The sequence below is a fragment of the Streptomyces sp. AM6-12 genome (assembly GCF_044327085.1).
Taxonomy (GTDB): Bacteria; Actinomycetota; Actinomycetes; order Streptomycetales; family Streptomycetaceae; genus Streptomyces.
Map to the genome: position 1 here is coordinate 1352575 of NZ_JBIQWN010000001.1, position 56576 is coordinate 1409150.

Sequence of the window (56576 nt, forward strand, 5' to 3'; positions counted from 1 at the left end):
CCTAACTTTCCGTGCTCACGGGCATCCACGGCCTGTTGCGGCGGCCTCGCTCATGGTTCCCGCCGTAAGGACCCTCCTGCGCTCGACGTCCGCGCTCTGGACCGTCTGGCAGTTGTGTCCGCTGTGGCACGATCTAGTGACGGCGGTGCCCCAGGTCGCCCTCGCCCGCGGCGGACGCACCTGCATGAAGTACTGCGACCGCATTCGCCGCCGACTCTGCAGGCGCACAGGCAGACCATCGAGACGTATGACGCGCTCCTGGGCTTGCAGGCGTACCTCCGGCCCGACGAGTACCAGAAGGCGCACCAGCACGCCCAGCAGGCAGGTGTGCGTGGCGACCGGCTTGCAGCAGCCGCACTCGCCGGCGCACTGGGCCAGGCCCGGCGCGCCAAAATCAGTGGTGCGTCACCGTCCGCCCCTTGCCCACTGCTTAGTGGTCGACGCTCGAAGTCCTTCGGGGGTTGACCCGAGAACAGGGTTTGTTGCGAGACTGGTCCAGGTTGTTTGGTTGTAGAGCGAGGCTGCCACCAGGGTCGGGCCGCCGTATAGCGCCGCCGCTGCTGCTCGCCGGGCCCAGTCGCTGATCGCCCAGTCAGGGGTGTCGTTGACGAGTATGTCAACGACACCCTGATGGTCCAGACGGCGAGGCGGGCATGTGTCAGCCCAGTGTGTACTCCAAAACGTAGGAGTGGCTGCCGTCTTCGGACTGGGTGATCTCGAAGGCACCCGTGATCCCCGCGAGGTCACCGGAACCTGTTCCCTGGACCACGCGGATCGCGATCTGCTCACCATGGCTACCGGGCGCGCTGTGCTGGAGGACGAAGGAGCCCTTGCGGCCGTTGAGTTCGCCCGTGAATCGCTCCACGGCGACATAGGCGGCGGGACTGCCCTCGATGTCGGCCACCGACAGCATGTGCACGGTGCTGGTGCCAGCCAAGCCGCCCTGGAAGGTCTTGGTGATCCGCACACGGCCAAGCGCGGCGCCCGGGCCTTCGTCGAGCACCTCCGGTTCGAATGATGTGAGGTCGAACGTTCCGCTGGCCTTCGTGCTCATTCCGCACCCCTCGAATCTTGATCGTCTGTATCGCGCAGCAGCCTTGCACACAGCACTGACAATCCCTGCACGATGACCGTCGAAAGCCCGGCTCAGTACTTGCGGCAGCGGGCCGGCAGGGCGTCGACGTCATGACGTCGCGGGATGCAGGGACGGGTGTGGCCTGGTGTCGGCCCGTACTCCGTTGTCCTCGAAGGATCGGCTGCTTTCCTCCCATGCCCCTCGCCTCCGCCGTGCCCGTCGTGCTGACCGCCTCCGAGCGCCACCGGCTGAAGAAGATGGCCTACGGTCACAAGACTTCGCATCAGGCCCGGCAGCGGGCAACCATCGTGCTACTGGCGGCCCGAGGGCGCCCCAACGCCCGGATAGCCGCGCAGACCCGGCTGCACGTGGACACGGTGCGCACCTGGCGGGGCCGCTTCGCCGCTGGAGGCATGCCCGCCCTGGCTGACCGCAAGCGGTCTGGCCGGCCGGTCTCGTTCACCGCGCTGCAGGTTGCCGAGGCCAAGGCGCTGGCCTGTCAGTTACCCGCCGAGACCGGCGTGCCGCTGTCGCACTGGTCGTGTCCGGAGCTGGCTCGGGAGGTGGTCGCCCGGTCCATCGCCGGGTCGATCTCCGCTTCCACGGTGCGGCGCTGGCTCAAGCAGGACGCGCTCAAGCCCTGGCAGTACCGGTCCTGGATCTTCGTGCGCGACCCCGCCTTCCGACCCAAGGCCGCGCGCGTGCTGGACCTGTACGCCCGCACCTTCGACGGCGTCCCGCTGGGCGAGGACGAGTACGTGATCTCCGCGGACGAGAAGACTTCCATCCAGGCGCGCTGCCGCTGCCACCCGACCCTGGCACCTGGACAGGCCCGGGCGATGCGCGTCAACCACGAATACGACCGCGGCGGCGCGTTGGCCTACCTGGCCGCCTACGACGTCCATCACGCCCGTGTCTTTGGCCGCTGCGAACCCAAGACCGGCATCAGGCCCTTCATGAACCTGGCCACCCAAGTCATGACCACCGAGCCCTACGCCAGTGCCAGACGCGTCTTCTGGATCGTCGACAACGGCTCATCCCACCGAGGGAAGAAGGCCATAGATCGCTTGACCAGGGCGTTTCCGAACGCTGTCATGGTCCACACCCCCCGTGCACGCCTCCTGGACGAACCAGATCGAGATCTTCTTCTCTATCGTCCAGCGCAAGGTCGTCTCGCCCAACGACTTCACGGACCTCAGCGAGGTCCGGGACCGGCTCCGAGCTTTCGAAGACCGCTACAACGCCACAGCACAGCCGTTCCAGTGGAGGTTCACCACCTCCGACCTGGACGATCTGCTGGCCAGGCTCGACCGACACACACTCGATCGGCAGGAAGAATCCTCCGCCCGTCTCACCGCATGATCAACCCCCGAAGGACTTCGAGCGTTGACCACTAAGAACCTGGTGCGCGCGAGCGCGGGTTATCGCCTCCGGCGGAGTTGTTTGATCTTGATGTGGCCAGCTCGCGGATGACCGACGACTGTGAGCCTCGGGCAGGCCGGGTCCGCCGGTGCGGTGGCCTTGTTGCTGATGTGAGCGGTATTGGTGCTCGACGCATCGATCTGGACCGCCCAGCCCTGCGGGACGATCAACTGGATGCCGCCCGTGCCGCACCTCGCCTCAACGGTGACATCACGGTGCGCACAGGCAGCCTCGGTGAAGTCGATCACGATGCTCAGCATCTTGCACTCGGCGACGATTCTCCGGGGAACTGTCCACCGGCCGCCCTGCTTGATATTGCCCAGACGGGTCTTGAGAACAAGCGTTTCCGCATCAGTGCCGGCAGGCAAACCGGAAGGCCGCTCCTGCGGCAGGTCGGCCACCAGGACGTCGAGTTCGGCGTACGTCTTCGCGCTGTAGGCCCGATCGAGTCGCTCCTCCAAATCGGCAAGGTCGATACGGCCATCCCCCGCGGCAACTCGCAGCCTCTCGGCCACCGACTCCCGGTCGGCATCTCCTGCCCGAGGCTCCACCGCGCCCTGCGACGCCGCCAGCTCCTGCCCCTGCTCCCCACCCGTCATAGTGAGACTGTAACCGCACGGGCGAATCACCAACGCACATCATCGGCTACGGCGTCAACCCCCGAAGGACTTCCGGAGCCGACCACTTAGCGTGGTTCACGACAGCCCGGCGATGCTGCTGGGAATCGCTCGGATGTGGCCCTCCATGGCCGACGCGCTTCCGTACCGCGGGCTCCTCAGCGAACGTCGTCGGAGCGCCCGTCCCGGCGTGGCGCGACATGAAAGTCGAACGCGAGCGTTCCGGGGTCGAGGGCGGTCGCCCCACCATCGACGGTGAGCACAGCGCCGTTGACGTACGAGGCTGCCGGAGACAGCAGCCAGCTGATCGCCTCCGCGATCTCATGCGGCTCGCCCGGCCGGCCCATTGGCACCGGCATGGTCGCCTCATCGTAGGCGGCCTCGACACCACCTGGCAGACCTGTTTCTTCAGCAAAGCGGGCCATGCGTCTGTCGGCCATCTCACTGCGCACCCAGCTCGGGCACACGGTGTTGGCGCGAAGCCCTCGACGCCCGTAGTCGACGGCGACGGACCGGCATAGCTGGAGCAGAGCTGCCTTGGACGTGGCATACGGGGCGTTGCTCGTTCCGTTCCGCAGTGCCGACACAGAAGCGACTGCGACTACCGACCCCCTGGTTTCCAGCAAGTGTGGGATGGCCGCACGCAGAAGCAGCAGCGGACCGGTGAGATTGGTGCGCATCACCTCGTCCCATTCCTCCAGCGACAGGTCTCCAACACTCCCGCCGCGCCCAATGCCCGCGTTAAGCACCAGCCCGTCGAGACGTCCGTAAGCGGCCAGGGTTGCCCGGACGAGACCGCCGGCCGCATCCGGGTCACCGATGTCAGACGGATAGGCCAGTGCCCCGGCCTCTCGTTCGACGCGTTGCAAGGGCTCGGCCCGCCGACCGGAGACGACCACGTGGTGGCCTTGGCCGCACATCAGCCGAGCGGTGGCCTCTCCTATGCCCGTACCTCCGCCAGTCACGATGACAACGCGCTTGTCCGTCACTGCACTTCCGCTCCATCCTTGCGATCAGACCCGCCAGATGCGGGCGTCCGTCGTCGAGAAACCTATCGCCCACTCACCGGGCGCCACGGTGGCTGCTGGACAGATCCGGCCACGGCCGACTACTGAGGCCGCTCAGCCTCGATCCACCGCGTGATCGGCGTGTCGCCCGCCGCCGGGGACAGGACGGGTCGGGGCCCACGCCCATGGGCCCCGTCAGACGGTATAGAACAACCGCCAGACCCTTCCCCGCCGCAGCCCTGTTCACCTCTGCCGTGCTGGAATCGTGCTGGGGCCTCGGGACGGCGCTCGCTCTACAGCAGCGCAAGCTGTTCCGCAAGGCACCGCGTACACCGGCCCACACCGCACCCGCGCGCCCTGCATAGAGCCGAAAGAGTGGCCAAGGGCAGTGGGAATTCCCTGGGACTTTTCTGGGACTTCCGGCTGCATCAACGAGCACGAGCGTGAAACAGCCGAAAGGGCATCCGCGCAGGTCAGCGCCCCGCGACCACTCATCACCGCAGGTCACAGCGCTCGCTGGTCTCTTCCCCGATATCTGACCAGCAGGACTCACCAGGTATGCGCTCAGCGTCGAGCCCCCTGTGGCCCCAACGGTGCTCGCCGAATTGCCACGGTCTGACCTGCCCACATGGAGCCTGACACCCCATCAGAACGAGCGTCAAATGAGCGTCACGAGCGTCATTTCAGCGTCAAGATATCGCCCGTAACGCCCACACCGCACATAATGCGCACGGACAAAACCGCAGGTCAGGCGCCCTTAGCTGCCGGTTCAAGGATGGCGACGCACTCCACGTGGTGCGTCATCGGAAACATGTGGCAGGAACACGAACCTGCCGTAATCGCAGTTCGATCGGGGTCTGAGGCCGCTTCGAGCGGATATGTAGATGCACGGAGCGTCAAACGAGCGTCATCGGTCCTCGGTTTCCTGCGGCACATTGGTGGCGTCGGACACGGGGTACGGCACGAACGTGCTGCTGTTCTGGTCGATCCGGAGCGAATGACCGAGGGGCGGTGCGGCGCGCTGCGGGCATTCCAGGCGTTCGCAGACCCGGCAGCCCATGCCGATCGGGGTGGCGGCGGAGGCATTGCTGACGTCGAGGCCGTCGGAGTAGACGAGGCGGTGGGCGTGGCGGATCTCGCAGCCGAGGCCGATGGCGAAGGTCTTGCCGGGTTCGCCCCAGCCGCCGCGGTGCCGGGTGATGGCTCGCGCGGTCCACAAGTAGCGTTGTCCGTCAGGCATTTCCGCGATCTGCACATGGATGCGGCCGGGGGCGGCGAACGCCTCATAGACGTTCCACAGCGGGCAGGTGCCGCCGGCCCGGGAGAAGTGGAAGCCGGTCGCCGACTGGCGCTTGGACATGTTGCCCGCTCGGTCGACGCGGACGAAGGAGAAGGGCACACCCCGCAGCCGGGGGCGCTGGAGGGTGCTCAGGCGGTGGCAGACGGTCTCGTAGCCGAGGCCGTAGCGGTCGGTGAGCCGTTCGATGTCGTACCGGACTTCTTCGGCGGCCGCGTGGAAGGCGCGGTACGGCAGGATCACGGCCGCCGCGAAGTAGTTCGCGATGCCGATGCGGGCCAGACGGTGGGCGGGCGAGCCGGGCTCGAAGTCCTCGGCGGCCTGGTGGTCGAGTTCGTCGCCGTATTCGAGCAGGGCGAGCTGGGTGGCCATACGGAAGGCGCGCTGGCCGGGGCGCATGCGAGTGGACAGGCGCAGGGTGCGGGTTGTCTCGTCGTAGCGGTGCAGGTGGTCGCCCGTGCCGGCTGAGAAGCGGACGCCGTGGGTCCCGGTCAGGCGATCCGTCAGGGCCTGTACGACCTCGCCGGGCCGGATCCCGATCTCCTCGGCCAGGCGCTCGGCCGCGAGGTCGGTGGCGTGAAGGTAGTTCTGGCGGCGGTAGAAGAAGTCCCGGATCTCTTCGTGGGGTGAGCGGGGCGTGGCTCCTGCCGTGTCGCGACCGTCGGCGGCTCCGGTGAGGCCCTCGGCCAGGAGTTGGTTGCGCCGGCCCAAGTCGAGGAGTACCTGGGCGACCGCGGGCAGGCGCGAGGCGAGTTCGGCCAGTTCGGTGGCGGAGATCTGGGCGGCGGCGATCTCCCGCGTCAGCGCTTCGCGCAGGTCGGCCACGAGGCGGGTCGTGTCGCGCTCGGAGAAGAAGCCCGGGTCGACGCCAAAGGTCTCGGTCAGCCTGAGCAGCACGGGCACGGTGAGCGGACGGGAGTCGTGCTCCATCTGATTGAGGTAGCTCGGGGAGATGCCCAGGACCCGGGCGAGTTCCGCCTGGCTCATGCGGCGCTCTTCGCGCAGCCGCCGCAGGCGCGCTCCCGCGTAGGTCTTGCTCATCGTGTGCTCCTCCGGGTCCGGATGATCGCGAGTGTAGGCCCACAGGGACCTGCTCCGGCCTTCGCAAGATTGGCAAAACGTGAGGAGAAGATTCGCAGAAGTTGGCAGACGTCCAATATTGATGGCACTCAGTGCCAGTGCCAGAGTTTCAGTGCGGCCCGCCGGAACCGGCAGGCATCGTCAGATTCCGGGCACGATTCACTGCCCTGACGTCGGAGATCCCGGCTCTGACGGCGCTGCGCGCCGGCGGCATTGCTCAGCTTCGCCCATTGAGGTTATGGCGGGCCGCACCACAGCGAGACGACACACAGTGCCACCCCTGGCTCAAGCAGGGCTTGGCAGACGCCACAGATCGAGGAGACGGTGACAGTCATGGCAGAAGCGAGGACGCAGGCGGCCGAGGAACTCGCACAGCGCTGGGCCACCGACCCGCGGTGGCAGGGCATCGAGCGCACCTACAGCGCGGAGGACGTGATCCGGCTTGCCGGCAGCGTCCGCGAGGAGCACACCCTGGCCCGGCGCGGCGCCGAACGGCTGTGGCGGCAGCTGCACGAGCAGGACTACATCCACGCGCTCGGTGCCCTCACCGGCGGCCAGGCCGTGCAGCAGGTCAAGGCGGGCCTGCAGGCCATCTACCTGTCCGGCTGGCAGGTCGCCGCCGACGCCAACCAGGCCGACCACACCTACCCCGACCAGAGCCTCTACCCCGCCAACTCCGTTCCACAGGTGGTGCGTCGGATCAACAACGCGCTGCTGCGCGCCGACCAGATCGCGACCGCCGAGAACGCCGGGGACACCACGGACTGGCTGGCGCCGATCGTCGCGGACGCCGAGGCCGGGTTCGGCGGCCCGCTGAACGCCTTCGAGCTGACCAAGGCGATGATCGCGGCGGGCGCGGCGGGTATCCATTACGAGGACCAGCTGGCCTCGGAGAAGAAGTGCGGCCACCTCGGCGGCAAGGTCCTGGTGCCGACCTCGCAGCACATCCGCACCCTGAACGCGGCCCGCCTCGCCGCCGACATCGCCGACGTGCCGAGCGTCATCATCGCCCGCACCGACGCCCTCGCCGCCAACCTGCTGACCACCGACGTCGACGAGCGCGACGCCGAGTTCGTCACCGGCGAGCGCACCGCCGAGGGCTTCTACCGGGTCCGCAACGGCATGGCCCCGGTCATCGCCCGTGGGCTCGCCTACGCCCCGTACGCCGACCTCATCTGGGTCGAGACCGGCACCCCCGACCTTGCGCAGGCCCGCGAGTTCGCCGAGGCCCTGCACGCCCAGTACCCGGACAAGATGCTCGCCTACAACTGCTCGCCGTCCTTCAACTGGAAGGCGGCGCTCGACGACGACCAGATCGCCAAGTTCCAGCGCGAACTGGGCGCGATGGGCTACCGCTTCCAGTTCATCACCCTGGCCGGCTTCCACTCGCTCAACCACGGCATGTTCGACCTGGCCCGCGGCTACGCCGAGCACGGCATGACCGCCTATGTCGACCTGCAGGAGCGCGAGTTCGCGGCGCAGGCGCACGGCTTCACCGCCGTCAAGCACCAGAGGGAGGTCGGCACCGGCTACTTCGACCTGGTCTCCACCGCCGTCAACCCGGCCTCCTCCACCACCGCCCTGGCCGGCTCCACGGAAGAAGAGCAGTTCCACTAGGCCGCCGGGCCGGACGTCCGCCGTCCGGCCGGCCCTCGGACGAGCGGAGGGGGACGACCCGTCTCCGCCCCCTCCGCTCCCATCCCTCAGGAGAGCCCCATGTCCACCACCGCCCTCACCCACCACGTCCGTGTCCTCGCCGCCCCCGGTCCCCGGCACGACGAGATCCTCACCCCCGCCGCACTCGACTTCGTCGGCCACCTCGTGGCCGCGTTCGGCGGGCGCCGGCAGGACCTCATGAAGGAACGCCGTCGGCAGGCACTGCGACTGGCGTCGGGCTCGCCTCTCGAGTTCCCCATGGTCACCGCCGCCGTCCGTGACGACCCGTCCTGGCGGGTGGCGGCACCCGCGCCTGGTCTGACCGACCGCCGCGTGGAGATCACCGGTCCACCGGACCGCCGCATGGCCGTCAACGCGCTGAATTCCGGGGCCAAGGTGTGGATGGCGGACTTCGAGGACGCCACCGCACCCCTGTGGGAAAACATCGTCGGCGGACAGCTCAACCTGCTCGACGCCATCGAGCGCCGGATCGACTTCACCACGCCCGAGGGCAAGGAGTACCGGCTCGGCGAACAGCTCGCCACCATCATGGTCCGGCCCCGTGGCTGGCACCTCGACGAGGAGCACCTGGAGTACGACGGCCGGCCCGTGCCTGCCGCCCTCGTCGACTTCGGTTTGTACTTCTTCCATTGCGCCCAGCGGCAGATCGACGCCGGGTACGGCCCGTACTTCTATCTCCCGAAGCTGGAGAACCGGTACGAGGCCAGGCTCTGGAACGACGTCTTCGTCCTCGCCCAGAATCTGCTCGGCATCCCCCAGGGCACGATCCGCGCCACGGTCCTCATCGAGACCATCACCGCCGCGTTCGAGATGGAGGAGATCCTCTACGAACTGCGCGACCACAGCGCGGGGTTGAACGCCGGCCGCTGGGACTACCTGTTCAGTCTCATCAAGACCTTCGGCCACCGCACCGACTTCCTCCTGCCCGACCGCGCTAAGGTGACGATGACCGCGCCCTTCATGCGGGCGTACACCGAACTCCTCGTCCGTACCTGCCACCGGCGCGGCGCCCACGCCATCGGCGGCATGGCCGCCCAGGTCCCCGGCAAGGACCCCGCCGCGAACGAAGCAGCCTTCGCCAAGGTCCGGCTGGACAAGGAACGGGAGGCCGAGGACGGCTTCGACGGCTCCTGGGTCGCCCACCCCGCACTCGTGCCCGTCTGCCGTGAGGTCTTCGACGGCGTCCTCGGCGAACGGCCGCACCAGCTCGACCGGACCCGCGACGATGTCGAGGTCCCCCCGACCGACCTGCTGTCCGTGCGCCGGATCAGCGGCCCGCCCACCCCTGACGGGGTTCGGACGAACATCTCCGTGGCGCTGCGGTACTACGCCGCGTGGCTGCGCGGTCAGGGCGCGGTCGCGCTCGACGGGCTAATGGAGGACGCGGCGACCGCCGAGATCGCCCGCGTGCAAATCTGGCAGTGGCTGCGGCACCGGGTGATCGACCGGGAGACGGTGACGGAGCTGCTCGACGACGAGGCCGCCGCGCTCGGCGCCGAGTACCCGTGGGCGCCCGTCGAGGACATCCGCGCCCTCTTCGAACGGACCGCCATGACCGGTGAGCTGCCGCTGTTCTTCACGCCGGACGCCTATACCCGTCACCTCGTGCACCGGCCGGAGGTGCAGGCGTGAGCGCGAACATCGCACGCGTCGGCGTGGTCGGCGGCGGGCAAATGGGCGCCGGCATAGCCGAGGTCTGCGCACGGGCCGGGCTGGACACCATGGTGTGCGAGGTGGACGCGGTCGCCGCCCGCACGGCACGGGACCGAGTGGCCGCGTCACTCGACCGGGCGGTACGGCGAGGCAAGCTGGAGCAGGCGGCGGCAGACGACGCGCTCGCCCGGATGGTCTTCACGGGCAGCCTGGACGACCTCGCCGACCGGCAGCTCGTCATCGAGGCCGCCATCGAGAACCCGGACGCCAAGACCGAGGTCTTCGCCGCCCTCGACAAGATCGTCACGGACCCGGGGGTCGTCCTCGCCACCAACACCTCATCCCTCCCGATCATGCGGCTCGGCATGACGACCCAGCGTGCGGACCGGGTCGTGGGGCTGCACTTCTTCAATCCCGTCCCCGTCCTGCCGCTCGTCGAGGTCGTCACCTCCCTGCACACATCAGCCGAGACGACCACGGTGGTCGAGAACTTCGCCACCCGCACCCTCGGCAAGACGGTCATCCGCTCTCAGGACCGGGCCGGCTTCGTCGTCAACGCCCTCCTCATCCCCTATCTACTGTCCGGGGTCCGGATGGCGGAGTCGGGCTTCGCCACAGCTACCGACATCGACGCCGGGATGGAGCTGGGCTGCGCGCACCCAATGGGTCCGCTGAAACTCGCTGACCTGATCGGCCTGGACACCGTCGCGTCCATCGCGGAGTCGCTGTACGACGAGTTCCGTGAACCCCTCTACGCACCACCGCCGCTGCTCCAGCGGATGGTGGAGGCGGGCCTTCTGGGCCGGAAGACCGGCCGGGGGTTCCACACCTACGGCCAGGACTGAGGGCCTGCCACGACGCGGGCTGAGGGGCCCGCACCGGCGCCGGGCCGAGGGTCCCAGTGACGGCGCAAGGGGAAGGGCGGGAAGCGCATGTGCGGCGCTTCCCGCCCTTCGGCGTTCCGCCGCTGAAGGGCCGTGTCACACCTTCCGGATGCTGGACGGCTCTCTTCCTTTTGCGGCACCACCCCGTACGCTGACCACAGCAGCTGGTTCGCCCCGTCCGCCAGGCGGGGTGTCGTAAGAGGGAACCCGGTGGGAATCCGGGACTGCCCCGCAGCGGTGAGCGGGAACGACCGCCGTCATACGCACTGGGTCCGAGGTACCGGGCCTGGGAAGCGACGGCCAGTAGGTGTCCTCCATGAGGGAGGACGTGCCCGCGAGTCCGAAGACCTGCCAACTGCCCGCGTACGGACCATTCCGTGCGCGGAGATTCCGGTGACCTCGAGGGCGGGTCGGCGTACATACCAGACGAACGACCGTGCTCTTGCCGCGCGGGGTCGTTGCCGTCCGGTTCGTCATTCCCTTCGCGCTCTCGTCCCGTCCCCGGGATCTCAGGGATTCATCTCGCGAAGGAGATCTCCGTGACCAGCAAGTCCGCAGCCGCGGCAGCACGGGCCACCGTGTACGGCTACCCCCGCCAGGGCCAGAACCGGGAACTGAAGAAGGCCGTCGAGGGCTACTGGAAGGGCCGCGTCACCGCCGACGCCCTCCGCGCCACCGCCACCGGCCTTCGTCGCACGAACTGGCAGCGACTCGCCGAGGCCGGCATCCACGAGGTGCCGACGGGCGACTTCTCGTACTACGACCATGTCCTCGACACCACCGTCATGGTGGGCGCGATCCCCGACCGGCACCGCGCAGCGGTCGACGCCGACGCGCTGGACGGCTACTTCGCCATGGCGCGCGGCACGCAGGAGGTCGCTCCGCTGGAGATGACCAAGTGGTTCGACACCAACTACCACTACCTCGTCCCCGAGCTGGGCCCGGACACCGTCTTCAGCGCGAACTCGGCCAAGCAGGTCGCGGAGCTGAAGGAGGCCCTCGCCCTGGGGCTGACCGGACGCCCCGTCCTGGTCGGTCCGGTCACCTACCTCCTGCTCGCCAAGCCCGCTCCGGGCGTGCCCGCCGACTTCGAGCCGCTCACCCTCCTGGACCGGCTGCTTCCCGTGTACGCCGAGGTCCTCGCCGATCTGCGCGCGGCGGGCGCCGAGTGGGTGCAGCTCGACGAGCCCGCCCTCGTGCAGGACCGCACGCCGGCCGAGCTGAACGCCGCCGAGCGCGTCTACCGCGAGCTGGGGGCTCTGGAAGACCGGCCGAAGCTGCTGGTCGCCTCCTACTTCGACCGGCTCGGCGACGCGTTGCCGATTCTGGCCAAGGCGCCGGTCGAGGGCCTCGCGCTGGACTTCACCGAATCGGCGGCAGCCAACCTGGAGGCGCTGGCCGCCGTCGGCGGACTGCCCGGCAAGCGCCTGGTCGCCGGAGTCGTCAACGGCCGCAACATCTGGATCAACGACCTGCAGCAGTCCCTGTCCACGCTCGGCACCCTCCTCGGACTCGCCGACCGTGTCGACGTCGCCGCTTCCTGCTCGCTGTTGCACGTGCCGCTGGACGCAGCAGCCGAGCGGGACATCGAGCCGCAGATCCTGCGCTGGCTCGCCTTCGCCCGGCAGAAGACCGCCGAGATCGTCACCCTGGCCAAGGGCCTGGCCCAGGGCACCGACACGATCGCCGCCGAACTCGCCGCGAACCGCGCCGACTTGGCCTCCCGCGCGAACTCCCCCATCACCCACGACCCGGCCGTCCGGGCCCGCACCGAGGCCGTGACGGACGCCGACGCCCGCCGCTCCCAGCCGTACGCCGAACGGGCCGCCGCCCAGCGCGCCCACCTCGGCCTGCCCCTGCTGCCGACCACGACCATCGGCTCCTTCCCGCAGACCGGCGAACTGCGCACCGCCCGCGCCGACCTGCGCGCCGGACGCATCGACACGGCCGGCTACGAGGAGCGCATCAAGGCCGAGATCCAGGAGGTGATCTCCTTCCAGGAGAAAGCCGACCTGGACGTCCTGGTCCACGGCGAGGCCGAACGCAACGACATGGTCCAGTACTTCGCCGAGCAGCTCACCGGCTACCTCGCCACCCAGCACGGCTGGGTCCAGTCGTACGGCACACGCTACGTCCGGCCGCCGGTCCTGGCCGGCGACATCTCCCGGCCCGAGCCGATGACCGTGCGCTGGACGACGTACGCGCAGTCCCTCACCGACCGCCCGGTCAAGGGCATGCTCACCGGACCCGTCACGATGCTCGCCTGGTCCTTCGTCCGCGACGACCAGCCCCTCGGGGACACCGCCCGCCAGGTCGCCCTCGCCTTGCGCGACGAGGTGGGCGACCTGGAGGCGGCCGGTACCTCGGTGATCCAGGTTGACGAGCCCGCGCTGCGCGAGACCCTGCCGCTGCGCGCCGCGGACCGGGCCGCCTATCTGGCCTGGGCGACGGAGGCGTTCCGGCTCACCACCGCCGGGGTCCGTCCGGACACCCAGATCCACACGCACATGTGCTACGCCGAGTTCGGCGACATCGTCCAGGCCATCGACGACCTCGACGCCGACGTCATCAGCCTGGAGGCCGCCCGCTCCCACATGCAGGTCGCCCGCGAACTCGCCGCCCACGGCTACCCTCGCGAGGCAGGACCGGGTGTCTACGACATCCACTCCCCCCGGGTGCCGAGCGCCGAGGAGGCCGCTGAACTGCTCCGCACCGGCCTGAAGGCCATCCCTGCCGAGCGACTCTGGGTCAACCCCGACTGCGGCCTGAAGACCCGCGGCTGGCCGGAGACGCGCGCGTCCCTGGAGAACCTGGTCGCCGCGGCCCGCACCGTCCGCGGTGAACTGCCCACCGCCTGATTCCGGTCCCCGTGGGCCGGGACGCCACCAGCGTCCTGGCCCCGTCGTGCCAGCAGACGGCTACGCGGCGCCCGGCACCGCCCGCTGACCCGGACCGTCGTAGGAGGCCAGCGGGCGGATCAGCGCGTTGTGGGCGAGCTGCTCAGTGATATGCGCGGTCCAGCCGGTGATCCTGCTCATCACGAAGATCGGAGTGAAGGCCGGGGTGTCGAAGCCCATGAGGTGGTAGGCGAGGCCGGCCGGGTAGTCCAGGTTCGGATGGATTCCCTTGCGGCTGATTATCGCGTGCCGCAAGGCCGCGTGCAGGGTGGCCATGCGGGTCACCTCGGGATCCGCGGCACGTGCCACCAGCCGGTCGAGGGCGTCCTGCATGATCGGGACGCGGGAGTCGCCGTGCTTGTAGACGCGGTGGCCGAAGCCCATGATCTTCCGCTTGGACGCCAGCGCCTCGTCCAGCCACGCCTCGGCGCGCTGCGGGTCGCCGATCTCGTTCAGCATGTGCATCACGGCCTCGTTGGCGCCGCCGTGCAGCGGGCCTTTGAGCGCGCCGATCGCGGCGGTGACCGCGCTGTAGAGGTCGGAGAGCGTGGAGGTGACGACGCGGGCGGTGAACGTCGAGGCGTTGAAGCTGTGTTCGGCGTACAGCGTGAGGGAGATCTCGAAGCAGCGGACCACTTCGGGGTCGGGCACGCTGCCGAAGCACATGTGGAAGAAGTTCTCCGCGTACCCGAGGCCGGGGTCCGGCGGGATCGGGGCGAGGCCCCGGCGGCGGCGCTGGTCGGCCGCCACCACGGTGGGCAGCTTGGCCAATAGAGTCAGGGACTTGCCGCGGTTGGCGGCGAGACTGCCGTCGTCCTCGGTGGGGTCCTCGGCGCCGAAGAAGCTGACGGCGGTGCGCAGCACGTCCATCGGGTGGCAGGTGTCGGGCAGCCGGGTGAGCAGTTCCAGCGTGGTGCGGTCCAGAGGGCGCAGCGCGCGCTCGCGGGCGTGGAAGTCGCGGAGCTGTGCGTCGTCGGGGAGTTCGCCGTACCAAAGCAGGTGGGCGACCTCCTCGAAGGAGCGGCGGGCGACCAGGTCCTGGACCGGGTAGCCGCGGTAGGTCAGGGAGTTGGTCTCCTGGACGACGGTGGAGATCTCGGTGGTGTCGACGACGACACCGGCGAGACCGCGGTGGATCTCAGGTGCGGAGGTGGTCATGGAGTGCCTGCCTTCGTGGGTCAGGTGCCGGACGCGGTCAGGTTCCGGGCGGAAGCGTGAAGTCGAAGACGGCCGAGTCGAAGGCCGAGTACTCCTCGTAGCCAAGGAGTTCGTAGAGGCGGGAGCGGGTCTGCATGCGGGGCAGCAGGGACTCCTGGGTGCCCTCGGCGGCGATCGTGCGCAGTCCTTCCTCGACCGCGCCCATGGCGATGCGCAGCAGCGTCACCGGGTAGAGGGCGATGTTGTAGCCGAGGTTCTCCAGGGTGCGGGTATTCAGTAGGGGGGTTTTGCCGAACTCGGTGAGGTTCGCGAGCAGGGGCACGTCGACGGCCTGACGGAACGCCTCGTACTCGGCCTCGCCGGCAAGGGCTTCAGGGAAGATCGCGTCCGCGCCGGCGTCGACGTACGCCTTCGCCCGGTCGATTGCCGCGTCCAGGCCCTCGACCCCGCGGGCGTCGGTGCGGGCCATCAGAAGGAAGTCCGGGTCCCGGCGGGCATCGACGGCGCCCCGGAGGCGGCGGACCATCTCCTCGCGGGAAGTGATGGTCTTGCCGTCGAGATGGCCGCAGCGCTTGGGGTTGACCTGGTCCTCCAGATGGAGTCCGGCCAGGCCCGTGTCCTCCATCAGCTGGACGGTGCGGGCCGCGTTCATGGGCTCGCCGAACCCGGTGTCGGCGTCGACGAGGACGGGCAGGTCGGTCACCCTGGTCGTCTGCTGTGCTCGCGCGGCGATCTCGGCGGAGGTGGTCAGGCCGATATCGGGCAGCCCCAGATCGGCGGCGAGGACGGCGCCGGAGAGATAGACGGCGTCGAAGCCGGTGTCCTGGATCAGCCGGGCCGACAGCGGGCTGATCGCACCGGGCATGCGCAAGAGCCGCCCGGAGGCGAGCTGTTCGCGGAATGCGCGGCGGCGCTCGGCGGACGTGGTCCGGGTGTGCAGCACCATCAGAAGAGACCCTTCGGCAGGCTCGCGTCGTGCGCGGCGACGGCCTCCGTGTCGACGCCCGGGAACAGCCGGCCCAAGTCGTCCGTGGCCAGGTCGGCCAGATGTTCGGCGGCATCCAAAAAGGCATCTTGCGCGGCCGGTGTGACGATGCCCTCGGCCAGGGTGCGGAACTTGCCGGCGTAGGCGGGGCGGTCGAAGGGTCGGGCACCTGCCGGGTGGGCGTCGGCCACCGCGAGCTCGTCCTCGATCACCGAGCCGTCGTGGAGAGTGATCACCGCACGTCCGCCGAAGGCCCGGCGGTCCGGGTCGGGGTCGTGGTACCGCCGGGTCCAGACCGGGTCTTCGACCGTGGTGATCTTCCGCCACAGCTCCACGGTCTCCGGGCGTCGGGCGCGCTCGGGCGCATAGGAGCGCTCGTGGTGCCAGGCGCCGTCCTCCAGTGCGACCGCGAAGATGTACGGCACCGAGTGGTCGAGCGTCTCCCGGCTGGCCGTGGGTTCGTACTTCTGCGGGTCATTCGCACCGGAGCCGATGACGTGGTGGGTGTGGTGGCTGGTGTGCAGAACCACCGAGCGCACGTTCTCCAGCGGGCCGGTCTTGTCGCGCAGGCGGCGGGCGAGGTCGATGATCGCCTGGGCCTGGTACTCGGCGGAATGTTCCTTCGTGTAGGTGTCGAGGATCGCGCGGCGCGGCTCGCCCGGCTCCGGCAGCAGAACCGTGTAGTCGGACTCGGGGCCGTTCAACATCCAGGCCAGGAAGCCGTCCTCGCCCTCGTAGATCGGCGAGGGCGAGGTCTCGCCACGCATGGCACGATCGACGGCCTCAATCGCCGCTTTGCCCGCGAAGGCGGGTGCGTACGCCTTCCAGCTGGAGATCTCGCCCTTGCGGGACTGCCGGGTCGCGGTGGTGGTGTGCACGGCCTGCTGGATGGCCTGGTACACCGTCTCCGTCGGCAGCCGGAGCAGGGCTCCCAGGCCGCAGGCGGTGGCCGCGCTCAGATGCGCCACATGGTCGATGCGGTGCTCGTGCAGGCAGATGCCCTTGACCAGGGCCACATGGACTTCGTAGGCGGCGATGACGCCGCGCAGCAGATCAGCTCCGGTGCGGCCGGTGTGCTGGGCGACGGCGAGCACCGGCGGGATGTTGTCGCCGGGGTGGGAGTAGTCGGCGGCCAGGTAGGTGTCGTGGAAGTCCAGCTCGCGCACGGCGGTGCCGTTGGCCCAGGCCGCCCATTCCGGGGAGACCCGGGCGGGGGTACCGAAGACGGAGGCGCCGGCCGTGGCCGTGCGGTGCGCGGTGGCCTGGGCGCGGGCGACGGCGACCGGTCGGCGCAGCAGCGAGGCTACGGCGACCGAGGCGTTGTCGATCACCCGGTTGACTGCCATCGCGGTGCTGTCGGCGTCCAGTTCTTCGGTGCCGGTGGCGACGGCGGCCAGTTTCCAGGCGAGCTGGTCCTCGCGCGGAAGCCGGTCGGCGCTGGGGTGGACACGGACGTGGTGCTCGATCACGGGACTCCTCGCAAGTGCAGACGGTCCTGCTCGGTGCTGACGTGATCGACAGTGCCCGTTTCGCGGCTGCCCGGCCACCTCTCCAATCTGCGGAATCTCTACAGCTCAGACCTGCGAATCTGCGAATTCTGCGAATAACGCGGATGCTATCTTCGCAAGAAGTCAGTGTCCCGATGTCGTCCCTCACCGCTTGCGACAAGGATGTGCGCCATGGCACGAGGAGCATCCGACCGCAAGGTCTACGCTCATGCGAAGCTGCGTCGGCTGCGCCGTGAGCACGGTATGAACCAGGTCGACATGGCCCGTGCTCTCGGCATCTCAACGAGCTATGCCAACCAGATCGAGCAGAGCCAGCGTCCGCTGACCGCATCCGTGCTGCTGCGGATCGCGGAGGTCTTCGGGGTCGACGCGGAGTTCTTCTCGGAGACCGACGAAGACCGGCTCGCCGCCGATCTGCGGGCCGCGCTCGCCGACGAGGCGTGCGGGGTGCCGCTGCCCGCCGCCGAGGAGGTCACCGAGGCGGCACGCGACCACCCGGAGGTGGCCCACGCCTTGGTGGCCCTGCACCGCCGCTATCGCGACACGGTCGAACAGGCCGCCGCGCTGGGATCCCCGGGACCGGCCGGCGGCCTGCTGCCTCCTGCCGAGCCGCACGACGAGGTGCGGGACTTCTTCTACGCCCACCACAACCACTTCGAGCCGCTCGACACCGAAGCCGAACGGATTGCCGAAGCGCTGGATCTTCGGCCGGGCAAAGCAGCCGACCCTCTCACCGCGCTGCTCGCCGAGCGGCATCACGTCCGCATCATCGAGTCCGCTTCGGGTCAGCCCGGCGACGCGCGACGCTTCGTTCCCGACACCGGACTGCTGTTCCTCTCCCCCTGGCTCAGCGACGGCCAGCGCGCCTTCCAACTAGCCACTCAACTCGCACTCTTGGAGCACGGACCGCTGCTCACAGAACTCGCCGAGCGCGCCACCGAGCTGACCTCACCGGAGTCCCGGACCCTCGCCCGCATCGGCCTGGCCAACTACTTCGCCGGCGCCCTGCTGATGCCCTACGCGGCCTTCCACGCGACGGCCGAGGACCTGCGGTACGACATCGAGCTGCTCTCGGCCCGCTTCGGCGTCGGCTTCGAGACGGTCTGCCACCGCCTGAGCACGCTGCAGCGCACGGGAAGCCGGGGCGTGCCGTTCTCCTTCCTGCGGGTGGACCGGGCCGGCAACATCTCCAAGCGGCAGTCGGCCACCGATTTCCACTTCTCCCGCATGGGCGGCACCTGCCCGCTGTGGACGGTGTACGAGGCATTCTCCGCACCGGGCCGCATACTGACGCAGGTCGCCGAAATGCCGGACGGGAAACGGTACTTCTGGGTCGCGCGGACCATCACCCGCGGCGGGTTCGGCCACCACGCCCCGCGCGCCGAGTTCGCCATCGCCCTCGGCTGCGAGCTGCGGCACGCACACCGGCTCGTCTACACCGAGGGCATCGCCCTGGACGACCCGCGCGCCGCCACCCGAATCGGCCTGGGCTGCCGGATCTGCGAACGCCGCGACTGCGCCCAGCGCGCCAGGCCCCCGGCCGGCGGACGCCTCGCCATCGACCCGGACCGGCGCACGTACGTGCCGTACGCCGTGGAGAGCAGCACCCCATGAAACCGACAGCAGGAGCAGCCACGTGACCAGCCGTGTCACCTTCGTCTCGCCCGCCACGAGCCCGTCGCTGCGGCAGGCCCGCTTCTACGACGGCGACTCGATCGACGACATCGGCGCGGCCCGCGCCCGTGAGGCCGCCGGATCGCTGGCAGCCCCCGCGCGTGTGCTCGTGTCCGCGAGTGTGCGCTGCCGGGAGACGGCGGCGGCGCTCGGCCTCGACGGCGTGGAGACACCGGCGCTGGGCGGCCTGGACGTGGGCCGCTGGCGGGGGCGCACCCTCGACGAGGTGGGAGCGGCCGAGCCGGAGGCTGTGGGGCACTGGCTCACCGCCCCTGGTTGGGCGGCACACGGCGGTGAGTCGGTGCGGGACATGTGCGAGCGGGTCAGGCGCTGGCTGGAGTCCGCGCAGCACATGGACGGCCGTACGGTCGCCGTGGTCGAGCCCGAGGTGATCCGGGCCGCGGTGACGCTTGCACTGGGCTTGCCGGAGGCTTCTTTCTGGAGGCTCGACGTGGCGCCATTGACGGCCACGGAACTGAGCGGGCGATCCGGCCGCTGGAACCTACGGCTCGGCAGGCCCCTTGTCGCCTCGGCGCAGGGAGACAACGCGGCGCTGTAGAGCAGGAGGCGGGCACCTAGAAAAGCCTGAGGGCCACGCCTCGTTGGAGCGGCGTGGCCCTCTGGTGCCTCATGCTGCCGAGCACGTCATGCTGCACCGACAGGTTCCGGCTGCTTCGGCGCCGGCTTCGCCGAAGCCCTGATCGCCGGGTCGAGCAGCCGCTCCGCCATGGGGGCAAAGACGAGACCCAGGCTCGCCCACAGCAGCGCCTGAGCGGCTACGGAGTAGAAGCGGAAGGAGAACAGCACGTCCGCCGGGAAGCCCGGGTAGACGATGGCGCCCTTGGAGTTGGTCAGGGGCAGGGGTGTCTCCGTGGCGTGGTGGCCGTACTCGTGCACGTTGGCGGAGAGTTCACCGAGTTGCGGCAGCAGGAGCATCACGATGCCGATGGCGACGACGTACCCGGCGCCGGCGAGGAGCGTGGCGTTCCAGTTGCCGAAGCGCGGCTGGAGCCGCTTGCCGAGCCAGACGGCGCCGACGAGGAAGACCACCGAGCAGACGACCATGGCCAGGTAGAGGTTGCCGCGGTCCTTGATCGTGTCCGGGTGTCCGATCGCCGGCGGGTTGGCCGGGTACTTCAGGAACGGCACCAGGTACATGCCGAGGAAGCCGCCCAGAGCCACCAGCATCGCCAGGTTGCGGGGACGCAGATTGCCGACCCGGCCGAGGCAGACGGCGTAGGCGACGGCGAACAGGGCGCCCATGGCGATGCCGAAGAACACCATGCCCACGCCGATACCGACGTTGGCCTGGATCGTCCGGCTGAAGATGTCCGGATCCGGAGCCCCCACCGGGATTCCGGCGGCCTTGTCGAGAGCCTCCTGCGCGGCGTCGCGGCCGCTCTCGTAGTCGATGGCCTTGTTGATCTGGGGCTCGGCGAAGATCCGGGCGAAGACGAAGGCGAGCAGACCGGCGACTGCGCCGGCGATGACGCCGCGCAGTATGAGTCTCTTTTCCATGTTCAGATGTCCGTGTCCGTGCTAGCTCTCGTCAGTGGCAGGGGAAGCCGAGGAAGTGGCGGGCGTCGTGCACGAACTCGTGGACGTGCATGTCCTTGCCGAAGACGGAGTAGGCGCCCTGGTCGACACCGATGAAGTAGTAGATGGCCAGCGCGATCAGAGCGGTTCCGACGAGCCAGAACACCGCCTTCGTGGCCGGCAGGACGACCGGGGTGGGAAGTGCGGCGGGCGCGGACATGCTGCTCATGGGTGTGAGCCTCCTTCAGGGGATCGTGCGTCCCTCAGTTCAGTGGAGCGTCGCGACGGCCCAGGGTCTGACTCCAGACCCACTCTTGAGTGGGTCTGTTCACAGTGGCGCGACCGTGCTGGAATCTCACCAGCTTCCTTAGGCCGTCATTACAAAGGGAGCGTACGGACCCCTGAGATGGTCCGTCAATCAGACAAGTGGCCGAGACGATGTGGCCCTGCGCACCGCCGCCCTGCGTAGCCCCGATCCCCCTTCGGGCTAGCCGTTCCGCACCATCCGGCCCGTACCCCGTCGCCGACCTTGGCCATCCCCGTACCCACCTTACGGGCCAGATACGTACTAGTATGCGGCGAGTTGCGAAGTGGCTGCTGAATACGGATCTCCCGTCCGTGACAACTGTGCACTCGGTTTCAGCCGGGCCCTGAATCCTTCAGGCCAACACAAGCCCCACGGAACCATCGGCCGCCGTAATCACGTTCTCCGGAACACCGACGCGAATCGGGTCACAGCTATGGCACAGGAATCTGGCCGGCGAAACACGAACCCCTAGGCGAGGAGCGGAGGAAACCAGTGGCCAGACGTCTCACACCGCGCCACATCACCCTCGGGGGCCGCGAAGCGGTCGCCCTCACGCTGGAGGAGTACGAACAACTCGTCGCCAGCCGACGGCAGATCGGCGGACAGAGCGCACGCGTACGTGTGCTCTCCCTCGAGGCGAAACGAACCGAACGGCTCCTGCAGGATCTGGAAACGCTGATAATGGCACCGCGAGACCGGTGCTGCGAGCAGCGGAGCGCTGAAGCGACGACCTCCCCGGAGTCCGGCTCCGACGGTGGGGCATCGGAGCCGGGCACGGACTGCCTGCGCTGCGCGGTCGCCGCGCTGTTGCGTCGCCACAGGAACCCGGCTTCCTGAACGACAGGGCAGCTACCTGGTCGGCACTCGGCTTCACGGCAGACTTCTGCCCTGCGGACAGGACCTACTCCTTCGCACGTGAATCAGCGGTGGAGAAACCCCGGGGTCGCTTGTCGATGAAGGCGCCCATGCCTTCCTTCTGGTCAGCGGTCGCGAACACCGCGTGGAATAGCCGCCGTTCGAAGCGGACGCCTTCCGTGAGCGTGGTCTCGAAGGCCCGTCCCACCGCTTCCTTCGCCATCATTGCCACCGGCAGCGACATTCCGGCCACGGTTTCGGCAACTGCCAGTGCCTCGCCGAGCAAGTCGTCGGCGGGAACCACACGGGAGACCAGTCCGGCGCGCTCGGCCTCTTCCGCATCCATGGTGCGTCCGGTCAGGCACAGCTCCATGGCCTTGGCCTTACCGACCGCGCGAGTGAGCCGCTGGGAGCCGCCGATGCCGGGGATGACGCCGAGTTTGATCTCGGGCTGCCCGAAGGCGGCCGTGTCGGCGGCGAGCAGGATGTCGCAGAGCATGGCGAGCTCGCAGCCGCCCCCCAGGGCGTATCCGGAAACCGCCGCCACGGTCGGCGTGCGGAGCTGTCCGAGCCGGTCCCAGGCGGCGAACCAGTCGGCGAGGTACATGTCCATGTAGCCCTGCGGCCGCATCTCCTTGATGTCGGCGCCGGCCGCGAACGCCTTCGCCGATCCGGTGATCACGATGCAGCCGCACTCCGGGTCCCGGTCGAGGGCCTCGGTGGCGGCCACCACCTCGTTCATCACCTGGAGGTTCAGGGCGTTCAGGGCCTTGGGTCGGTTGAGGGTAAGCAGGGCGGTACGGCCCTTCCGCTCGACAAGGATCGTCTCGTACTCGACAGCCGGTTCCGCAGTCACGCCTGTTCTCCGCTCTGGTCCCTGATGGTGCGCACGATGCCGGAGAAGTCCTCCGTGGCACCGGCTCGCTCTGCATAGGCGGCGTACAACTCGGCGGCCCGCAGACCGAGTTCCGCACGTACTCCGCCCGCCTTGACCGCGTTGGCCGCGAGCCCGAGGTCCTTGGCCATGAGGGAGGCGGCGAAGCCCGGCCGGTAGTCCCTGTTGGCGGGACTGGTCGGCACGGGTCCGGGGACGGGACAGTTGACGCTGAGCGCCCAGCACTGCCCGGACGCCGTGGAGGCGACGTCGTACAGGGCCTGGTGGGACAGGCCGAGGCTCTCGCCGAGGACGAACGCCTCGCTTACGGCGATCATGGAGACGCCGAGGGTCATGTTGTTGCAGATCTTGGCAGCCTGCCCGGCACCGGCGCCGCCGCAGTGGACGGCCTTCTTACCCATGGCTTCCAGCAGCGGCCGCGCCTCGGCGAACTCCGCCTCTCCCCCGCCGACCATGAAGGTGAGCGTGGCCGCTTCGGCTCCGACCACCCCGCCGGAAACCGGTGCGTCCAGGGCCCGCATTCCGGCGGCCGCCGCACGCTCATGGGCGGTGCGGGCGTCGGCGACGTCGATGGTGGAGCAGTCGACGAAGAGAGTGCCCGGCCGGGCCGCCGTCAGGACAGTGTCGTAGAGGTCCAGGACGTGGCTGCCCATGGGAAGCATGGTGATGACCACTTCGGCGTCGGCGACCGCGTCGACCGCCGACAACGCGGGTTCCACCCCCGTCCGCGTGGCGCCGTCCAGGGCGTCCGGCACCAGGTCATGGCCGCGGACACGGTGGCCCGCCTTGACCAGGTTGGCGGCCATGGGGGCGCCCATGTGCCCGAGTCCGATGAATGCGACGGTACGGCTCACCAGTCCACCTCCGTGGCGGCGTCGGGTCCGGCGAGTCCGAGTTCCTGCTCGCCGAGCGGGGCGAAGAAGCGTTCGACGTCGGCTTCGGTCACCTCGACCAAGGTGGCCGGCGACCAGTGCGGGTCACGGTCCTTGTCGATGACCTGGGCGCGGATGCCCTCCACCAGGTCGGGGGTGCGCAAGGCGGCGCACGAGACGCGGTACTCCTGGTCGAGGATCCGCTCCAGCGGGCCGAGGCGCCGAGCGCGGCGCACCGCGGCGAGGGTGACCTTCAGGGCGGTGGGGGACTTGGCCAGCAGGGTCTCGGCGGCCTCCTTGGCAGCGGGGTCGCCGTGCGCGAGAAGCCGGTCGACGATTTCCTCGACGGTGTCGGCTGCGTAGCACGCGTCGATCCACTCCCGCCGACCGGCCAACTCGCCTCGGGGCGGCGGCTGTACATGGCCGGCGAGCGCCTCTCGCACGGGATGGTCGGCGAGATCGCTGACGAAGTGCGGGACTGCGTCGGCCGGTACGAAGTGGTCGGCGAGTCCGCAGAGCAGGGCGTCACCGGCACCGATCTGTGCGCCGGTCAGTGCCAGGTGGGTGCCCAGATCTCCGGGGGCGAGGGCGAGCAGGTAAGTGCCTCCGACGTCCGGGACGAAGCCGATCCCGGTCTCCGGCATGGCGATCCTCGACCGCTCGGTGACGATACGGACGCTGCCGTGCGCGGAGACGCCGACCCCGCCGCCCATCACGATGCCGTCCATGATCGCGACGTACGGCTTGGGGTAGCGGGCGATGCGGGCGTTGAGGCGGTACTCGTCGCGCCAGAACGCGGCCGAGGCGATGCCGTCGCCGTCTCGGGCATCGTCGTGGATGCCGCGGATGTCGCCGCCTGCGCACAGGCCGCGCTCCCCGGCGCCCGTGATGACCACGGTCTCCACGGCCGGGTCGCGCTCCCAGGATGTCAGGGCCGCGTCGATGCGGCGGACCATCTCCTGGTTGAGGGCGTTGAGGGCCCTGGGCCGGTTGAGGGTGATGTGGGCGGCCCGGCCGGTGGTGTGGAACAGGACGGGTTCGTCGGTGGCGGTCATCCGAGCGCCTCCGTCAGGCCGCGGGCCACGATGACGCGCATGATCTCGTTGGTTCCTTCCAGGATCTGGTGGACGCGCAGGTCACGGACGATCTTCTCGATGCCGTACTCGCTGAGGTAGCCGTAGCCGCCGTGCAGTTGGAGCGCTCGGTCTGCGACCGAGTACCCGGTGTCGGTGGCGAACCGCTTGGCCATGGCGCACAGGTACGGCGCCTGCGGGTCACCCCGGTCGAGCGCCTGCGCGGCCTGCTGGACCAGGGCACGGGCTGCGGCCAGTTCGGTCGCCATGTCGGCGAGCCGGAAGCGCAGTGCCTGGGCGTCGAGCAGCCGGGCGCCGAACGCTTCCCGGTCGGCGAGGTGGGCGAGGCTGCGGTCGAGGGCGCTGCGGGCGCCTCCGAGGGAGCAGGCGGCGATGCCGAGGCGGCCGCCGTTCAGGCCGGTCATCGCGATGCGGAAGCCCTCGCCCTCGCGGCCGAGGAGCCGGTCGGCGGGCAGCCGTACGCCGTCGAGGACCACTTGTCGGGTGGGCTGGGCGTTCCAGCCCATCTTGCGTTCGTTCGGACCGAAGGTGAGACCGGGGTCGCCCTTGTCGACGATGAACGCGGAGACACCGTCCGCGCCGGTGCCGCCGGTGCGCGCCATCACGACGTACACCTGGGAAGCGCCCGCGCCGGAAATGAACTGTTTGACGCCGGTCAGCACATACTCGTCGCCGTCCCGTACGGCCCGGGTCGTGAGGGCCGCCGCGTCCGAGCCGGCTCCCGGCTCGGTCAGGCAGTAGCTGGCCAGGTCCTCCATGGCGCACAGCCGGGGCAGCCACCGCTCCCGCTGGGTGTCGGCACCGTAGCGGTCGATCATCCAGGCGACCATGTTGTGGATGGAGAGGTACCCGGCGATGGACGGGCAGCCGGAGGCGAGGGACTCGAAGACGAGTACGCCGTCGGCCCGGCTGAGGCCCGAACCGCCGTACTCCTCACGGACGTAGACGCCGCCGAAGCCGAGCCCGGCCGCCTTGCGCAGCACGTCGACGGGGAAGTGCTTGTCCCGGTCCCAGTCGAGGGCGCGGGGTGCGAGATGGTCCTGGGCGAAGTCGAGGGTGGTCTCCACGAGGGCCTGCTGGTCCTCGGTGAGCAGGGTGGTGGTCATACGGCATTCAGCCCATCGTGGGGATCGTGAAGCTCGCGCCCTCGCGCAGGCCGGCGGGCCAGCGGGAGGTGACGGTCTTGGTGCGGGTGTAGAAGCGGATCGCGTCCGGGCCGTGCTGGTTCAGGTCGCCGAAGCCGGACTGCTTCCAGCCGCCGAAGGTGTGGTAGGCAACCGGCACCGGGATGGGCACGTTGACGCCGACCATGCCGGTGTTCACCCGCCGGGTGAAGTCACGGGCGGTGTCCCCGTCGCGGGTGAAGATCGCGACGCCGTTGCCGTAGGGGTGCTCGCTGGGCAGACGCAGGGCCTCGTCGTAGTCGGCGGCGCGCACGACCGTGAGGACCGGGCCGAAGATCTCCTCCTGATAGATCCGCATCGCCGGGGTGACCCGGTCGAACAGCGAAGCTCCGGCGAAGAAGCCGTTCTCGTGGCCGGGGAGAACGAAGTCCCTTCCGTCCACGACGAGTTCGGCACCCTCCTGGACACCGAGGTCGACGTAGGTGCGCACTCGGTCCACCGCCTCCCGGGTGACCAGTGGACCGAAGTCCGCCTCGGGGTCGTCGCTGCGGCCGATGCGCAGGCTGCCGATGCGCTCCTTCAGCCGGGCGACCAGCGCGTCGGCGGTGTCCTCGCCCACCGGTACGGCGACGGAGATGGCCATGCAGCGTTCGCCCGCCGATCCGTACCCGGCGCCGATCAGGGCGTCCACCGCCTGGTCCAGGTCGGCGTCCGGCATCACGATCATGTGGTTCTTGGCGCCGCCGAAGCACTGGGCGCGCTTGCCGTGGGCGGCGGCGGTGGCGTAGACGTGCGCGGCGATCGGTGTGGAGCCGACGAAGCCCAGGGCGGCGACGCGCGGGTCTTCGAGGAGGGTGTCGACCGATTCCCGCCCGCCGTTGACGACGTTCAGGACGCCGGCCGGCAGACCCGCCTCCAGGAAGAGTTCGGCGAGCCGCAGCGGGACGGACGGGTCGCGTTCGGAGGGCTTGAGGACGAAGGCGTTGCCGCAGGCCAGCGCCGGGGCGGCCTTCCACAGGGGGATCATCGCCGGGAAGTTGAACGGCGTGATCCCGGCGACGACGCCGAGCGGCGCGCGCAGCGAGTGGACGTCGATGCCGGTGCCCGCGTTGTCGGTGAACTCGCCCTTGAGGAGGTGCGGGATGCCCGCGGCGAACTCCACCACTTCCAGCCCGCGTTGGATGTCGCCGTGGGCGTCGGCGATGGTCTTGCCGTGCTCGCAGGACAGCAGCCGGGCCAGCGCGTTCTTCTCCTGCTCGACGAGCTGCAGGAAGCGCAGCAGCACGCGGGCGCGGCGCTGCGGGTTCCACTCGCCCCACTCGCGCTGGGCGTCGACGGCGACACCGATCGCCGCCTCGGTTTCGGCCCGGTCCGCCAAGGGCACGCGGGCCTGGACCTCGCCGGTGTTGGGGTCGTACACGTCACCGTGGAACCCCGATGTTCCCGGGGTGTGCTTGCCACCGACGAAATGGGTCAGCTCACGTACGTCGGTGGGGTCGTTCGGACGGATCATGGGTGCCTGCTCTCGTCAGGTGAGGGTGATCCGGGATGGCGCGCCGAACCGGCACACGTGGACGCGGTGGCGTACACGGGCGTGCGGGGGCGGCGCGAGAACGCGAATGGCGTGCGAACCGTCAAGCGGTGACGACGGGAATGCGGCGTGCGTGACGCCTGCGGCGGAGTCCGCCGGGATCGTGAATGCGCACCGGTGCCATGCGTGTCAGCTCCATCCTCGTGGACAACACGGAACATCCCACGGCCGGTATCCTGACTCCCGGATCAGCGCGCGCCGTCCGCCTTCCCGACATCCAGCTCGTCAGTGGCGTATCTCTCGACGGCGTACTCCCCGGTCACAGTGGCGGGACCGTGCCGGAATCACACCGGCTTCCCTGCACCGCGGGCCTACCCCTCGAATATATAGTTGGACGTCCTAGTAAATCCACCCCCGCAGGCCGGGTTCCGGTGGTGTTCCAGGTCAGCGGGGTTCGGATTCGGCCGTCCGGGGGGCCGCGAAGCGCACGGGCGCCCGGAAGCGGGCCTTGCGTGCGGCGCGCCGGAAGGTGGTCAGCACGGCGGGGCCGGCCAGCAGCACGCACGCGAAGTTGGTGACCGCCCGCCCGGTGTCCCAGCCCAGCGAGGTGGCCAGGTCGAAGGCGATGTAGCGGTGCCACTGCTCGGTGAAGGGCAGGCCCGGGAGGTAGGCGATGGAGCTGTTGGGGTCCAGGGAGAACGGCCAGAAGGAGAGGTTGAGCAGGAAGCCGAAGAGGTAGCCGGACAGCGAGCCGTACACGGCCAGCATCAGCACCTCACGCCGGCCGCTCGCCTTGGGCAGGAACCCGGCGAGCATCCCCACGAAGGCGCAGCCGAACATCTGGTACGGCATCCACGGTCCCACTCCCCCGGTGATCAGGGCGGAGGCGAACAGCGAGGTGCAGCCGAGGACGAACCCGAAGCCGGGGCCGTAGACCCGTCCCGCCAGCACGAGGACGAAGAAGACGGTCTCGATGCCCGCCGTTCCGGCACCGAGCGGGCGCAGGGCGGCGTTCACGGCGGAGAGTACGCCCAGCATGGCGAGCGCCTTGGAGTCGATGCCGCCTTCGGCGATCTCCGACAGCACCACGCAGAGGACGAGCACCAGCAGGACGCCGAAGATGAGCGGGGGCGCGTAGCTGGAGCCGAACTTGCCCGGCGCGACCACGAACGGCCAGAAGAAGGCGACCAGTCCCAGGAAGGCGGACAGCGTCATGACCACGCCGACGCGTGGCGTCAGCCGGATGGCGTTGCCGATGCGCGTGCTCATGGATGTGCTCCCTCGTCGCCGGCGGTCGCCAGTTCCCGCGCCACTTGCCGGACGGTCAGGTAGGGCAACGGGGCGAGGATCTTCGCCGTCTGAGGTGCGAAGGTCGGTGAGGAGACGATGACTTCGGTAGTGGGTCCGTCGGCGACGACGTCTCCCTCGGCCATGACCACCACCCGGTCAGCGGCGCGTGCGGCGAACTCGACGTCGTGGGTGGAGATGACGACCGCGCGGCCCTCCGCCGCGAGGGCGTCCACGATGCCGATCAGTGCCGTCTTGGCCCGGTAGTCCAGGCCGCGGGTCGGTTCGTCCAGCAGGACGATCCGGGGCGCGGCGGAGAGCTGGATGGCGAGGACGAGCGCGAGCTTCTGGCCTTCCGACAGATCGCGCGGATGGGTGGCGTCGTCGATGCCGGGCGCCAGCCGGTCGAGCAGAGCGCGCGCCTTCACCTCGGTGCCCGACTCGGCGTCCGCCTGGTCGAGTTCCTGCTTCACGCTCTCCAGGTAGAGCAGGTCGGCTGGGGTCTGCGGGACCAGTCCGACGAGCCGCCTGGCCTGAGCGGGCGGTACCGCGTGGGGATCCGTCGCGCCGGTCTCGCCGGCCACCCTCACACTGCCCGCCCGGCGGGGTCCGGACCCCTGGAGGGCCCACAGGAGGGAGGACTTTCCCGAGCCGTTGCGGCCCATGAGCGCGGTGACCTCGCCCGCGTGCAGGTCGAGGTCCACCGCGCGTACGGCGGCGACGCCCCGGTAGGTGACCGTGATGCCGCGCGCGGTCAGCAGCCGGGCCCGCTCCCCGTCGGGGGCGGGCGGGCGTACCGGGGCGGGAGAGCGGTCCGCCAGCTTGGCCCTGAGCGGTGCGGCGGCGCGGCGGGCGTCGCGGACGGACAGGGGCAGCGGAGACCACTCGGCGGCCCGGCCCAGCTCCACAATCGGTGGTGCGATGGTGGACGTGCGGAGGATCTCGGCGGGTGAGCCGATGCGGGCGTGGCCGTCGCCGGGCAGGTGAATGACCCGGTCCGCGTACTGGACGACGCGTTCGAGGCGGTGCTCGGCCATCAGGACGGTGACGCCGAGGTCGTGGACGAGCCGGGTGACGGCTGCGAGGACCTCCTCGGCCGCGGTCGGGTCCAGGGCGGAGGTGGGTTCGTCCAGGACCAGGACGCGGGGGTGGGCGGTGAGGACCGAGCCGATCGCGACGCGCTGCTGCTGGCCGCCGGAGAGTTCGTGCAGCGCACGGTGGCGCAGGCCGGCAAGACCGAGTAGATCGAGGGTCTCCTCGACGCGCTTGCGCATGGTCGCCGGAGGGATCGCCAACTGCTCCATGGAGTAAGCCAGTTCCTCCTCGACGGTGTCGGTGACGAAGCCGTCGATCGGGTCCTGGCCGACGACACCGACGACATCGGCGAGTTCGCGGGGCGGATGATCGGCGGTGTCACGGCCGTCGACGGTGACGCGGCCGTACAGGGTGCCGCCGGTGAAGTGCGGGACGAGTCCGTTGACCGCGCCGAGGAGTGTGGACTTGCCGACGCCCGTGTGCCCGACGACGAGGCAGAGTTCGCCTTCCTCCACCGTGAGGTCGACGTCGCGCAGGGCGGGCCCGGCCGCGTCCTCGTACTGGACGGTGACCTGGTCGAAGGTGATCACGAGGGGTCGGCTTTCTGGACGGGGCTGGGCGGAGGTGCGAGGAACCCGGCCGTGCCGGCGAGGAGGATCGCGGCGGTCGGCACGAGGGGCAGGCCGGGCCAGGTCAGCGGGTAGTAGGTGGGGTTGAGCTGGGCGGGGTCGTATCCGAGGTTGCTGAAGAGCAGGAGCGCGGACAGCACCCCGCTGCCCGCGACGGCCCACTCGGGCAGGTTCCAGGGGTCGGGGCGGTAGGTGGTCCGGGTGACGCGCCTGCCGCCGAGCCGCAGGCCCGCGACGCAGAGGACGGCCCCGGCGGCCATCGCCGGCAGCCCGAGGAGCGCGGGCGCGGTGGCGTCCAGGAGCCCGTACGCCCCCGCGCACATGCCGCCCATGCCCAGCAGCATCAGCGCGCCCGTGACCCGGCGGGACCGGCGGGTGGCGCTGCCCGCCCGGCCGTAGCCCCGCGAGTCCATCGCGGCGGCCAGCCGCAGGGAGCGTTCGAGGGCGTCCTCCAGGACAGGGACCACGATGCCCCTCAGCGCCTTCATCCCCTTGGTACGTCCGGCCCGCAACTTCTTGGCCCTGGAGACGCGTTGCACGCTCTGCACGAGCTGGGGCGCCACGCTGATCGCGACGGTGACCGCCACCCCGAGTTCGTACAGGGCTCCGGGCAGGACGCGCAGCGCGCGCTTGGGGTTGGCCAGGGTGTTGGCGGCACCGATGCAGCACATCATGCAGGCCAGCCTGAGCCCGTCGGTGGCCGACGACAGCAACGCCTCCAGCGACACCGGTCCGCCGATCCTGATGCCCGCGTACCAGGCGGGCGTCGGAATGTGCGGGAGGGAGAACAGAAAGTGGTCGTGCGGCGTGATGCCGGTCGCGAACACGGCCCGGAAGGCGACCCGGATCGTCACGACCGTCAGGGCCAGGTACAGGTAGTACTTGAAGCCGCGCGCCCAGGGCGCCTCGGTGCGCCGCGCCGTGACGACGTAGCCGAGGACGGCGAGGACCAGGAACAGCAGAAGCGGGTTGTCGGTGCGGCTGACGGCCGTGGCGAGGGCGAGGGCCCACACCCACCAGGCCACGGGGTGCAGGGTGCGGGGAACGCGCCAGCCGCCGTCACCGGCCGCCGCGGCGGCCGGTGACGCCTCCATGGTCGTACGGGCCACCGCGGTCACTCGGTACGACGGCGCCGGTACGCCACGTACCCGGCGGCACCGCCGATCAGGACCACGAGACCGGCTCCCGTGGCCACGGGGACGAGCGAGCCGGAGTCGTGCCTGGCATCGGCGGCCGGCTCGGCGTTGAGCACCCTGGTGCCGGTGCGGGACGCGGTGGGCGCCGGGCTGCTCGTCGTGGCACTGGGGGTGGCAGTCGGTGTCGGGCTCGCGGACTTGCCGGGCTTCGGCTTCCTCGGTTTGTGCGACGGCGGCTCGGGGGGAGCCGTCGTCCGCTGGTCGGGAGCCGGGCCGGTGTCCACGTCGGGCGGCAGGGAAGGTGCCTTGTGCGTGGACGTGGGCCGGCCCGCGTCTCCCTGCGGCCTGGTGTTGTGGGCGCGGAGCTGATCCGGGGTGATCTTCGGGCGGCCTTCGGTGCCCTGGATGTTCGTACCGCCGAAGATCCACAGGTCGACGCTGCCCGGCTTGGGCTTGTAGAGCATCGCCCCCAGCTGGCTGTAGCTCCACGTCTTCGCTCCCGGGTCGGCGTGCCAGTACGACCAGTACGCGGAGGCCGGCGGGGTGAGCAGGCAGTCGTCCTGAGCGGGCGTCGGGTACTGCTTGCCGCTCTTGTAACCGCTGTAGCCGATACGGCAGATGAACGCCGGGCCGTCGTGTCCGGTACCGACGGTGCTCCAGCCTCCCTGGTTGAGCAGCTCGTAACCCGTCGTGGGCGTCGTCCCGCAGGAGCGCAGGACCGGGCCGCCCCAATGGCTGAAGTCGACGGCGAGGACGACGCCGGAGGTGGTGGTGCAGCGGCCCATGGGCTGCGGGTCGGCCGCCGCCGGGGTGCCGGTCGCGGCGACCGCCGCGCTCGTCAGGCCGAGCGCGGCGAGCACACGCAGGAGACGTGCGCCTTTCATCGTCCGCCTCCTGTGGCCGTGCGCCGGCGGGCGACGACCACCGTGCGCCAGCCGGCGAGCACCAGCAGGGCCGCGATCGCGGCGAGGGTACCGACCTGGGCACCGGTGGAGGCGAGAACGCCGCCGTCTCCGCCCGCGGCCGTCCCGCCGGCGCCACCCGCGCCCCCGGTCGCACCGCCATCGCCGCCGCCCGACTGGCCCGTGGTGATGATGTCCGGGGCGCTGCCGCTGGGGCTCGGCGTCGGCTGCTGGGACGTACCGGTCAGGCTGCGCTCCAGTGTGCCGAAGGAGATGCCAGTGGCGCCGCTGACGGCCTGGGTGGAGGCGCGCAGGTCGGAGCCGTGCTGACCGCCCTTGGCGACATTGAAGCCACCGTCGGTGTTCTGCTGAGAGGCGAGGAACTTGCGTGCCTTGGCGATCTTCGCCGCGTACTTCCCGGCGTCCAGGGACAACGCCTGCACGGCGAGGGCGGCCGAGTTCACCGAGTCGCCCGCGGCGCCTGGGAAGCCGCCGTCGGACAGCTGCTTGGACGCGATCCAGGCCAGCGCCTTGGCCACGGCCTTGTTCGCCTTGGCACCGCCCGCCAGGTCGAGCGACATGGCGGCGATGGCGGTGGAATCCACGTCGGAGTCGTTCGTGGACGGGATCAGGCTCGGCCAGGCCCCGCTGGACTGCTGCAGGCTCTCCAGATAGGAGAGCGGCTGCGCGGCGGTAGCCTTCTCGCCCGCTCGCAGCTGCGCCATGACGGCCAGGGACTGGGCGAAGACGGAGGGCGCGTAGGTGTAGGCCCCCTTGGCCGCGCAGGAGCGGTCGGGTGCCTTGCTCGCCTTGGTGCACACGGCCTTGGCGAGCGCGGCGATCAGGTCGTGGCCGGCGAAGTGGCGCGGGTTGCGGCCGACGGCCTCGGCGAGCAGGGCGGTCTTGCCGATGGATCCTCCGGCCGCGTAGGAAGTGCCGATGGAGGTCCAGTCGTTGACGGTACGGCCCGCACCGTCCTTGCCCCGGTGGTCGAGGAAGTCGACGATGCCGCGCAGCTTGGCGTTGTTCAGTCCGGTGGCGGCGAGGGCGTAGGCGCCGTCGATGGTGAGACCGAAGTCGGCGCGGCCCGTGCCGAAACCGTCGCCGTAGTACTGGCCGCCCTTCAGGTTGGTCCCCTTGGTGAGGTAGGCGACGCCCTTCTTCAGGTCGGGACCCGCGCCGGGGGCGGGGGCACTCGGTGAGACGGTGGGCTTGTTGGTCGGCGGCGTCGACGGGGGTGTGGGCTTCTTCGTGGTGAGGGTGGCCAGGCTGGTTCCGGCACCGGCGAGGACGGCCGGCGGGGTCGCGTAGACGGCCGGGTCGGTGTCGGTCTCCTCGAAGCCGAAACCGCCGCCCTTGAGCTGGTGCCGGGACAGCCATCCGACGGCCGCGTCCGCGCGCTTGGTGTCGCCGAGGGCGCGCAGGGCCTGCGCGGCGTACGCGGTCGCGGTGACGCTGCCGGTCGTGGAGCCGGTGTAGCCGAGGAAAGCGCCGTCCGCTCGCTGCGCCTTGGTCAAATAGGTGCGGGCCTTGGCCACCGCGTTCTCGTGACCGCCGGTCTTGTGCAGCACCAGGGCGACGAGCCCGGTGGAGGCCGGGTCGCCGTCGCAGTACTCGCCCGTGCGGATGAGGATGCTGGTGACGCCGCCGTCCTTGCACTGGAGCTGGGTGAGGCGGTCGACGGTAGCGGCCGGGGGTGTCACTCCGGCTCGGACCAGGGCCAGGACGGACAGGGCCTGGCCCTCGGTGTAGGACGAGGCCCGGAAGTCGCCCTTCGCCGTGCAGCCGGGGGTCGCCTCGCCGGATTCGGGGCCCGCCGCGCACACGTTCTTCGTGAGGAGGTCGACTAGGTCGCGGCCCCCGAAGGCGCGCGGGTCGCGTTCGGTGGCCTCGGCGAGTAGGGCCAGGCGGGCGACGGCGGTGGCGTCGGGCACCTGGTCGGTGCCGTTCGGGTAGGCGAAGTCGGCGACGTGGGCGGCGAGGAAGCCGGTGACCTTGTCGAGCGTGGCGCTCTTGCCGTCCGCGGCGGCGAGCGCGTACGCGGTGTCGGCGGTCAGCGAATAGTTCGGGGTGATGGCGCCGTCGTCGACGACGCGCTCGCCGTCGGTCAGGCGTCCCTTGAGCCACGTCGCGGCGGCGGCCACGTCGATCTTGCCGGGGCCGCCGGTCGGCGTCCCGGGGTCGGGCGTGTGGATGTCACCCTTGCGTACGTCGGCTGGGCTGAACGTGGGCTGTCCCGTGCTCCCGCCGACGTCCGTGCCGCCGTAGACCCAGGCGTCGACGTCGCCGTTCTTGAGCTTGCGGGCCATGGCACCGTACGGGCTGTAGGTCCAGTCGTCCTGGCCGGGAGAGGCGATCCAGTACGACCAGTACGCCGTGACCTGCGGGGTCAGGACGCAGGACTCCTTGTCCGGAGTCGGGTACTGCGTACCGGAGTTGAAGGTGCCGTAGCCGATGCGGCAGATGAAGGCGGGGCCGTCGTGCTGGGTGCCCGTCGTGGTGAATCCGGCGTCGTGCAACAGGTCGTAGCCGGTGGTGGGCGTGGTGTCGCAACCGCTGACGACCTTGCCGCCGAACGGCCCGAAGTCGACGGCGACGACGGCACCCTTGGTCGCGGTGCACTTCCCGACACCGTCCGCCGCGGCGGGGGTCGTCGTGAGGAAGCTCACGCAGGCGGCCAACAGGACGAACAGGGCCGACGCGAGCGACACCACTCGTCGTGGGCCCGCCACCGCGGTCCCGATTCTTCGCTTCCCCGTTCCCACCACGGCCCCCTCGCGCCTGCCGGAGCGGACGCGCGGACGTGGCAGGAAGCCTCCGTCGCACGGGAGGTCCCGGCAGCCGGAAGCTGGTCGCACCACGCCGCAGTCCACGACGGCGTCTGTTGCTGAAGAACACGCTCCAGGCATTCCGGCTCGCCCGGTGGTGCCGGGCCTACGGTTGCGGGTCAGCGCCGGAATTCGACCGGCTTCCCCTGGAACTCATTGCGTATCAGCCGGATTTGAACACGCTTCACAACAAGCGTCAAGGCTGCCTACAGGCCGGCCTGTGTGAGCGGTGGCGGCCCGGATGCGGGTCGGGTACCGTCCCGGTCTGCCGAGTGGGGGAACCCGGTGGGAGTCCGGGGCTGACGCGCAGCGGTGTGGGACGGCGGGGGCCGGCCCGAGCCCGAATGCCCAAGCGGTGAAGCACTCATGGAAGCCGGTCCACGCGTTCCGGACGGCGGCCACACCCGCTGCTCCGCGGGCCGCTTCCGGCCCGGCACCGGGTCCGGCCGGCGTCCTCCATCCAAGGAGCAGGCCATGCCCCGTTCGCTGTCCCACCGCCGTACCGCCCTCACCGCTGCCGCCGCACTCGGCGCCTTCGTCCTCACCACACTGCCCGCGTCGGCGACCTCCACGCCGGCGCAGATCGCCACGTCGAAGACGAACGGTGTCGCCTACCTCAAGTCGCTTCAGGCGGCGGACGGTTCGTACGCCGGCTCCGGACTGTCCAACGAGTGGGCGTTCAGCGCGCTCGCCTCGGCCGGGACCGCCGCGGTGGACGTGACGCCCGGCGGTGACACGAGCAAGAACGCGAGAACCGTCTACCGCAACCTGCTGTCCACCTCGGGCTGGCCGTCGTCGTCCCCCGTCGTCACCGACTACGAGCGCGCCACGCTGAACGCCTACGCCGCAGGCATCGACCCGGCCCGGGTCTCCGCCTCCCGCAACCTGATCGCCGACATCTACGGCTACTGGCAGACCTCCGAGCCGGGCTACATCGGCCCGTCCGCCAACTTCAACGGCACCGTCTTCGCAGCCCTCGCCCTGAACGGCGCCAAGACCCAGGCCGGGCAGGCCCGCATCCCGCAGGCGCTGCGCGACGCCGTCGTCACCCGCCTGCGGGCCAACCAGCACAACGACGGCGGCTGGAACTACAGCAAGGCCGAGGGCAATCCCAGCCAGCTCTCCGCCGCGAGCGACATCGACATGACCGGAGCCGCGATGGCCGCGCTGTGCGTGTCGGGCGTGCCGAACACCGACACCGACATCGTGCAGGCCAAGGCGTTCCTCAAGAGCAAGCTCGTGCCGAACAGCGGCGCCTTCAACGCCATGTTCGGCGTCAACACCGATTCCAACGGATGGGCGGTATCCGGCCTCAACGCCTGCGGCATCGACCCGCAGACCGGTGACTTCCGCACCTCCATGGGCAAGACACCGGTGGACTTCCTGATCGCGCAGCAGTTCAACCCGGGCGGCGGATTCAAGTACCTGCCCTCCGACACCTCCCCGACGGCGTACTCCTCGATCGACGGACTGCGGGCGGTGGCTGGCGGCGGCTTCACGGCCACGCCGCCGGTACCCACCACGCCGGGTGCGCCGCAGTGGGTCGGCCAGTCCTCCCTCACCTCCGGTACGGCGACGAAGCTGGCGCTCACCGTGGACGACGGCGCGGGCAACCTGAAGGTGTGCTCCGTCGCCCTTACCCCGACCGGCTCGACGACCACACTGGGCGCCGTCCTCGACGCGGCCACGAGCGGCGCGACGCCGTCCGGCTGCGTCACGAGTGTGGCCCCGTCCTCCGGCACCGGCACCATCACGGCTGTCAACGGCAAGGCCAACAGCGGATCCAACACGTGGAAGGTCAGCATCGACGGCTCGTCGTTCACCTCCGCCACGCGGGGCGCGGTCGTCGGCGTCGGTGACACGATCGCCGTGCGCTGGGGCGCCTGACGGCAGCCCTGTCGGACGCGGCGGGACCTAGAGTCGGGGTATGCGCATCGTCTCCCTGCTGCCCGCCGCGACCGACATCGTCGCCGAGCTCGGACTGTCGGACCAGCTGGTCGGCCGCACCCACGAGTGCGACTGGCCACCGCGCGAGGTGGCATCCGTACCCGTGGTGACCGGCGCGGACCTCGACCAGGACGCGCTGTCCAGCAGGGAGATCTCCGACGCCGTCGGCGGGTCGGCGCACTCGGGCTCGTCGCTGTACACGCTCGACACCGAGGCGCTGGCTGCCCTGCGTCCCGACGTGATCCTCACCCAGGACTTGTGCGACGTGTGCGCAGTCTCGTACGAGAAGGTCAGCCGCACGGTACGACTGCTCGACGCCGACACCCGTGTCCTCAGCCTGGAGCCCCGCACCCTCGACGACGTCCTGGACTGCCTGGTCACGGTGGGCGAGCTGCTCGGCGTACGGGACCACGCCGAGCGCAAGCGAGCGGCGCTGCTGGCCCGGCTGGACCGGGTCCGTGAGGCGATCGCGCGACGTGCCCGGCCACGGGTGGTGGCGATCGAGTGGCTCGACCCGCTGTGGCCGGCCGGGCACTGGGTGCCCGAGCAGATCACGGCCGCCGGCGGCGAACCTCTCCTCGCCGCGCCGGGCGAGCACACCAAGCCGATGACCTGGGAGGCGGTACGCGCCGCACAGCCGGACGTGGTCATGGTCCTGCCGTGCGGCTTCCCGCCCGAACGCACCCTGCGTGAAGCCGCATTGCTCACCGGACTGCCAGGCTGGTCGGACCTGCCCGCCGTCCGGTCCGACCGTGTGTGGGTGCTGGACGGACCGTCCTACTTCAACCGCCCGGGGCCACGAGTGGTGCGCGGTGCGGAGGTGATCGCCCACCTCCTGCACGGCGTGCGGACCGGAGAGCCGGTCACACCGGTCGAGGCACGTCCGTTCCCCAGCCGGTGACGACGAGGAGGGATCAGAACGCCGTCCAGGTGAACGCCACCTTGTCACCGGCGTTCAGCTTGAACTGGCAGCCGCCCACCGGGGTGGACGTGCCGTTGACCGAGATGTTCCAGTAGGCGCTCCCACCACCGCTAACGTTCTTGATGGTGTCGACCGAGTAGTCGTCGAACGATGTGTACCAGGTGCCGTCCCAGGTGAAGTGCCGCTTGCTCGCGGCATCGTCGAGGGCCGCCGTCGGCGTCGGCACGGCGGACGGGTTGGCGCCGCCGTTGGTGCCGTCGCATCTGTGCGTACCGCCGGTCGCGGTGGTGACCTCGTGACCGCGGGTTCTGATCTTCCCCTTGAACAGCACGCCGTCCGGTCCCTGCACGGTCAGGGTCACCTTGACGGGAGCGTTCGTGCCCGGCGTGCTGTCGGCGTGCGCGACGGCCGGCGCGGAGGCGAGGGCGAGTCCGAGGGCGGTTGCGGCCATCATGGTGCGACGTGCGGATGTACGGTGCAAGGCTCGAGCCTTCCTGATGGGGTGGCCCGCAGCCCATCGCCGTACGAGCGGGCCGGCACCTGGGTTGGCGGGCCCGTCGCCGTGCTGTACGACGACTGGACGCACCAGGCCAGGGTGACCCGAACGAGGCTCTCGGCTCCGCGCTGCAGACCATGACAGTGGGAAGCGATCACGGCACGCGCCGGGTATCCCGACTCGCAGCCTCACGGCCGCACACGGTTGCAGGTCAGCGCCGGTCTCCCACCGGCTTCCCCCAGTCACGCGCCTATGCGGTTGTCGTGCTGACAGCTCGCGCGCACACCGATCACCGTCCTGTGTGCGGTCGAACTGTGCTCATTGTATGGGGATTTGACGAGCCTCAGTCAGACTTCGCGACATCAGGTCTCCGGCGTTACGGGGGCGGAGCCCAACGGCGCGCAAGCCTCAGGAAGTAACAGTGCGGCGTGGAGGGGTGAAGGCATACAGGTCGAGGATGTCCGGCAACGGAGTGACTCCCGGGCCGCCGGCGCGTACCCAGGCGATGATGTCCTCCGTCGCGTCCGTGTCGTTGACGAGCCCCAGCCACACCGGCCGCGCACCGGCGGCACGGCCCACGGCGGACGGCTGTACGACGATGACGTTGGCCTGATCGCACACGTCAAGGCAGTCGGAGATGCGCACCGGCACCTCCGCCCGCAGTCGCGCGGTCTGTGCGGCGTGATCGATTCCGGTCACCTTGGGGCTGCCACAGCAGCAATCGCGGCATACGACCACTCGGCACGGCACCGGACCGTTCGCCTCCATAGGCGCGCCTGACGCCTCTTCCGTCGGCCTCTCGGGCATCACACCACTCCCCTCCCGGGGAGATCCGCCCCGGCGTTGCTGGAGGAGGCGACCGCGTGAGTCTCCTGGCTCCCGGGTCGCCGCTCGCCCCGCCTTCCCACCCGTTCCTGGGGCGGTGGCCTGCCGGAACTCGCTCACCGGTCACAGTGGCGGGACCGCGCCGGATTCACACCGGCTTCCTCGGACCGCCGTCGCCTTATGTCGCCGGTCATCATCCCATCACTGCCGCGACACCGTCACCTGCCCACCGCGCGGAAGGGCTCCCGCGACGGCGTGCCCGCGGGAGCCCTTCGTACGCGCCTGCCGTGACCAGTGACAAGACGATCACGAGCAGGACATCCGGGGGGCTACGTCGTCAGGGCGGCAGCAGGCTGTCGCCGCGCTCCCCGGCGGCCACCTAGCCTCGCGCTTTCACGAGGTGGGCTGTCCGACAGGCGGTCAGGAAAGCAGAAAGTGCCTCTGACCAGCAAGAATGAGGATTGTCGAGGTCCTTGTTCCTGCCGCCGCCGGAGGCACTTCCCAGGTGAAGCACTCTATCGGGTCCTACCCGCGTGTCCGTGTCCAGGACGACGGCCGCCAGGTCGTCTCCCAGGCCGGTTCGGTCCTGCTCGTCGAAACGGTCCGCAAGACCGGTCTTGACCAGGCCATATCCCAGGCTCTGGCTCCCTGGCGGAAGCCGCGGGCCGTCCACGATCCAGGCAAGGCCCTCCTGGACGTCGCTCTGACGGTCGCACTGGGCGGGGACTGCCTCGCGGATGTCGCGATGCTGCGGTGTGAGCCGGCCGTCTTCGGCCCGGTCGCCTCCGACCCGACCATCTCCCGCCTGATCGACACCCTCGCCACCTCCGGCGAGAAAGCCCTGCAGGCCATCCGCTCCGCACGGTCCGAAGTCCGTAGTCGTGCCTGGTCGTTGGCTGGCAAGAACGCCCCGGACGCCCACGGCCAGGTCGTCATCGATCTCGACGGCGTCCTCGTGATCGCCCACTCCGACAAGGAGGACGCGGCCGCGACCTGGAAGAAGACCTACGGCCATCACCCGCTGACGGCTTTCCTCGACCACGGACCGGGCGGAACCGGTGAGCCCGTCGCCGCCCTCCTCAGGCCGGGAAACGCGGGTTCCAACACGGCAGCCGACCACATCACCACCGCCCAACTTGCCCTGGCCCAGCTGCCGAAGCACTACCGGCGAGGGAGGCAGACCCTGATCCGCACCGACTCCGCGGGCGGCACCCACGACTTCGTTTCCTGGCTCGCCCAGCGCGGACGATGGCTGTCCTACTCGGTCGGCATGGTGATCACCGAAGCGATCCACGAACACGTACTGAAGGTCCCCGCCTCAGCCTGGACCCCGGCCGTCGAGACCGACGGTGAGGCCCGTGACGGGGCCTGGGTCGCCGAACTCGCCGGCAAGGTCCTGGACGGCTGGCCGAAGGGCATGCGACTGATCGTCCGAAAGGAACGTCCCCATCCTGGCGCCCAATTGAGGATCACGGACGCGGACGGCATGCGGATCACGTGCTTCGCGACCAACACCCCTGACCGGCCGATCGCCGAGCTCGAACTCCGCCACCGCCTGCGGGCCCGGGCCGAGGACCGGATCCGGGCCGCCCGGGCCACCGGCCTGCGCAACCTGCCCCTCCACACGACAGCCCAGAACAAGGTCTGGCTCGAGATCGTCCAGATCGCCCTCGACCTGCTCGCCTGGATGCCCATGCTCGCACTCACCGGCAAGGCCCGACTCTGGGAACCCCGCCGCCTGCGGTTCCGCCTGATCTCCGCGGCCGCTCAGCTCGTCACCACCGGCCGACGCAGGATTCTCCGCCTCGCCCAACACTGGCCCTGGGCAGGCGAGATCACCGCCGCCCTCGAACGGCTCGCGCTCCTCCCCAGCCCCGGCTGACCAGCAACCTTCCACCGTCCCAACGACGACATCACCCGCCCCGGGCAGTGGAACCCGGCGCTCACCCGACGCGACAGCCGGGCCGCCGGCCTGCCCACCATCAGCTCCGGAAAGCGAAAGGGTCCACCGACTCCGCCGGCGGACCCTCATGCAAGATCGAGGCTAGCGCACGCCACCGCCTGCCAGTTGGCAGTGGCACGCCCTCGAACCGGCCCCGCCTCCGCTGTACTGACGGGACAGACGCCGCCGAGGCAAGGCCAGCAAACAGGCGAGACGACTTACATCGATCGCATCAGAACGGCGCTTCTCTGGCACCCGTGGAAGGCACCGTATCTGGGAGCGGTGCGCCTGCGGGAAGCGGCAGGTTGGTGACGACGAACTGGTTCAGGATGTCATCGCGATCCATGAACATGATCTGGCTCCGCTTCGCCGCGTCCAAAGCGTTGCCCAGCCAGTTGCGGGCAGCCTTGGTGATCTCCCCGCCGGCCACGATGAACGCGTGGTCGACAAGAACGCGCCGGTTGGTCTCGGGGTCGAAGATCTCGTGCGCCAGCATCATCAGGGCCTGGTTGTGGATCTCGGCGATGTTGGCATTGCCCGCCCTGGACCTTCCGGTGGCGTCCAGCTTTCCGCGCTTCACCTGGATGCCGAAGTACAGGAAGTGCTGGGTCGGCAGGGTGTACCGCATCCAGATGTCCTTGCCGTACTCCAGCGCCTTGTCCCGGTGCCCGGCCGCCGTGATCCGGTGAAAACCCAGCTGCCGGAACAGTGGCAGCAGCACTTCCTCAATGAGTGCATCCTCGCTGCACGTGTCCAGAAACGCGGCAAGTGCGGTACGCCGCTGCATCTCGGCAACGCTCAACGGACGATGTGGGTTCTTGGCCAACATCGAGACAGTGTTCGTTCCGATATGGCGCAGGTAGCAGTGCTGGTCCTCCCCGTAGAAGGCTTCGAACCCTTCCCGGGCGAGCGCATTGTTCAGCAAGCGCAGGGCATTGGGCCGGTCGAGACCCTCATTGAGGGCATCCGCCGGATTCATCAGGTGGTCGATCACCTTACAGAAGGACTCCGGTGGGTGCGAAGGCCCCTCGTGCGGCTCTGCCAGCAATTGTTCCAGCACCCCTGCGACCCAGCGGTGCCGCGTCGAACCGTCGTGTTCCCAATCCATGTCGAGTTCGGCGAAAAACTCAGTGATGTAGCTGCTTGAGCGATACGGAAAATATGCAGGCTCGGCATCAGCTTGAGGATCCGCCGCACCGAGGTTCCCGCAAATGAGGTCGCCAAGCATTTCCAGCGTTCGCTTTCTGAACTTCACAACGCCCTCCCCAGAGCCGCTCCCCCAGCCACCGCGTGCGGACTATTGTGCCCTGTCACCGCAGAACGCCCGGCACGTACGACCAAGTCCGGTTTCATCACGGGGTGCAGCACCAGCGATGGCCACGACGTCGCACATCCACCCGCCCGGCTTCCCTGCGGGGCCGCGTGACCTCATGGGTCCCGTCTTGCTGGCTGCGATCGCAAATCCAGCGTCGCCAAGCGCATCACAGGAACACGAACTGCATGAGGAGTCGAGCGCGTCATGCGCGCAAGCACAGTCGAGCTCGAAGACGAAGCCCCACCGGAGTGCTCCCGTGGGGCTTCGTCTCGTGGCTCCGGCCGAGGCCCCGCCGGCATGCTCCCCAGCGCGGCCTTGCCCTATCACCGGCCTGTCACAGGCGCTGTCACAGACGCCCCTATAACAGGGGGACGCCAGGTACCGCTCTGACCAGGTTGAAAACTTCTCGGGCGGCATATCGCTTGAGGCATCGGATGATCTCGCGTCGGGTCTTGCCTTCCTGGGTGCGGCGTTCGTAGTACGCCTGGGTGCGCGGGTCATGGCGCAGCCGGGTGAAGACGATGCGGTGCAGGGCGGCGTTGGCCTGCCGGTCGCCGCCGTAGTTGAGCCGACGCGTGCGCCGCCGGCCGGAGGAGTACTCGATGGGGCTGACTCCGCAAAGGGCAGCAAAGGATGCCTCGGTGTTCAGCCGCTCTGGGTTGTCCCCCATGGTGATCAGGAGAGTGACCGCGCTGTCCGGACCGATACCCACCGGTACGAGCAGCTGTGGGGCGTGACGTTCGACGAGCCCAGTTAGGCGCTGTTTCAGCTCGTCGATCTGTCCAGTGAGCTGCTCGATACGCTCGGCGAGCATGCGCAACGTCAGGTGGGTGGCCTGGGTCACCGCGTCCTCGTCTCCCCCACCGTTGTGCGAGGCGAGGCGCGCACAGGTGCGGAACAGCTCGGCATTGCCCAGGCTGCACAGCTGTTCCCGCAGGGCGGGGTCCGCGATGACCAGGACGGCCTTGAGCTGGTTGATCGCCTGGGTACGGGCCTTGACCGCGGAGTCCTTGGCGAGTTTGTAGATCCGAGCACCGTGCACGGGACCGTCGCCGGACTTGGCCCGAGCCCGGGTGCGACCGCTGAGCACGGCCCGCGCGGCGGCCTGAGCGTCGAGCGGGTCTGACTTCCCCAGCAGCCGGCGGGCCGAGCGGTCAGGCCGGTTCACTTCGAACACCTGGATCTGCTGGGCCATTAGGTAGCGGGACAGGCCCGCGCCGAAAGTGCCGGTACCTTCCACCCCCGCTCGACGCACCGTCCCGCGCTTACGGGCCCACGCGAGCAGTTGCCGGTAGCCGGCCGCCGTCGCCGGAAAAAGCCCTCAACGTGGCCGGAGCAGTGCGGGAATGAGTTGACTCCCGCCCACTCGTGACCAGCAATGGCGGACAGCCGTCCGGCCTGCCCCGCGTCCGCGCCGGACGCGACGACCTCCGGGGCCTGACCCGACAACTCGTCCGCGTCGTCCACGTCCTGGAGCTCGAAGGCAACGCGCTGAGGGAAGCGAACGGCGTTCTTGAACAGGACCTGGCCGCGCGCCGCCCGGGCCGGCGCGGTTGAGCGGGGTCCCAGCCGGTCAGCTGCCGCAGGCGCAGCCCGCGGACTCCTTCGCCTCGGCCGGCGTCTGGGCCGGGTCGACGGACTGCTCGTCATGGGTGCAGCAGGCCGCAGTGCCGCAGCAGGCGTCCGGCGTGCCGTCCGCCCTCTTGCCCAGCGTGTCGGCGTCAGCCTTGACGACGTAGACCTCCCAGGGCTCCTGGCCCGGGCCGGTCACCCAGGTCTTGTCCTGGACGGCGTAGCAGCAGGAGGTGTCATTCTCCTCGAAGGTGGCCAGCCCCGCGTCCTTCAGTCGCGCGGTGGCGGCGGTGACCTGCTCGGTGCTCCCGACCTCGACGCCGAGGTGGTCCAGGCGGGTCTCCTCTCCGGCGTCGCCCTCGATGAGGACGAGCTTGAGCGGGGGCTCGGCGACGGCGAAGTTCGCGTAGCCGGGGCGAAGCTTGGCCGGCTCGGTGCCGAACAGCTTCGAGTAGAGTCTCTGCGCTCTGGATCGCGAGGAACAGGTTGTAGGCGTAGGGCGTGCTGGAGGCAGCCTCGCTGTAATCGCGACACACCGACGTGGGGGGTCATCGAAAAGGTGTCCGACCGGAAGAATCACGAAGAACACCAGCTCAGGGGCCGTTTTCGGGCTCATTGCTCCGCGCGTGCGCTGAGAGCGTCAAGACCAACAGCCCATCCCTCCTGATCACTCGCGACCTGCTCTCGGGACTCAAGGACAGCTTCCTCCTGCACCACCAGGAGGTGATCCGAACGGTCACTGCAGGGAAGACGAGCTGTCGACGCATGCCGGGATCCGGTCGGGGTAGGCGAACTGATTCGGGCTTGAACGGAGGAGGGAACATGGGCGACGTCGCCGCCCCCGGCAGGGAAAGTAGTGCCCTGTCCGGGGTTCGGGCGTGTTCTGGCGCCCTGCTCGGTGGAACGCTGGAAAACCTGCGGGAGTCCGCCATCGCGGTCGATGACGCCGGCCTCATCGTCGCGGTCAACAGCGCAGCCCTAAGCCTGCTGGGCAGGGGAGCCTCAGAGCTCGTAGGTCAGGACTTCCACGACCTGCTGCACCGGGACAGATACGGGCACTCGGTGCCGCGCTCGCGATGCTGGATGAGGAAGGCGCTGCTCACGGGGGATACCAGGCATGGCGACGCCGAGTGGTTCGTCCGCGGGGACGGCGTTCTGGTCCAGTTGTCCTGGCTGGTCACGCCCTACTCACCCGCTCCGGGCGGGACAGGTGCGCTGATGGTGTTGTACGAACCGAAGCCAGGGGACGTGCGCCACAGCGATGGCGGCCACTCCGCGCCGCTGACGGAACTGGACCGCCTGGCCTTGCTGGCAGAGACGACCACGCGGCTCACATCCACCCTGGACGCGGACGAGGCACTGCACCGACTGGCGGCCCTGACCGTGCCCCGGCTAGCGGACTGGGCCGTGTTCGATCTGCTCACCGAACGTGACGAAGTACGACGCGTTCTCGTGATGGAGTACAAGGACGGCATTCTCGTTGAGCGGGAGGACCTGCAAGGCCCGATGCCTCCGGGGCCGACAGAGTCACCGATGCCCCTGTCACGGGCCCTGCGCGGCGCCGCGTCCTCACTCGCCGGCCCCGCCACCTACCAAGGTGCGCCCGACTCCGGTATAGCGGTCGAGCAGCAGCGCCTGTTCACCGCGACAGGTATGCACTCCGCCGCCATCGCACCCATCCGCGGACTGCGCGACGTGCTCGGCGCCCTGACCCTGGGCCGGGCCCGGCGCCATGACGCGTTCACCCCTGCCGACCTGCCGCTGCTGGAGGATCTCACCCGCCGGGCGGGTCTGGCACTGGACAACGCGCGCCTGTACCAGCGCCAGCGCAAAGTCGCCGAGACCATGCAACGCCACTTGCTGCCCCAGCTGCCCGTCCTGCCGGGACTGGAGATGACCGCGCGCTACGTACCCGCTCCGGACGCCTCATCCGTGGGCGGTGACTGGTACGACGCCTTCGCCCTGGCCGCCCACGCTCACGCACTGGCCATCGGCGACGTCGTCGGACACGATCTCGACGCCGCAGCCGGCATGGCGCAGGTCCGCAACATGCTGCGGGCCTTCGCCTGGTCCCAACCCGAGGCTACACCCAGCGCCGTCGTCACTCGGCTCGACGAGGCAGTGATGCACATAGCCGAGGTACCCATGGCCACCATGATCCTCGCCAGGCTCACACTCGGCGACGACTCACTGTGGCGCCTACGCTGGACGAACGCCGGCCACCCGCCGCCCCTGCTCATCACCCACGACGGTCAGACCCGCTACCTCGAAGAGGCGCACGGCATACTCCTCGGCACCGGAGTCACCAGACCTCGTCCCGACGCCGACACCGTCCTGCCACCCCAGGCCACGCTCCTGCTCTACACCGACGGACTGGTCGAATCCCCGCACCACTCCATCGATCATGGACTGGACCGGCTGCGCCGCCACGCGGCCTCCCTCGCCCACCGCCCCCTCGACTCATTCTGCGACTTGCTGCTGGACCAGGTGCGCCCCAGCGACAACGATGACGACGTCGCCATGATCGCCCTGCGTACCCCCCATCCCGTATGACCCGCCTGCCCCATGCGTGAGTCAGACCGCGTGGGATTGAAGGCCAGGCCGTCGAGCCTCCTGAGCCGATGGGCTGCAACTTCATGCGCCTCTCTCCGCCGCGCCAAGACTTCGCGCGGTGAGGGCCCCGCACTGCCCCGCGGGTGAGCGGGGCCAGAACACAGTGTCCGCATGCCGCTTCGCCGAGGAGGACGGGCGCCGTCCAGGTCGGGGACGGTCAGGAGGAGCCGTCTGGCGAGGGGGTACGGCAGGCTCCTGCGCTGCTCGCGGTTATCGAACCTTGGCGTTTAGGTCGGCTCCGGCGTACGGCCATCACCTTCGACGGCGACTCGGGGCAGCACGACACTGATCTCGACAGCCTTGCGCACACCGGTGGTGGGACGACTTCAGGGCCGACGACGAGGGCCTGTGAGGTAGACCGCCCTCACCGTGATCACCCTGCCTGGACTCTCGTCCTGCGAAACCATGGCGAGCGGGCAGGGCGCTGGGCGTGGAGGACGAGCAGCGCCAGGGCGCCGGTCGCCCCGGACCAAGTCAGTGTGAGCAGGCCGTAGGACCAGGGGATGTGCGGGGTGAGAGCTGAGCTCAGCGCCAGCTGGGTCACGCCGTACAGGGGAAGCGCGGACACGCCCGCCACATCCATGAGCGTGTTGAAGACGGGATTCTGCAGGCCGGTGTCGACCAGGCTGAGCATGATGATGAGGAAGAAGCCCTCCAACTCGCCGCGGACGAGGGCGCCGAGCAGAAGGCCGATGCCGCCATAGGCGAGGCCGGCGCCCGCGAGGGCCAGCGCCAGGGGTGCCGCGTGGCGAACGGGCAGGGAGATGCACAACAGGATCGTGGTGTAGAAGGCCAGCGCGGCGGCGGTGAGGGCGATGGCAGCGAGCTTCGCCATCAACATCGGCAGCCGGGGATAGCCGGCCAGCAGCAGACGGCGGTCCAACTGCCGGGACAGAAAGGTCTCGGTGAATGCGATGAAGCCCGCGACCATGGTGACTGCGCCCAGCGCACTGGCCACCTGCCCCACCTGGCCGGCCGGGGCGGAGACAGGGGCGCTGATGGCGTCCAGCGAGATGCGCACCACTTGGTCGGAGGTGCACAGGCGTGCCACGGTGATCCAGACGGGGATGAACGCGACCGCCAGAACGAGGGCCAGCCGGTTGCGCAGGTGGCCCAGCAGAGTGCAGCGCAGCAGTTGGGTGAATGCCGTCCAGGAGAGCCTCATCGGACGGTCTCCTCGAAGTGCAGACGGCCCTGGCGCAGGTGAGCGATCGCGTCGAAGTGGTGCAGGTCGTGCAGCAGGTGAGACACCACGATGATCGACCGGCCTCGATCACGCAGGTCGGCGGCCAGGGTCCAGAACCGCTGATGGGTGTCCCAGTCGAAGCCCTGGTAGGGCTCGTCCAGGACAAGCAGCTGAGGATCGTGCATGAGAGCGATCAGCAGGTTCAGCTTCTGCCGTGTTCCACCGCTGAGTTCGCCGACCTGCTGTCGTCGGCAGTCGCTCAGTGCCAGCAGTTCCATCAGCTCGTCGGCGCGTTCCAGGGTCGGCAGCCGGTAGGCCGTCCGGAACAGCCGCAGATGCTGTGCGACGGTGAATGCGTCGTTCAGCACGGCCCGTTGCGGGCAGTACCCCACTGCCCCAGTCCGTGTCACCGTTCCGCGGTCGGGTGCGAGGTGTCCTACGGCGACCTGAAGCAGCGTGCTCTTCCCCGCGCCGTTTTCGCCGACGACTCCGACCAGCGTCCCGGCGGCCACGTCGAGGTCCACGTCGCGCAGGACCTGCCTGCGGCCGTACGCCTTGCAGACTCCGCTGATCAGCAGCCGTGGCCGGTGTCGCGTGATTACTGCCTGCACATGAGCCCCTTGAAAGATCGGACAGGTGGAGCGAGCCGGCCCGCAGGAAATCCCGCCACGGTGTCGGGGTCCGCGCAGGCTCACGTCCGCCGGCCTGCCCGGCTCATGACGGCTCAGCCACGTCCGGCCCGGACGTTCCGGCCCGGACGGTCCGGACCGGGCGTGCCGGGCCCGTCGTGCGGGGCGGCGCGCTGCCGCCCGATGCCCAACGACTGCATACCGGCCGGTGTAACGGCGCTGGCTCGATGTTCCACACCCGCCAGTCAGGCGTGACGTGCGCCGCGGTCTGCCGTTGTAGTGATCGATGCCCCCGACACCACAGCGAGACTTCAGCGCTCCCACGATTGTGATCGGAGCCGGCCCCCACGGCCTGGCGGCCGCCGCGCTACTGAAACGCTTCCACGTACCGACCGTGATCCTCGAACGGTCGGACCGCGTAGGAGCCAGCTGGGCGCAGCGATACGACCACCTGCGTCTGCACACCACCCCCGGCACCTCGAAACTCCCCGGCCTGCCCGTACCGCGCCAGGCCGGCCCGTGGGTGAGCCGCGACGACTACGTGCGCTACCTGGAGAGCTACGCCGCCCACCACCGGCTCAACGTCCGGCTGACCACCCCGGTACTGCGCATCCAGCGCGCCGATCCAGGCTCGGGTCCCCGCTGGCTGGTCCACACCCCGGACGGCCCCATCACCACCGACGCGGTCGTGGTTGCCACCGGCCGCTGCCACGCCCCGAACGTCCCCCACTGGCCCGGGCGTTCGGCCTACACCGGCAGGCTGCTGCACTCGGCCCGCTACCGCTCTCCGGCGCCCTACCGCGGGCAACACGTCCTGGTAGTCGGCACCGGCAACAGCGGTACCGAGATCGCCGCCGTCCTCGCCGGGGCCGGAGCCGCACGGGTACAGATCTCAGTCCGTACTCCGCCCAACATCCTGCCCCGCGCCAGCGCCCGATGGCACGCGGTCGGCCGGCTGACGGACGCCCTCCCGCTGGCGTGGCGCGACCGCAGCTCCCTGCTCACGCAACGTGTCGCGGTACCCGACCTGACCTCGCGGGGACTGCCGCGGCCCCGCACGGGCCTGTACACCCGTAACGCCCGCCAGGGGGTCAACCCGGTGCTTGACCACGGCTTCGTGAATGCCGTGCGGTCCGGGCGGGTCGAACCGGTCCCGGCCGTCCAGGCATTCGACGGGCCCGACGTGGTACTGGCCGACGGCACCCTACTGCGGCCCGACACGGTCATCGCCGCCACCGGGTACCGGACCAACCTTCACGACCTGGTGGGATCCCTCGGCGTACTCGACGAGGACGGACTCCCCCTCGTCGCAGGCGCGGAAACCCATCCCGAAGCCCCGCGCCTGTATTTCGCCGGCTACACCAATCCCCTCACGGGGGTTCTCCGCCAGGCGGGCATCGAGGCGCGCGCCATCGCCCACGCGGTCCGCCGTGAGAAGGCCCGACCGACCCTTCTCGCCCCTCGGCGGCATGCTCCGAGCTGACGGCGTTTCGAAGCCTGAACTTCAGCGCTTGCCCCCTGCAGAGCGATGGGACGCCACGGTGACAAACATGGATGTTACGGCGGGGAGCAGCGCAGACGCATGGATGTGGTGGCCGCCTTCATCGAGCCGGCCCGCTCGTGCCGCGTCGGTTCGGTGGCGGAGTGAGGGGAGCGGCCTGCGCGACGTGCTGTCCCGCACGCGTGCGGGTGAGGCACCTTCACGCACCCCGGATTCGGCCGCTGTTCGATGGCCGCTGATGCGAGCATGTTCTTCATAAGGGCCTGTCGAGCGTCTCTCGCCCATGGACCCACGGCCCGGCCGCAGCCCGGTCAGCTCTGCCCAGCGACGCACCGCCCCCTCGCCAGCGGTCGGCACAGTGTGATCAGGGCACAGCAGTCAGCGCTCACCTGAGTCAGGCCCCGCCGTAGGGCCCTCCCACCGACGCCGACCCGGCACATCGCACGGCAGACCGCGACCGGGGCCCGGCCGACGGCGGCATTGGCGTTCGGGCGTGTTGTCGATTTAGGCTGCGTCGGTTCGTGCCGTTCACGGCGGCAGCCCATCGACGGAGAGGAAAGCCGATGATGCAGCAGGCATCGGCCACCGACCCGGCTCCCGGGCGCCGCCCCGAGCTGGTCCCCGACCCGGACGCGGAGGCGGCCCGGATCGCGGCGGTGCGCCGCTACGACATCCTCGACACTCCGCCCGACGGGGCGTTCGACCGGGTGGCGGCGATGGCCGCCCGGCTCTTCGACGTGCCGGTGGCGACCGTCACGATCGTGGACACCGACCGCATCTGGTTCAAGGCCGCCCACGGCCTGGAAGGTGTCGCGCAGATCGGCCGTGATCCGGGCCTGTGCGGCTCGGCAATCCTGCGTGATGACACGATGGTCATCCCCGACACCCTCAAGGACCCCGTCGCGGCAGACAATCCGCTGGTCGCCGGGGAGATGGGGGTGCGCTTCTACGCCGCCGCACCGATCATCACCCCCGACGGGCACAAGCTGGGCACGGTCAACGTCCTCGATACCCGGCCGCGCTCGATCACCGAGGAGGACACCGCCACTCTTGCCGATCTCGCCGCGATCGTGCTGGACGAGATGGAGCTGCGGCTGTCGGCGCTGCGCGCCCTGCGCGACGAGCAGGCCCGCCGGGAGGCGGAGAGGCGGCATGCCGAGGCGGAACGGGCGCGGGCCGAGGCGGAGCGGGCGGCGCGGGAGAAGGCGGAGCAGGACAAGGCCGCCATCGCCGCGTTCGCCTCCACCCTCCAGCGCACCCTGCTGCCCCCGGCCCTTCCCGTGGTGCCGGGCCTGGAACTGGCCTGCCACTACCGCACCGCCTCCGCCCACGACGTGGGCGGCGACTTCTACGACGTCTTCCCCCTCGACGGCGGCCGGTGGGCGTTCTTCCTCGGTGACGTGTGCGGCAAAGGCCCCGAGGCGGCGACCGTCACCGCCCTGGCCCGCCACACCCTGCGCGCCACGGCCCAGATCGACGCCGACCCCGTCACCGTGCTGAGCTCGCTCAACACCATGCTGCTCACCGACGTCACCGCCGGCCGCCGCTTCTGCACCGTCCTCTTCGGCCTCCTCGAGCCCCGGGAGGACGGCGGCTTCACCGTCACCCTCGCCACCGGCGGCCACCCGCCGGCCTACCACGTACGCCCCGACGACAGCGGCGCCGTCTGGGTGCGGGCCGTACGCCCCAAGGGCGGCATGCTCGTCGGCGCCTTTCCCCAGGCGCCCTTCGCCCAGACCACCTTCTCCCTGACAGCCGGGGAAAGCCTGTTCCTCTACACCGATGGGCTGACCGAAGCCCGCACCACCGAGGGCGCCATACTCGGTGACGACGGCCTGACCGGCTTCCTCCACCAGCGCACCGGACCCGTCACCGCCACCTCCCTGGTCGAGGACAGCATCACCCTGCTGGCCTCGCTGCCCGACGGAGCCGGCGACGACGTGGCGCTGCTGGCCCTGTCCGTCCCCCACCCTCACACCATGCCCGACGGCAGTGTCGCTGCCACCGCCCACACCGCCACCGCGCCCGAACACTTCGGCCAGGAGCGATGACCGACGTGACCGACACGCTGCAGCTGACCGTCCAGCACCCCCGTCCCGGCCTCGCCATCGCCACAGTCGCCGGGGACGTGGACATGCGCACCGCGGAAACCCTGCGCCGCGACGCCTCGACGATCATCGAGCAGGGGTCCCCGCACCTGGTTCTGGACCTGTCACAGGTCGGTTTTTGCGACTCCGCCGGTCTGAGCGCGCTCATCGGTCTCTGGCACGCCGCCCAGGCGGTGGGCGGTGCACTCGGGCTCGCCAACGTCCCCGACCGCCTGATGCGGATGCTCGTCCTCACCGGTGTCGACACGATCCTGCCGGTCCATGTCACCACGAGCGAAGCAGTCACCACCATGATCGCCGACAATCCCACCAGCGCAGGGCCGCAGGGCTCCGTCGACCGTGTGACCACCGCCGGCGGGGCTGGTGCGCCGGCCGAAGGGGAGCACACGGCCTGCGACAGCGCTCGTAACCCCTCCGCGAACTTGAACTGATCGCGCGGACCCGTCACGACGGGGCGTCTGTACCAGCGATCGAGCCCGGTGCTCCTACCGCAGTACCCCCGCGCTGGCTGTCCCGTTCCCCGTGTGCCGCGGCGGCCCGCAAGCGATAGGCGGCAGCGGCGTTGGAGACGCAACCGGCGTTCTTCTTCCTCAGGTGATGTGGAAGAGATACCGCGCATCGCCGGGAGCCGGTTGCCCGGCGGACGTCCGGGCGACAGTCAGACTCACGTGGGGACTCCGTTGAAAGGTGACGGTTGCGGACGCGCAGGGCGATGCCTTGCATGTTGATCTCCAGCGGCAGCAACCAGCAAGTGATCAACGAGGCCCGTAAGGACCTGCCCGTCCTGCAGACCCACCTGAAGCTCGCCGAGCAAACCCAGTCGCAACTCGGCTGACGACCCCGTGCACAAGGTCGAAACCTCACCGGTGCGGGGATGAAGATCTACGGGCGGTCGCCGGTGCCGCCTTCGGTGGGTGCTGACGTGTGCTGGTGGCCACCGGGGCGGACGGTGCGCTGGGCGTCGTTGATGCTGTCACGGGCAGCGGCGGCGACCGCTTCGGGAGTGATGCCGAACTCGGAGTAGAGGCGCTGGTAGTCGGCGGAAGCGCCGTAGTGTTCCAGGCTGACGACTCGCCCGGCGTCGCCGATGACCTCGCGCCATCCCTGTGCCACAGCGGCTTCGACGCTGACGCGGGCCCGGACGGAGGGTGGCAGGACGGAGTCCTGGTAGCTCTGCGGCTGGGCGGCGAACCACTCCCGGCACGGCATCGACACCACCCGCACGGCGAGGTTCTCCGCGGCCAGCAGGGTGCGGGCCTCAAGGGCGATGTGGACCTCGGAGCCGGTGGCCACCAGGATCACCTCGGGTGCTCCGTCGACGGCGTCCGCGAGGACGTAACCGCCGCGGGCCGCTTCCCGGGCCGGGGCGTACTCGCCGTTGCCGCGGTCCAGGACGGGCAGGTTCTGCCGGCTCAGGATCAGGCCGGCGGGCCGGTCGGTGTGCTCCAGGATGGTCTGCCAGCAGGCGGTGGTCTCGTTGGCGTCGGCGGGCCGCACGACGTCGAGGCCGGGGATGGCGCGCAGCGCGGCGAGCTGTTCGACGGGTTGGTGGGTGGGACCGTCCTCGCCCAGGCCGATGGAGTCGTGGGTCCAGATGTAGGTCGCGGGCAGCTGCATGAGGGCGGCCAGGCGTACGGCAGGGCGCATGTAGTCGGAGAAGGTCAGGAAGGTGCCGCCGTAGGGGCGTGTCAGGCTCTGCAGGGCGATGCCGTTGAGGATCGCGCCCATGGCGTGCTCGCGGATTCCGAAGTGCAGGGTCCGCCCGTAGGGGCCGCCCTTCCAGTCCTTGGTCTGGCGGTCGGCGGGGAGGAAGGACGGCTCGCCGTCCATGGTGGTGTTGTTGCTTCCGGCCAGGTCGGCCGATCCTCCCCACAGCTCTGGCAGGACCGGCGCGAGCGCACTGAGGACCTCGCCGGAAGCGGCCCGGGTGGCCATTCCCTTGGCATCGGCAGGGAAGACGGGCAGCGCGTCGGTCCAGCCGTCGGGCAGTTCCTGCTGCCGCAGCCGCTCCAGCAGCGCGGCGCGCTCGGGATTGGCCTTCTGCCAGGCCGTGAACGTCTCGTCCCATGCCGCGTGCGCCTGACGGCCGCGCTCAGCCGCCTGCCGGGTGCGGGCCAGGACCTCGTCCTCGACGGTGAAGTGTGCGCCGGGGTCGAAGCCGAGCAGTTTCTTCGTGGCGGCGACCTCGTCCTCGCCCAGCGCGGAGCCGTGGGCCTTGCCGGTGTTCTGCTTGTTCGGGGCGGGCCAGCCGATCAGGGTGCGCAGCATGATCAGCGACGGGCGGCCGGTCTCCTCCCTCGCGGCCCGTGTGGCGGCCAGCAGCGCGTCGACGTCCTCGACGTAACTGCCGCTGCCGGTCCAGTCGACGGTCTGTACGTGCCAGCCGTAGGCGGCGAAGCGGGCGGGTACGTCCTCGCTGAAGGCGACGTCGGTGTCGTCCTCGATGGAGATGTGGTTGGAGTCGTAGAAGACGGTGAGGTCGCCGAGTTGCTGGTGGCCGGCCAGGGAGGCGGCCTCGCTGGCGACGCCCTCCATCAGGTCGCCGTCGGAGGCGATGACGTAGACGTGGTGGTCGAAGGGGCTGGTGCCCGGCTCGGCGTCGGGGTCCAGCAGTCCGCGTTCGCGGCGGGCCGACATGGCCATGCCGACCGCACTGGCCAGGCCCTGGCCCAGCGGTCCGGTGGTGATCTCCACTCCGCGGGTGTGCCGGTGCTCGGGGTGGCCGGGAGTGGCGGAGCCCCAGGTCCGGTACGCCTCCAGGTCCGACAGCTCCAGGCCGTAGCCGGCCAGGTAGAGCTGGATGTACAGGGTCAGGCTGGAGTGCCCGCAGGACAGCACGAACCGGTCCCGTCCCAGCCACTGGTCGTCTTCCGGGTCGTGCCGCATGACGTTCTGGAACAGCAGGTAGGCCAGAGGGGCGAGGCTCATCGCGGTGCCCGGGTGCCCGTTGCCGACCTTCTGCACCGCGTCGGCCGCCAGCAGCCGTACGGTGTCCACCGCGCGCACGTCGACCTCGTCCCAGCCTGCCTGCTCCGCTACCGGGAGCGCCAAGGACCTGTCGCGTCCTGCAATGCCGTCGGGCTGTTCACTCGCCATGCCGTTGCTCCTTCGTCAAGCCGGGCCCTCTGCTTCAGCCGTGCTCTGCTTCGGGACAGCAGCACACGCCCCCTCGACGACGTGTGGACCCGGGTCAGAACAGGCGTACCCCACAGACGGCATTCCATCGCAGTGCCGCCCACTGGGTGCCACGCGGTGAGCGGATGCGCCGAATGCCCACCCGGTTTGCGGGCGCTGGGCCGTGGATACACGGTCGAGGCATTCCGGACAGCGCAGCGTGAAAGAAGGGAACGCCCATGGGACACGGCGGGGACGTCATCGCGGAACTGACCACCGACCACCGCGAGGTCGAGGAGCTGTTCGGGAAGATCGAGGCCCTGAGCCCGGGGGACAAGCAGTGCAAGAAGTACGCCGACCAGGCCGTGATCGAGCTGGTGCGGCACTCGGTCGCCGAGGAGGCGTACCTGTACCCGGCCGTGCGCGAGTTCCTGTCCGACGGTGACACGGTCGCCGACAAGGAGATCGAGGACCACGCCGAGGCCGAACGGACGATGAAGGCGCTCGAAGCCGTCGGCGCCGACGATCCGGAGTTCGACCGGCTCATCGGTGAGCTGATGACCGAGATCCGCAGCCACGTCCGCGACGAGGAGGACAACCTCTTCCCCCGGCTGCGGTCGGCGGCCTCCGAAGAGGAGCTGATGAAGCTGGGTGACAAGGTCCGCCAGGCCAAGAAGACGGCGCCCACCCGGCCGCACCCGTCGGCTCCTGACACCCCGTCGGCCAACAAGCTGCTGGCCCCCGGCACGGGCATGGTGGACCGGCTCAGGGACGCCCTGACGGGGCGCGGCAAGGACTGACGACGCACGGCGTCCGCCCGGAACGCCGCGCTGCGCGGCTTTTGCTAGAGGGGGCCCGTCACATAGGGAGTGAGGACAGCCGTACTGGCCCTGAGGGCCACCGGGCGTCGTCGCGCAGGGGCGTCACCATGGTCCGCAGCGGCATGGTCACGAGGCAGCCTTCGGGTTGTTCGACGAGTACGTCCTTGTCGAGCGGGTGCCATCCGAGGCGCTGGTAGAGCGACACGAGGGGAGGTCGGCAGAAGAGGAGTGCGTGTTGAGGACCCATCGTTCGGGCGTGCTCCAGGGCAGCTGTGACGACGAGGCGAGCGAGGCCCTGACCTTGCATGCCGGGTGAGACGGCCACCCCGCCGACGCCCACCACCTCTGTCTCGGCGTCGCCGATCGCAACAGGCAGTCGCAGCAGGCCGGCGTGTGCCACGAGGCGGCCGTCGTGCCGGATGCCGAAGTGCTCTTCTTTCGGCAGCCAGGTCAGACCGGTCCAGGCGACACCGAAGGGATCATCGCTGATGCCAAGGATCTCCTCCTGGTCCGCCTTCGTGTACTGGGCGAGCCGCACCACAGTCGGTGCCACAGTGGATCGGTTCTCAGTCATTCCCGCATGATGATCTCTCCGCCGAGCACTGGCCTAGGGCTGTGAG

General features: G+C 69.8%; 45 protein-coding genes, 1 pseudogene and 7 riboswitches. Of the genes and pseudogenes, 18 read left to right on the forward strand and 28 right to left on the reverse strand.

From position 1 onward, the window contains the following. The first annotated feature begins 52 nt into the window (after positions 1–52). Positions 53–465 (forward strand): annotated as a pseudogene (locus tag ACE4Q9_RS06115) (DUF6545 domain-containing protein). A 193-nt stretch (positions 466–658) separates the two neighbouring features. Here the strand turns inward: ACE4Q9_RS06115 and ACE4Q9_RS06120 are convergent. Beyond that, positions 659–1054: a DUF3224 domain-containing protein gene (locus ACE4Q9_RS06120; protein WP_397983196.1), complete on the reverse strand. Its 396-nt coding sequence runs from the start codon at positions 1052–1054 to the stop codon at positions 659–661. A gap of 215 nt (positions 1055–1269) precedes the next feature. Here ACE4Q9_RS06120 and ACE4Q9_RS06125 point away from each other — a divergent pair, with 215 nt between their 5' ends. Continuing rightward, entirely contained in the window at positions 1270–2472 is a 1203-nt protein-coding gene (locus ACE4Q9_RS06125; RefSeq protein WP_397983197.1) for an IS630 family transposase, read from the forward strand. A 24-nt stretch (positions 2473–2496) separates the two neighbouring features. Here the strand turns inward: ACE4Q9_RS06125 and ACE4Q9_RS06130 are convergent, their stop codons facing one another. The 3 genes from ACE4Q9_RS06130 to ACE4Q9_RS06140 form a co-directional block, all read right to left on the reverse strand. After that, positions 2497–3096 carry a DUF1707 domain-containing protein gene (locus tag ACE4Q9_RS06130; RefSeq protein WP_397983198.1) on the reverse strand — a complete coding sequence of 200 codons (600 nt, stop codon included), beginning with the start codon at positions 3094–3096 and terminating at the stop codon, positions 2497–2499. A gap of 176 nt (positions 3097–3272) precedes the next feature. Beyond that, positions 3273–4103: an SDR family NAD(P)-dependent oxidoreductase gene (locus ACE4Q9_RS06135; protein WP_397983199.1), complete on the reverse strand. Its 831-nt coding sequence runs from the start codon at positions 4101–4103 to the stop codon at positions 3273–3275. A gap of 925 nt (positions 4104–5028) precedes the next feature. Continuing rightward, positions 5029–6459 carry a short-chain fatty acyl-CoA regulator family protein gene (locus ACE4Q9_RS06140; RefSeq protein WP_397983200.1) on the reverse strand — a complete coding sequence of 477 codons (1431 nt, stop codon included), beginning with the start codon at positions 6457–6459 and terminating at the stop codon, positions 5029–5031. 372 nt (positions 6460–6831) lie between these two features. On the opposite strand from ACE4Q9_RS06140, the gene aceA reads away from it, so the two are divergent. The 4 genes from aceA to metE all read left to right on the forward strand — a co-directional run bounded on the left by aceA (position 6832) and on the right by metE (position 13570). Further along, positions 6832–8115 carry an isocitrate lyase gene (gene aceA, locus ACE4Q9_RS06145; protein ID WP_397983201.1) on the forward strand — a complete coding sequence of 428 codons (1284 nt, stop codon included), beginning with the start codon at positions 6832–6834 and terminating at the stop codon, positions 8113–8115. 99 nt (positions 8116–8214) lie between these two features. After that, entirely contained in the window at positions 8215–9807 is a 1593-nt protein-coding gene (aceB, locus tag ACE4Q9_RS06150) for a malate synthase A (protein WP_397983202.1), read from the forward strand. After that, on the forward strand, positions 9804–10673 hold the full coding sequence (locus ACE4Q9_RS06155; RefSeq protein WP_397983203.1) for a 3-hydroxybutyryl-CoA dehydrogenase: 870 nt from the start codon (positions 9804–9806) through the stop codon (positions 10671–10673). Before aceB ends, ACE4Q9_RS06155 begins: the two co-directional genes overlap by 4 nt. A gap of 187 nt (positions 10674–10860) precedes the next feature. Beyond that, a riboswitch (cobalamin riboswitch) is annotated at positions 10861–11083 on the forward strand. A gap of 168 nt (positions 11084–11251) precedes the next feature. Beyond that, positions 11252–13570, forward strand: coding sequence for a 5-methyltetrahydropteroyltriglutamate--homocysteine S-methyltransferase (gene metE, locus ACE4Q9_RS06160; RefSeq protein ID WP_397983204.1), 2319 nt, complete (start codon positions 11252–11254; stop codon positions 13568–13570). A 60-nt stretch (positions 13571–13630) separates the two neighbouring features. Here metE and ACE4Q9_RS06165 read toward each other — a convergent pair whose 3' ends face one another. The 3 genes from ACE4Q9_RS06165 to ACE4Q9_RS06175 are packed head-to-tail and all read right to left on the reverse strand — an operon-like array spanning position 13631 to position 17221. Further along, a complete protein-coding gene (locus ACE4Q9_RS06165) occupies positions 13631–14767 on the reverse strand; it encodes a bifunctional 2-methylcitrate synthase/citrate synthase (RefSeq protein WP_397983205.1) in 1137 nt (378 codons plus the stop codon). Positions 14768–14804: 37 nt separating this feature from the next. Further along, positions 14805–15710, reverse strand: a complete 906-nt coding sequence (gene prpB / locus ACE4Q9_RS06170; RefSeq protein ID WP_397987135.1) for a methylisocitrate lyase — start codon at positions 15708–15710, stop codon at positions 14805–14807. A 2-nt stretch (positions 15711–15712) separates the two neighbouring features. Further along, positions 15713–17221, reverse strand: coding sequence for an MmgE/PrpD family protein (locus tag ACE4Q9_RS06175; RefSeq protein ID WP_397983206.1), 1509 nt, complete (start codon positions 17219–17221; stop codon positions 15713–15715). A 210-nt stretch (positions 17222–17431) separates the two neighbouring features. On the opposite strand from ACE4Q9_RS06175, the gene ACE4Q9_RS06180 reads away from it, so the two are divergent. Both ACE4Q9_RS06180 and ACE4Q9_RS06185 read left to right on the forward strand, forming a co-directional pair. Continuing rightward, positions 17432–18874, forward strand: a complete 1443-nt coding sequence (locus ACE4Q9_RS06180) for a short-chain fatty acyl-CoA regulator family protein (RefSeq protein WP_397983207.1) — start codon at positions 17432–17434, stop codon at positions 18872–18874. A gap of 22 nt (positions 18875–18896) precedes the next feature. Next, a complete protein-coding gene (locus ACE4Q9_RS06185; protein WP_397983208.1) occupies positions 18897–19493 on the forward strand; it encodes a histidine phosphatase family protein in 597 nt (198 codons plus the stop codon). An 86-nt stretch (positions 19494–19579) separates the two neighbouring features. On the opposite strand, the gene ACE4Q9_RS06190 is transcribed toward ACE4Q9_RS06185, so the two are convergent. Continuing rightward, positions 19580–20452 (reverse strand): CbtA family protein, encoded by an 873-nt coding sequence (locus ACE4Q9_RS06190; protein WP_397983209.1) that lies wholly within the window; start codon positions 20450–20452, stop codon positions 19580–19582. A gap of 31 nt (positions 20453–20483) precedes the next feature. After that, entirely contained in the window at positions 20484–20699 is a 216-nt protein-coding gene (locus ACE4Q9_RS06195; RefSeq protein WP_177235135.1) for a CbtB-domain containing protein, read from the reverse strand. Between the two features lie 44 nt (positions 20700–20743). Continuing rightward, a riboswitch (cobalamin riboswitch) is annotated at positions 20744–20891 on the reverse strand. Positions 20892–21269: 378 nt separating this feature from the next. Here ACE4Q9_RS06195 and ACE4Q9_RS06200 point away from each other — a divergent pair. Continuing rightward, a complete protein-coding gene (locus tag ACE4Q9_RS06200; protein ID WP_397983210.1) occupies positions 21270–21614 on the forward strand; it encodes a hypothetical protein in 345 nt (114 codons plus the stop codon). Positions 21615–21678: 64 nt separating this feature from the next. Here ACE4Q9_RS06200 and ACE4Q9_RS06205 read toward each other — a convergent pair whose 3' ends face one another. The 10 genes from ACE4Q9_RS06205 to ACE4Q9_RS06250 all read right to left on the reverse strand — a co-directional run bounded on the left by ACE4Q9_RS06205 (position 21679) and on the right by ACE4Q9_RS06250 (position 34848). Continuing rightward, complete coding sequence (locus ACE4Q9_RS06205) at positions 21679–22488, reverse strand: enoyl-CoA hydratase (RefSeq protein ID WP_397983211.1); 810 nt, start codon at positions 22486–22488, stop codon at positions 21679–21681. Next, positions 22485–23381 carry a 3-hydroxyisobutyrate dehydrogenase gene (gene mmsB, locus ACE4Q9_RS06210; protein ID WP_397983212.1) on the reverse strand — a complete coding sequence of 299 codons (897 nt, stop codon included), beginning with the start codon at positions 23379–23381 and terminating at the stop codon, positions 22485–22487. Before mmsB ends, ACE4Q9_RS06205 begins: the two co-directional genes overlap by 4 nt. Next, positions 23378–24454, reverse strand: coding sequence for an enoyl-CoA hydratase/isomerase family protein (locus ACE4Q9_RS06215; protein WP_397983213.1), 1077 nt, complete (start codon positions 24452–24454; stop codon positions 23378–23380). The genes mmsB and ACE4Q9_RS06215 overlap by 4 nt, the downstream gene beginning before the upstream one ends. Then, positions 24451–25599 (reverse strand): acyl-CoA dehydrogenase family protein, encoded by a 1149-nt coding sequence (locus ACE4Q9_RS06220; protein ID WP_397983214.1) that lies wholly within the window; start codon positions 25597–25599, stop codon positions 24451–24453. Before ACE4Q9_RS06220 ends, ACE4Q9_RS06215 begins: the two co-directional genes overlap by 4 nt. A 7-nt stretch (positions 25600–25606) precedes the next feature. After that, positions 25607–27130 (reverse strand): CoA-acylating methylmalonate-semialdehyde dehydrogenase, encoded by a 1524-nt coding sequence (locus ACE4Q9_RS06225; RefSeq protein WP_397983215.1) that lies wholly within the window; start codon positions 27128–27130, stop codon positions 25607–25609. A gap of 226 nt (positions 27131–27356) precedes the next feature. Beyond that, a riboswitch (cobalamin riboswitch) is annotated at positions 27357–27531 on the reverse strand. Positions 27532–27592: 61 nt separating this feature from the next. Then, complete coding sequence (locus ACE4Q9_RS06230; RefSeq protein ID WP_397983216.1) at positions 27593–28417, reverse strand: ECF transporter S component; 825 nt, start codon at positions 28415–28417, stop codon at positions 27593–27595. Further along, the gene (locus ACE4Q9_RS06235; RefSeq protein ID WP_397983217.1) at positions 28414–30060 is read right to left on the reverse strand and encodes an ABC transporter ATP-binding protein; all 1647 of its coding nucleotides are present in this window, start codon (positions 30058–30060) and stop codon (positions 28414–28416) included. The genes ACE4Q9_RS06230 and ACE4Q9_RS06235 overlap by 4 nt, the downstream gene beginning before the upstream one ends. After that, positions 30057–31193, reverse strand: a complete 1137-nt coding sequence (locus ACE4Q9_RS06240) for an energy-coupling factor transporter transmembrane component T (protein WP_397987136.1) — start codon at positions 31191–31193, stop codon at positions 30057–30059. Before ACE4Q9_RS06240 ends, ACE4Q9_RS06235 begins: the two co-directional genes overlap by 4 nt. A gap of 20 nt (positions 31194–31213) precedes the next feature. Continuing rightward, positions 31214–32119 carry a hypothetical protein gene (locus ACE4Q9_RS06245; RefSeq protein WP_397983218.1) on the reverse strand — a complete coding sequence of 302 codons (906 nt, stop codon included), beginning with the start codon at positions 32117–32119 and terminating at the stop codon, positions 31214–31216. Then, positions 32116–34848, reverse strand: coding sequence for a prenyltransferase/squalene oxidase repeat-containing protein (locus tag ACE4Q9_RS06250; RefSeq protein ID WP_397983219.1), 2733 nt, complete (start codon positions 34846–34848; stop codon positions 32116–32118). Before ACE4Q9_RS06250 ends, ACE4Q9_RS06245 begins: the two co-directional genes overlap by 4 nt. A 193-nt stretch (positions 34849–35041) precedes the next feature. Further along, positions 35042–35111, reverse strand: a riboswitch (cobalamin riboswitch). Positions 35112–35240: 129 nt separating this feature from the next. After that, a riboswitch (cobalamin riboswitch) is annotated at positions 35241–35315 on the forward strand. 124 nt (positions 35316–35439) lie between these two features. Between ACE4Q9_RS06250 and ACE4Q9_RS06255 the strand changes: the two genes are divergently transcribed. Next, entirely contained in the window at positions 35440–36852 is a 1413-nt protein-coding gene (locus ACE4Q9_RS06255; RefSeq protein ID WP_397983220.1) for a hypothetical protein, read from the forward strand. A gap of 40 nt (positions 36853–36892) precedes the next feature. Continuing rightward, complete coding sequence (locus ACE4Q9_RS06260) at positions 36893–37813, forward strand: cobalamin-binding protein (protein WP_397983221.1); 921 nt, start codon at positions 36893–36895, stop codon at positions 37811–37813. Positions 37814–37826: 13 nt separating this feature from the next. Here the strand turns inward: ACE4Q9_RS06260 and ACE4Q9_RS06265 are convergent, their stop codons facing one another. Together ACE4Q9_RS06265 and ACE4Q9_RS06270 are read right to left on the reverse strand one after the other, a co-directional pair. Then, positions 37827–38315 carry a DUF4430 domain-containing protein gene (locus ACE4Q9_RS06265; RefSeq protein WP_397983222.1) on the reverse strand — a complete coding sequence of 163 codons (489 nt, stop codon included), beginning with the start codon at positions 38313–38315 and terminating at the stop codon, positions 37827–37829. Positions 38316–38477: 162 nt separating this feature from the next. Next, a riboswitch (cobalamin riboswitch) is annotated at positions 38478–38622 on the reverse strand. A 116-nt stretch (positions 38623–38738) separates the two neighbouring features. After that, positions 38739–39098, reverse strand: a complete 360-nt coding sequence (locus tag ACE4Q9_RS06270; protein WP_397983223.1) for a (2Fe-2S) ferredoxin domain-containing protein — start codon at positions 39096–39098, stop codon at positions 38739–38741. Between the two features lie 97 nt (positions 39099–39195). Next, positions 39196–39319, reverse strand: a riboswitch (cobalamin riboswitch). 341 nt (positions 39320–39660) lie between these two features. Between ACE4Q9_RS06270 and ACE4Q9_RS06275 the strand changes: the two genes are divergently transcribed. Continuing rightward, positions 39661–41037: an IS1380 family transposase gene (locus tag ACE4Q9_RS06275; RefSeq protein ID WP_397982895.1), complete on the forward strand. Its 1377-nt coding sequence runs from the start codon at positions 39661–39663 to the stop codon at positions 41035–41037. A gap of 292 nt (positions 41038–41329) precedes the next feature. On the opposite strand, the gene ACE4Q9_RS06280 is transcribed toward ACE4Q9_RS06275, so the two are convergent. Next, positions 41330–42352, reverse strand: a complete 1023-nt coding sequence (locus ACE4Q9_RS06280; protein ID WP_397983224.1) for a hypothetical protein — start codon at positions 42350–42352, stop codon at positions 41330–41332. Positions 42353–42770: 418 nt separating this feature from the next. Then, positions 42771–43667, reverse strand: a complete 897-nt coding sequence (locus ACE4Q9_RS06285; protein ID WP_397983225.1) for an IS110 family transposase — start codon at positions 43665–43667, stop codon at positions 42771–42773. Between the two features lie 113 nt (positions 43668–43780). Between ACE4Q9_RS06285 and ACE4Q9_RS06290 the strand changes: the two genes are divergently transcribed. Further along, a complete protein-coding gene (locus tag ACE4Q9_RS06290) occupies positions 43781–43969 on the forward strand; it encodes a hypothetical protein (RefSeq protein WP_385845887.1) in 189 nt (62 codons plus the stop codon). A gap of 16 nt (positions 43970–43985) precedes the next feature. On the opposite strand, the gene ACE4Q9_RS06295 is transcribed toward ACE4Q9_RS06290, so the two are convergent. Continuing rightward, complete coding sequence (locus ACE4Q9_RS06295) at positions 43986–44498, reverse strand: ArsI/CadI family heavy metal resistance metalloenzyme (protein WP_397987137.1); 513 nt, start codon at positions 44496–44498, stop codon at positions 43986–43988. A 308-nt stretch (positions 44499–44806) separates the two neighbouring features. Between ACE4Q9_RS06295 and ACE4Q9_RS06300 the strand changes: the two genes are divergently transcribed. Then, a complete protein-coding gene (locus tag ACE4Q9_RS06300) occupies positions 44807–46537 on the forward strand; it encodes a SpoIIE family protein phosphatase (RefSeq protein WP_397983226.1) in 1731 nt (576 codons plus the stop codon). Positions 46538–46970: 433 nt separating this feature from the next. On the opposite strand, the gene ACE4Q9_RS06305 is transcribed toward ACE4Q9_RS06300, so the two are convergent. Together ACE4Q9_RS06305 and ACE4Q9_RS06310 are read right to left on the reverse strand one after the other, a co-directional pair. After that, a complete protein-coding gene (locus ACE4Q9_RS06305; RefSeq protein WP_397983227.1) occupies positions 46971–47762 on the reverse strand; it encodes a hypothetical protein in 792 nt (263 codons plus the stop codon). After that, positions 47759–48394: an ABC transporter ATP-binding protein gene (locus ACE4Q9_RS06310; protein ID WP_397983228.1), complete on the reverse strand. Its 636-nt coding sequence runs from the start codon at positions 48392–48394 to the stop codon at positions 47759–47761. Before ACE4Q9_RS06310 ends, ACE4Q9_RS06305 begins: the two co-directional genes overlap by 4 nt. Before the next feature lie 304 nt (positions 48395–48698). On the opposite strand from ACE4Q9_RS06310, the gene ACE4Q9_RS06315 reads away from it, so the two are divergent. From ACE4Q9_RS06315 to ACE4Q9_RS06325, 3 genes are all read left to right on the forward strand, one after another. Beyond that, the gene (locus ACE4Q9_RS06315; RefSeq protein WP_397983229.1) at positions 48699–49895 is read left to right on the forward strand and encodes a flavin-containing monooxygenase; all 1197 of its coding nucleotides are present in this window, start codon (positions 48699–48701) and stop codon (positions 49893–49895) included. A gap of 581 nt (positions 49896–50476) precedes the next feature. After that, positions 50477–51964, forward strand: coding sequence for a PP2C family protein-serine/threonine phosphatase (locus ACE4Q9_RS06320; protein WP_397983230.1), 1488 nt, complete (start codon positions 50477–50479; stop codon positions 51962–51964). A 5-nt stretch (positions 51965–51969) separates the two neighbouring features. After that, complete coding sequence (locus ACE4Q9_RS06325; protein WP_397983231.1) at positions 51970–52452, forward strand: STAS domain-containing protein; 483 nt, start codon at positions 51970–51972, stop codon at positions 52450–52452. 451 nt (positions 52453–52903) lie between these two features. Here the strand turns inward: ACE4Q9_RS06325 and tkt are convergent, their stop codons facing one another. Next, entirely contained in the window at positions 52904–55117 is a 2214-nt protein-coding gene (gene tkt, locus ACE4Q9_RS06330) for a transketolase (protein WP_397983232.1), read from the reverse strand. Between the two features lie 257 nt (positions 55118–55374). Between tkt and ACE4Q9_RS06335 the strand changes: the two genes are divergently transcribed. Next, positions 55375–55935: a hemerythrin domain-containing protein gene (locus tag ACE4Q9_RS06335; RefSeq protein WP_397983233.1), complete on the forward strand. Its 561-nt coding sequence runs from the start codon at positions 55375–55377 to the stop codon at positions 55933–55935. Positions 55936–55993: 58 nt separating this feature from the next. Here ACE4Q9_RS06335 and ACE4Q9_RS06340 read toward each other — a convergent pair whose 3' ends face one another. Beyond that, the gene (locus ACE4Q9_RS06340) at positions 55994–56530 is read right to left on the reverse strand and encodes a GNAT family N-acetyltransferase (RefSeq protein ID WP_397983234.1); all 537 of its coding nucleotides are present in this window, start codon (positions 56528–56530) and stop codon (positions 55994–55996) included. Positions 56531–56576 lie beyond the last annotated feature (46 nt).

What these genes read in the sequence shown, in the direction of transcription:
- ACE4Q9_RS06195 (WP_177235135.1), bottom strand. Translation starts at nt 20,699, where the DNA reads ATGAGCAGCATGTCCGCGCCCGCCGCACTTCCCACCCCGGTCGTCCTG.
- ACE4Q9_RS06300 (WP_397983226.1), top strand. Translation starts at nt 44,807, where the DNA reads ATGGGCGACGTCGCCGCCCCCGGCAGGGAAAGTAGTGCCCTGTCCGGG.
- ACE4Q9_RS06245 (WP_397983218.1), bottom strand. Translation starts at nt 32,119, where the DNA reads ATGAAAGGCGCACGTCTCCTGCGTGTGCTCGCCGCGCTCGGCCTGACG.
- ACE4Q9_RS06140 (WP_397983200.1), bottom strand. Translation starts at nt 6,459, where the DNA reads ATGAGCAAGACCTACGCGGGAGCGCGCCTGCGGCGGCTGCGCGAAGAG.
- ACE4Q9_RS06130 (WP_397983198.1), bottom strand. Translation starts at nt 3,096, where the DNA reads ATGACGGGTGGGGAGCAGGGGCAGGAGCTGGCGGCGTCGCAGGGCGCG.
- tkt (WP_397983232.1), bottom strand. Translation starts at nt 55,117, where the DNA reads ATGGCGAGTGAACAGCCCGACGGCATTGCAGGACGCGACAGGTCCTTG.
- ACE4Q9_RS06270 (WP_397983223.1), bottom strand. Translation starts at nt 39,098, where the DNA reads ATGGAGGCGAACGGTCCGGTGCCGTGCCGAGTGGTCGTATGCCGCGAT.
- ACE4Q9_RS06320 (WP_397983230.1), top strand. Translation starts at nt 50,477, where the DNA reads ATGATGCAGCAGGCATCGGCCACCGACCCGGCTCCCGGGCGCCGCCCC.
- ACE4Q9_RS06315 (WP_397983229.1), top strand. Translation starts at nt 48,699, where the DNA reads ATGCCCCCGACACCACAGCGAGACTTCAGCGCTCCCACGATTGTGATC.
- ACE4Q9_RS06260 (WP_397983221.1), top strand. Translation starts at nt 36,893, where the DNA reads ATGCGCATCGTCTCCCTGCTGCCCGCCGCGACCGACATCGTCGCCGAG.
- ACE4Q9_RS06230 (WP_397983216.1), bottom strand. Translation starts at nt 28,417, where the DNA reads ATGAGCACGCGCATCGGCAACGCCATCCGGCTGACGCCACGCGTCGGC.
- ACE4Q9_RS06165 (WP_397983205.1), bottom strand. Translation starts at nt 14,767, where the DNA reads ATGACCACCTCCGCACCTGAGATCCACCGCGGTCTCGCCGGTGTCGTC.
- ACE4Q9_RS06255 (WP_397983220.1), top strand. Translation starts at nt 35,440, where the DNA reads ATGCCCCGTTCGCTGTCCCACCGCCGTACCGCCCTCACCGCTGCCGCC.
- ACE4Q9_RS06215 (WP_397983213.1), bottom strand. Translation starts at nt 24,454, where the DNA reads ATGACCGCCACCGACGAACCCGTCCTGTTCCACACCACCGGCCGGGCC.
- ACE4Q9_RS06190 (WP_397983209.1), bottom strand. Translation starts at nt 20,452, where the DNA reads ATGGAAAAGAGACTCATACTGCGCGGCGTCATCGCCGGCGCAGTCGCC.
- ACE4Q9_RS06335 (WP_397983233.1), top strand. Translation starts at nt 55,375, where the DNA reads ATGGGACACGGCGGGGACGTCATCGCGGAACTGACCACCGACCACCGC.
- aceB (WP_397983202.1), top strand. Translation starts at nt 8,215, where the DNA reads ATGTCCACCACCGCCCTCACCCACCACGTCCGTGTCCTCGCCGCCCCC.
- ACE4Q9_RS06180 (WP_397983207.1), top strand. Translation starts at nt 17,432, where the DNA reads ATGGCACGAGGAGCATCCGACCGCAAGGTCTACGCTCATGCGAAGCTG.
- aceA (WP_397983201.1), top strand. Translation starts at nt 6,832, where the DNA reads ATGGCAGAAGCGAGGACGCAGGCGGCCGAGGAACTCGCACAGCGCTGG.
- ACE4Q9_RS06220 (WP_397983214.1), bottom strand. Translation starts at nt 25,599, where the DNA reads ATGACCACCACCCTGCTCACCGAGGACCAGCAGGCCCTCGTGGAGACC.
- ACE4Q9_RS06225 (WP_397983215.1), bottom strand. Translation starts at nt 27,130, where the DNA reads ATGATCCGTCCGAACGACCCCACCGACGTACGTGAGCTGACCCATTTC.
- ACE4Q9_RS06120 (WP_397983196.1), bottom strand. Translation starts at nt 1,054, where the DNA reads ATGAGCACGAAGGCCAGCGGAACGTTCGACCTCACATCATTCGAACCG.
- ACE4Q9_RS06240 (WP_397987136.1), bottom strand. Translation starts at nt 31,193, where the DNA reads ATGGAGGCGTCACCGGCCGCCGCGGCGGCCGGTGACGGCGGCTGGCGC.
- ACE4Q9_RS06125 (WP_397983197.1), top strand. Translation starts at nt 1,270, where the DNA reads ATGCCCCTCGCCTCCGCCGTGCCCGTCGTGCTGACCGCCTCCGAGCGC.
- ACE4Q9_RS06340 (WP_397983234.1), bottom strand. Translation starts at nt 56,530, where the DNA reads ATGACTGAGAACCGATCCACTGTGGCACCGACTGTGGTGCGGCTCGCC.
- ACE4Q9_RS06305 (WP_397983227.1), bottom strand. Translation starts at nt 47,762, where the DNA reads ATGAGGCTCTCCTGGACGGCATTCACCCAACTGCTGCGCTGCACTCTG.